This is a genomic window from Bradyrhizobium sp. SZCCHNGR1005, assembly GCF_032489995.1.
GTDB lineage: Bacteria > Pseudomonadota > Alphaproteobacteria > Rhizobiales > Xanthobacteraceae > Bradyrhizobium.
The window spans coordinates 1119161-1170637 of record NZ_JAUEZC010000003.1; the positions used below are offsets into that span (position 1 = coordinate 1119161).

Sequence of the window (51477 nt, forward strand, 5' to 3'; positions counted from 1 at the left end):
GGAGAAGGAGGGAGAATTATGACGGAGGCGCCGTCTTGCCGCACCGTCGGGATACGTCGGCTTATTCTTTCCTGCCTGACGGGCAGCACCGCTGCCCCTGGCCTTCGCCGAGAACGGGGGTAGCAAGTGCAAGGAAAGCGAAGTCTCGCCAGCGACTTTTTTTGGGGGGACCATTAGGGGGAGCCAAAACCCGATAGGGCGCGCCCTTGCGCGCACGAGAGCAGCGCCCCTTGTCTATTTATATAGGAATTTCAATTATTTACAAGATATTTTCCGCGCCACCGCGTTTTCGGTCTGGAGAATACTAATTTCCCAAGCAACCAATCCGGTTGCTCTGAAAAATAGGAATACTGAAATGAAATGCGATGAACTTAGATCTCTTGAGCAACGCATCCCGACGATGACACTCGCCGAACTGGACGCGTTAGCGACGGCTCTGAAGGCACTGCGCGAGACGGTTACACGCGAGCAACGCAAACACCGCGGCCAGCGGGGCGCTGGCGTGCTCGGCGTCAACGGCCAAATCTTCCGCAAATAACCGGCATTGCTTAGCGGCGACCGTCACGGAAGTGGCGGTCGCTCAAGCATTTCCCCACTTCGCGCGAGCATTACCTTCGGCCAAGACCCGAAGGGGCTTGGGTCCGGCGTCTTGGCCGGACTAGCGCCCGGTCGCCCTGCGACGCGCCCTAAGGAGAGTGGATAGCGCGCCCGAAGAGATTCGAACTCCTGCGCCATCGCCCGGTCCATGATCCATCTCATCCGTCCCGGCGGTTAAACCGGGACGGTGAGTGAGTTATGACAGAAGTGGTTGCGGGGACCTGCAACCATCTCAAATTGCTATTTGAGGCAGCCACCTGAACAGGTGGATCGGTCGGTCGATCCGTGGGCGATAATTGAACCGAAACGCCAGCGACAAACTGCGGTGGATATGGATGGAGAGTCGCGGTCGTCCTGCGACCCTTGCGTCCCGAACGTAAGTAACAAGCGGAAAGATCAATAAAATCAATGAAGTTCGCTTGCCATTGACCACCCTTATCGCCGTTTGTTCACGGCGTTTCGGTGGTCAATCGGTGGTCAGCTAACCACGCGTTGGGGCTACAGTTCGCGGCACTATGAAATCATTAGCCGCCTTCGCGCCTCCCCCGCTACACATACTCTTCGCGCTATAGACAAAAACGGCCCGTACGTAGCGCGCCTTAACGCGGGTGATCGACGATCAGCGTCGGGGGTTCGAGTCGGGGGGGCGATTCACCTGATTCCCCCCTCCCCCCACGCCCTTGTTTACACCATCATACGGCAACGAAAAGCCGCCTAGTGTGCGGCGCTCGCTTCACACAGGGGAGGGTTCGATCCATTGTGCGGTCAGCATTCAATGACTTAGCCCGTAAACTGCCCGGATATGCCCGACGAAGAGAGGGAAATCGATCGTTTTGAGCTTGGGCCCTTGCTGACCTCACGACTACCCATCGGGATCCAGGCAAATACGGGCTAGAAAAAATAGAGTACCTGCGCGCCGCCCTGTAAGCGCTTAAATCAATGATCGTCGCCGTATCTGTCATTTTTTTGTCGCCCCATTTTCGAGAAACGACCATCGTAATATCGGTTTGGTGACGGACAAGGTCTCTCGAGACTAAACAACGTCTGTTACGTGGGAGGTTGATTAAGGACAAAACATTTTTGCGGCAGCATCGTTGAAGGCAAGATGAGGTTGCTGATTTTTCGTCCAGCAGAGCTTGCTTCAGTCTGACGCTCCTTGCGCTCGTTCTCAGATTTCAGTGAAGCGCCTGGTCGACCGCGTCCGCTATCCGGCGCATCGCCTTGCCGGTCGGGTGAAATCCCATGGGACCAAAACTCAGCGGCGTCGTGGGCATCGTCCAACCGAAGACCCATGGTTCGGCCGAACAGATATCGTGCCCCTTGGTGACCTCCGATGCTTCCACAATGGTCGCCCTCGATCGTTGGGCAACGTCGAACGTGACAGCCTTGAGACGATCGGAGAGTAAACGGATCTGGTCGAGTTCGTCGGTCGTTATCGGAAGACGATCGGGGCACTGGCCGGCGTCCGGCAGTACGGTTGCATAGTCGACGAAGACGAGCGTCGCCTGAGGCGAACGTCGATGCACTTCGTCAGCGATTCGGAGCATCGTTCCTTCGAGGCCTTCGAGCTTCTGCTGCACTACCTCTTGCGGTGTCACCTTGCAGACTAGTAGCCGCCAGATCGCATCGATTGCCTTTGGCCGCGACTCGCAGGACCAAGCGAACAGATTGCCCAAATAGGAAATATCGTTGCCACCAACCGTAACAGTCACCAGCTTGGTGCCAGGGCGAAGCGCGTCGATCTGGGGGCCTTGAAAAAACTGCCCACCATCGAGCACGTTAATCGCCGTGGCGCCGCTACAAGTCATATCCGTGAGGTTGAGGTTACGCTTGGCGCTCAGCAGGTGAGCGTAGTTGGCGGCGGACCTGTCACACAACACGGGAGCGTTAGGGTCGATAGGTGTGATGCCCGGACCTGCGCCGAAAGAACTGCCAAGTGCAACGTATTCCGATGTGCCCGCGGGCGTACGCTTGCCGTCATAGACGAGCCATCCGATGCCGGCCGCAGCGAGCCCTACCAAGAGCGCGACCAGTAGCCCAACCGCCTTCAATGCCTTCCCCATCTCACCCCCACGAGTATAGCGCCAAGCTCAAGCATTCTCGACCTTCAACACCCGGGCTGTGTTCGCGCGAGTGCGCCGACAGGCATCGGCGTCGGTTTTGAGGTCGATGCCGTAGGTCGGGATCATCCGCTTGAGGGCCGGCAGCCAGGCGTCGTTGGTCAGCTTGTCGGCGAAGCAGGTCTGCAGCACTTCCATCGCAATGAAGGCCGCGGTCGAGGCGCCCGGCGAGGCGCCGAGCAGTACGACCAGCGACTTGTCGGCGGCGGGAATAAGCTCGGTGCCGAACTCCAGCGCTCCGCCCAGCCCCGAAAGGCCCGGCCCCCGGTCCGGCTTGATGACCTGCACGCGCTGGCCGGCGACGGCTTCCTTCCAGTCGGCCCTGTCAGCCTTGGGAAAGAATTGCTTGAGCGTGGCGAACTGATGGGCCGAGCTCTGCAGCACCTGGGCGATGAGATATTCGGTCAAGTCGATATTGTTCTTCGCAACATCGAGGATCGGCAGGACGTTGGAGGCGGTGATCGCTTCGAACAGATCGGTCCACGAGCCGTGCTTGAGGAACTTTGGCGAGAAGCCGGCATAGGGACCGAACAGCAGCGACTTCTTGCCCCCGATTACGCGTGTGTCGAGATGAGGCACCGACATGGGCGGCGAGCCGGTCGCGGCCTTGCCATAGACCTTCGCCTGGTGGCGGGAGCTGACGGCATCGACATCGCATCGCAGCCAGATCCCGCTGACCGGGAAGCCGCCATAACCCTTGCCTTCGGGAATGCGCGACATCTGCAGGAGGTCGATGGAGGCGCCGCCAGCGCCGACGAACACGAACTTGGCCGAAACGCTCTGGCGTGTGCCGTCATAAGTGTCCTCGACGCTCACCCGCCAACGGCCATTCACCCCGCGCTCCAGCCCGACAACCTTGCGGTTGTAGTGCACCTCGAAGCCGTCCTGCGCCGCAAGCTGTGCGACGAGCAGATGGGTCAGCGCGCCATAGTCGACGTCCGTGCCGGTGATGATGCGGATCGCGGCGACGGGCTGATCCGTGGCGCGGCCTTCCATGATCAGCGGCACCCACTCGGCGATTTTTACCGGGTCCTCGCTGTATTCCATGCCGTGATAGCAGTGGTGTTCCGACATCGCCTTGTGGCGCGCCCGCAGGAAGGTGACGTTCGCGTCACCCCAGACGAAGCTCATATGCGGGCACGGATGGATGAAGGCGCGCGGGTCCGGGATCGCGCCCTTTTGCACCAGGTGCGCCCAGAGCTGGCGTGAGATGTCGAACTCGGTATTGACCTCGAGCGCCTTGGAAATGTCGATGCTGCCGTCCGGCCGCTGCGGCGTGTAGTTCAGCTCGCAATTGCCGGCATGGCCGGTGCCGGCATTGTTCCAGCCCTGCGAGCTCTCCTGCCCACAATCCTTCAACGTTTCGTACATGACGACGGCAAGCGAGGGCTCGAGCTCCTTGAGCACGGTGCCGAGCGTGGCGCTCATGATGCCCGCGCCGATCAGTACGACGTCGGGGTTGTCCGAATTCTGGATTGGCATGAGTACACTCCGGAAAGATCAGGTCGAGCTTTTGGAGGGAACGAAGCCGAGATCGGCACCGTCCTCGTAGACCACATAGGCGCGGCGCCAGGGCTCATCGCCGATCAGCCGCCATTTGTGCCCTGTACCGGTATTGTCCTGCGCGATGAGGACGTCGCCGGGCCGGATGGTGAAGGTGGCACCTGACTTGGTCTCGAATTCGAGCGTGCCCGCGAGCGTGAGCACGTAGCGCGGCACCGGGTCCTTGTGCCATTCGAACGATCCGCCCGAGGCGGTCTCACGAAACGAGATGTTCTTGGCTGCCACCGGCGAGCCGACGAAGTCGCCGCGCTCGCCCTCGGCAAGTGCAATGGTGCCCTCCTCGAACACCGAGTTGCCGTCGTCGCCGGTCCATATTCTGATGCATCGGATCATGATCGCCTCCTGTTATCTCAAGCGCCCGCGAGGCCGCGACCGACCATGGCCAGCGGCTTGATGGTGTTATCGAACAGCGCAGCGTCAACCTTGCCGGAGGCAAGCGCGGCCTCGCGCAGCGTGCTGCCGTCTGCGATCGCCTTCTCAGCGATATGTGCGGCATTCTGGTATCCAATGACGGGGGAAAGCGCCGTCACCAGCATCACGCTACCCTCGACATATGAATCGATCTTCTTGCAGTTGAGCTCGGTGCCCTCGACAGAAAATTCGCGGAATTTCGCGCAGCCGTCGGCGAGGATGCGGGCGGAGTGGAGGAAATTGCTGATGATCACCGGTCGCATGGCGTTCAGCTCGAAATTGCCCTGGCTACCGGCAATGGCGACGGTGGTATCGTTGCCGATCACCTGGATAGCGATCATCACCAATGCCTCGCACTGGGTCGGGTTGACCTTACCCGGCATGATCGAAGAGCCCGGCTCGTTGGAGGGCAGGATCAGCTCGGCCAATCCGCAACGCGGTCCGGAGGCCAGCCAGCGCATGTCGTTGGCGATCTTCATCAGCCCGACGGCCAGTCCGCGCAGGGCGGCATGCGCCCGCACCATCGCATCCAGCGAGCCTTGCGCGGCGAACTTGTTCGGCGCCGTGACGAACGGCTTGCCGGTCAGATCGGCGATCTTTGCCGCAACATCCACGGAGAAGCCCTTCGGCGCGTTGAGACCGGTACCGACCGCTGTTCCGCCCACCGCGAGCTCGTAGAGGCCCTTGCGGCTGTCCTCGATATTGGCCATCGCGGCGCGGATCTGACCGGCCCAGCCGTGCCACTCCTGGCCGACGGTGAGCGGCACCGCGTCTTCCAGATGGGTGCGGCCGATCTTGACGACATCCATCCAGCCATCGGCCTTGCGCTCGATGGTATGCACCAGCTTCTCCACCTGCGGCAACAGACCGGCATCGATCGCCTCGACGGAGGCGATGTGCATCGCAGTCGGAAAGGTATCGTTCGACGATTGGCCCATATTGACGTCGTCATTCGGGCCAACGGGATGCTGCGAGCCAAGTGTTCCGCCGAGCAGCTGGATCGCGCGGTTCGAAATGACCTCGTTGACATTCATGTTCGACTGGGTGCCCGATCCCGTCTGCCAGACGAAGAGCGGGTAGTGGTCGTCGAGCTTGCTGGCGATGGTCTCGTCCGCGGCGCGGACGATGGCATCGCGTTTCCAGTGGGGTAATCGGCCGGCCGCGGCGTTGACAAGGGCGCAGGCCTTCTTGACATAGCCATAGGCGTGATAGACGGCCTTCGGCATACGGTCGTCGCCAATGTCGAAATGGTGGAGCGAGCGTTCGGTCTGCGCGCCCCAATAGCGATCGGCGGGCACACCGACCTCGCCCATGGAGTCGAATTCACGCCGCATTCCGGTGGCGCCGATGCCGATCGGAAGGTCGCGGATGGCAAAGGTCTCTCGTTCGGATGTGTTCACTCGACAGCTCCTCGCATTCCGGGAATCGTCAATCGCGTGGACGCGCGCGCTCCGGCTTGCGACATCCTGGCGCGGACGACGAGCGCCAATGTGCAGTATCCGAACCCGAGGCCGAACAGCGTCAGCAGCTGCGGCCTCACGACGGAGAGCGGCGCCCCAAGTTGTGAGAGCTCGACGAAGCCTATGATCGCGGAGGTGCTGGGCACGAATTTCGCCAGCAACCGGATTGCCTCCGGCATCATCTCGGCCGGCCACGTAAACCCGGACATCATGAGAAACGGCAGACCGACCGCGGCCACGCTGAGCTGGGCTATCAATGGCGTGCGGAACAGGCTGGCCAGCAGCATACCGAGGCCGCTCACTGCGAATACGAAGGGAACGGCGAAAACAACGATCGCCCACACGCTCCCGAGCCGAGGCAGACCGTAGGCATAGGGCAGCACGACGAGATAGGTCGGCACCACGACGGCCTCAAGGAGCATGTAGGCGATCAATTTTCCAAGGACGATGGTCACGTCGGACGGAGGATCCGGCATGATCTTTCGGAAGTCGGCGCCCGGTGACGTGCCCAGCAAGCAGACTCCGATCAGCAGCGTCTGCTGCAGGATCAAGACCAAGGCTCCCGGAAGGATGTAGGTCGCATATCCCGCTTCCGGGTTGAAGATCGGCACCGAGGTCAATGGCATCGGATTGGTCGCGGCAGCGGCGATCACCGGGTCGACGCCGATGTCGACGAGCCGTTGTGCTTCGACTTGGGTGCCGACGGTCTGCGCCACCGCGGAAACCGCGCCGGAGATGCGCTGGAACACCAGGAAATAGCTGGCATCGCCATAGAGCGCGACGGGCGACTGGTGGCCGTGCAGGAGCTCCCGTTCAAAGTTGTCGGGGATCAACAGAACCCCTTCGATCTTTCGGGCGAAGACCTCGCGCTCGGCGGTCGCGATATCCGGAAGCCGATAAGCCACCGCCACGTCGGAGGTGGCGTCCACCTGGCGCACGAACTCCCGACTGGTCTCCGTTCCATCCTGGTCGATGACCGCGATCGGCAGCTTCCGGAGGACTTCATTGATATAGGGCTGCGGATACATCACGGCGTAGATGGCCACTGCCACGATCAGCGCCGAAAACGCCGCCCGCAGCTCGAAGATGCGACGAAACTCGCGTCCGACCACCGCCAAGAGCCCGGTCATGTGCCGCCTCCCGCGACAGCTCGTGCAACACGGGTTCGGCTGCGAAGCACCTCGAGACGCCAGGCCGTGAGAATCACCAGCGTGATCACGAAACAAGCCAGCACGAGGATCGGCTTGAGTGACAGGTCGACCGGCGTACCTCGGATGGTCTGGTCGATGCGGGCGTTGAGATACCAGGTTCCCGGCAGGATCGCGCCCCAGGCATATGCGAAAGTGCCCATGCCGATGCGGGGAAATCCGACCCCCATGTAACCGAAGGCCGGCGAGGTCAGGAGCGCCGCAAAACTCACCGCGCGGGCCGTCGGGAAGAACAACGCGAGCAGCGCGCCTATGAACTGCCAGCTCAGGATGAACAGGATACTGGCGGAGACCAGCAGCCATCTATGACCATTCAGCGGCAACCCGAATACGTGAAATAGAGCGAAGTCCGCGATGTCGAGGACGCCGAGAAACAGGATGGTGTAGGGCAGCACCTTGCCTGCCATGGCCTTCCACAACCCGTTGCCGAGCCACCTCAGTGTCCGGAAGCGGTGCGGTGTTTCCGCATCCAGCCCGACCGAATATGCCGTAGACGCGACAATGACGATCTGGAGGATGGTCGGCACCAGAGCCGCGAGCAGGAAGTAGATGTAGTTCAAGGTCGGGTTGAACAGCGCGTTGGTCCGCACCGGAATAGGCTGCACGGCGGCCTCCGCAACGTCGACGGGCTCCCCCTCCGATGTCCGCAATTGTATCTTGATCCCCGCCGCTACGGCGGGAACCGCCGCACTGACTCCGCGCGCGACGAGATTGCCGATCGTGAGTTGCTGGGTGTTGTAGAAAAAGACCACGTCCGCCGAGCGTCCCGAAAACACGTCCCGCTGCAGGTTCTCCTGAAGCAGCAGAAGGCCGTGAACGCGCCCCGAAAGGATCAAGGCGCGACCCTCACCCAGATCGCCGACCCGTGCCGCAATCATCGTGTCCGGCGCCGCGTCCACGGCCCGCACGATCGAGCGCGAAAGATCGGAATGATCCAGATCGAGAACCGCGATGGGCAGGCGCGTGGGCAATCCCGCACTGAACACCGCGGTCAAGATGCCGATCAGAGCGAGAGGAAGCATGGTCGTCAGAACGAGGAGGAAGCGCCGACGGCGCAGCCAGTGAAGCTCGCGCCAGAAGACGAGCAGGAATCCGGGTTTGATCGCGCTTCTGGGCAGCACGTCACCGCCCCCCGCGCTTCCACGCGATGATCGCGCTCATGCCAGGGCGAAGCCCCTGGATCGGTTGCTCTGCGCGGGTTCGCACCTCGAAGGTGCGCAGGTCGAAATTCCCCGTAGCGCGGGTCGCACGCCAGGCGGCGTACTCGCCCTGGACGTTGATCACCGTCACGCGCGTGGGTATCGTGACCGAATCCAACGCCGGTATCATCACGTCCAGCGTATCGCCGATCTTCAGGCCATGAAGAAGATCTTCCCGCACATTGAATGTGAACCAGAGGTCGTCCATGTTGATCATGGAGAACAGGGGGGCGCCGACACTGAAGTTTTCCCCAAGCGAGGCGATGCGCGTGATGATCTGGCCCGAAGTGGGGGCCCGAATTGCAAATTCGTCAACGTCGACGATGCGTTGTCCCAGGGTCGCTTCGGCCTGCTTGACCTGGCTCGCAGCAAGATCGCGCTCCTCCTTGCTGGCCCCTTCGATCGTCAGCTGCAGGTTTGCCTCGGCGGCATCCTTCCTTTGCGTCGCCGCATCCAGATTGTGCTGCGCCTGATCCACGCTGGCCTGCGGCGTATCGCCGGTCCGCTTGAGCTCTTCCTGTCGGTTGAAGGTTTGGAGGGCGAGCGTCACATCGGCCCGGGCGGCATCCACTTCCGCCTTTTGAGCCGCCACGTTTTCGGGGCGGACGGTCTCTATCTTCGCGAGGTTGGCTCGCGCTACCGCTAAAGCTGCGGCGGCCGCCGCTCTGGCGGAAACCAATTGAGGACTATCCAGCATCGCCAGAATGTCGCCCTTCTTCACGTCGTCTCCGACGTCGACGTTGAGCTTCTTCACCCGGGCAGCGACGCGCGAACTGACGTCGACCCGATTGGACGACACCTCTCCCTGAACGATCAAGGGCGGCGGCAAAGTGGCAAACCAGAACGCGCCCGTTAAAGCGGCCAGCAGAACCAGCAATCCGAGCCACCGCAGCACTTTGCCTCGGGTCTTCATCGATCGAACTTCCAGGTCATCGGATAGCGTCGTCTTCCGAACGGCTTGCGGAACGGCCCTTTCATCGCTCCCACAGACACTTTGGAGGTGCCTAATACTCATCGGCTCGCCCGGCAGGTTTGCCTCCGAAAATCGCGTAGACGACGAGCGTGTAGCCCAGCGTGATCGGCAATGCGAAAATGCCCGCGCCCCAAAACATGAAGTTCAGGCTTGCCGGTGGACTCGCCGCCTGTTCGACCGTCAATGCGAACGGAATCATGTAGGGCCAGAACGAGACTGCCAGCGTGCCGAACGCGGCGATGAAGATCATTGCCGCCATCCCGAAGGGCAGCCCGTCGTGCTTCCTCGAACGGATGGCCTGAGCCAGAACCAGCACTGCCAGGAGACCGATCAGCGGGAAAATCGCTAGGTACGGCCGTTCAAGCCACCGGTGCATGATCGGAAGATTCTTGGTGACGGAAAGCACGAACACAGCGACCAGGAAGGCGAGCACGCTCGCCAATAACCACGGAAGGACCCCGTAAGCCCGCTTTCGCAGATCGTCTTCGCAGGTCCTCACCAGCCAAGCGGCACCCAGCAGCGCATAGCCCAGGCAAAGACCGAGCCCGCACAGCAGTGCGAACGGATTGAGCCAGTGAAGCGGGCCACCGACATACCTGCCGTCGACCAGCGGAAGGCCCTGAACGAGTTCGCCCACCGTCACGCCTTGCAGAAACGACGCCAAGAAGGATCCCCCGGCAAATGCCAGATCCCAGATCCATCGCGTACCTGTGGCCTTGTCGCGAAATTCGAAGGCGACTCCTCGCAGGATGAGGGCCCCCAGCATCAGAACAACGGGAAGATAGAACGCCGCCAGTACCGCTGCGTAGACCTTGGAAAATCCCCCGAAAAGGATCGTTGCGGCGATGACGAGCCAGGTTTCATTGCCGTCCCACACCGGAGCAATCGACATCAGCATCCGCCGCTTGTCGCGCTCGTCGCGCGCAAACCCCGAGAGGATGCCGACCCCGAGGTCGAAACCATCGAGCAAGACGTACAGCAACATGACGAGCGCAAGAGCCGCTGCCCAGAACAGGATCACGATCTGCTCCCCCGCTCCGGAAGATCGGCCGACGAAACTGGGCCGCCGGCAGCGAAAGCCAACGGACGTTTCGGGTTGACGGCTGCAAACGGTTTGGCGACAGGGCCGGCACGAAGCAGCCGATAGATGAAGAAGGTGCCGAAGCCGAAGATCAACGCGTGAACGCAAACGAAGAAAGCCAACGACGCTACGGCTTGGGGCGAGGTCAATGTCGGCGTTACCGCGTCTGCCGTGCGTAACACGCCGTAGACGGTCCAGGGTTGGCGGCCGACCTCGGCCGTGAACCAACCGGTCAGGATCGCAACGAACGGCAACGGGAAGCAGCAAAAGATCGTCCAAAGCAGCCTTCGGTTCATGTCGAGGCGATCGAGGACCATCAACAGCGAGCCGAACCACGCCACCGCCATCATCAGCAACCCGCAACCGACCATGATGCGGAACGCGAAGAACGGAATGGCGACCGGCGGCCGGTCGGAGCGTGCGAAACTGGTAAGGCCGATCTCCTTCGAATCGGTGGTCATGGTCGCTATCAGGCTGCCGAGCACAGGTATCTTCAGCTCGTAATGATTTGTTTCGCGAGACTCGTCCGGCAGCGCAATCACCACCTCGCCCGCGGGTTGCTCGTCGTGCCAGCGCGCTTCGATCGCGGCGAATTTCGCCGGCTGAAGATCATGCACGTAATCGCCGTTGAAATGACCAAACAGAAGCTGGATCGGGATCAGGACGGCCGCAAGGTACAGACCCATGGCCAACATCGTCTTGCCTTCAACAGCATACACGCGCCCCAGGCGGAACCATGCGCCGGTTGCGGCCACGCAGAATGCGCCGGTCAGATACGCCGCAAGCAGCATGTGGGGAAACCGTACCCAGACCACGCGGTTGAATATGATCGCAGCCCAGTCGATGGGAACGTACAGGCCGTTCTGGACGGCGTAGCCCGAAGGCGCCTGCATCCAGCTGTTGTTCACCATGATCCAGAACGCGCTGAAGGTGGTGCCCAGCGCGACCATCACAACGGATATGAAATAGAGCGATGGGGGCAGACGCGGTCGGCCGAACATCAAGACGCCGAAAAATGACGCCTCCAGAGCGAACGCCGTAAAGCTCTCATAGGCCAACAGGGGCCCTTGGATCGGTCCAGAGGCCAGGGAGAGCTGGCTCCAGTTGGTGCCGAACTCAAAGGCCATGACGATGCCGGAAACGACGCCGAGACCGAAGGCCACCGCAAAAATTCTCAGCCAAAAGTCGAACAGCCTTCGATAGACCGGCCGTCCAGTACCGAGGTTCAGGCCCTCAAGCAAAGCCAGCCACGCGGCCAGGCCGATCGTGAATGAGGGAAAGACGATGTGGTACGAGATCGTGAATGCGAACTGGATGCGCGACAGGATCAGCGGCGTCAGGTCCATCGGAGGTCTCGCTTATCTCATCGCGTGAGGTTGACCTCGGCAAGGTCGATCAGTTCGCGCGCGCGCCCGTCCATCACCGCCTTTGCCATGAACAATCCGAAGCTTTTCGCCTCGGCGAACGTCGTCTTGGGTGGCATGATCAGCTCCTGTCGTGCGCTGACGACGTCCACGAGCGCCGGCCCGGCATGCTCGAAGGCGGCGCTCAACGCCTCCTTGAGATTTTTCGGGTCTTCGACCCTGATGCCCTTGATTCCCATGGCCTGAGCCATCGCCGCGAAGTTCGGATTGCGGAGATCACAGCCGCTGTCGATGAAGCCGCTTGCCTTCATTTCCAGCTCCACGAAGCCCAGCGTGCCGTTGTTGAGGAGAATAACCTTCACCGGCAAATTCATCTGGCTAAGCGTGAGGAAGTCGCCCATCATCATGGCAAACCCGCCATCCCCGGACATTGAAATGACTTGCCGCCCCGGGTAGGTCGCCTGCGCACCGATTGCCTGCGACAGGGCGTTCGCCATCGAGCCGTGGTTGAAGGAGCCGATCAGGCGGCGTTTGCCGTTCATTTGCAGGTAGCGTGCCGCCCACGCAGTCGGCGTGCCGACGTCGCAGGTGAAGATTGCGTCTTCGTCGGCCAGTTCGTTGACCAATCGCGAAACAAATTGCGGGTGGATTGTGCTGCTCTTCGGATTGCTTTCAGCGAGATCGTCCAGGGCGCGCCGTGCACGCTTGTAATCCGCGACCGAGTCGTCAAGATGGCTGGTATCGCTGCGTTGTGTGAGACGCGGCAGCAGGCTCTTCAGCGTCGCCTTCACGTCGCCGACGAGGCCGATCTCCAATCCACAGCGGTTGCCGAGCGCCTCTGGCCGGAGATCGATCTGCGCGACCGCAGCACCCTGCGGATAGAACTGCCGATAGGGAAAATCCGTTCCCAGCATCAGCAAGGCGTCGCAGTTCTTCATGGCCCTGTAGCCCGACACGAAGCCGATCAAGCCGGTCATTCCGACGTCGAAAGGGTTGTCGTATTCGATGTGCTCCTTGCCTCGCAGCGGATGAACGATCGGCGACTTCAGGATTTTCGCCAGCTCGATCACCTCATCATGGGCGCCGGCACAGCCGGCCCCACACAGGAGCGTCACGCGTGACGCGGTATCCAACATGGCCGCCAATCGATCCAGGTCCTTGTCGGTGGGAACGACGGCCGGCGCGGCGGGTAGCAGAAAGGGCGGCGGTGTTGCTGTTGTGGTCTCGAGCGCGACGTCACCCGGGATGACGACCACTGCGACGCCCCGTTTGGCGATCGCAGTTCGCATCGCCCGTTCGAAGACCTGCGGCGCCTGAGCAGCGCTCGAAACGAGCTCCACGTAGTGGCTGCACTCCTGAAACAGGTTTTCCGGATGCGTGGCCTGGAAGTAATCTATTCCAATCTCGATGCTGGGAATGTGCGCCGCGATTGCCAGCACCGGTACCCGGGAGCGGTGACAATCGAACAGACCATTGATCAGGTGAAGATTGCCCGGGCCACAGCTTCCAGCACAGACGGCCAGCTCACCCGTCAGGTGAGCTTCCGCTCCGGCGGCGAACGCGCCAGCCTCCTCGTGCCGCACGTGGATCCAGTCGATCCCGCCCTTGCGCCGGAGAGCATCCGTAAACCCGTTCAACGAGTCACCGACGACTCCATATACCCGTTTGATACCGGCCTGTTTGAGCGCATCGACCATGAAATCTGCGACGGTCTTCGACATGATGAAACTCGCTGTAAGTGTTGTTCCGGATCGCCTGCGGACAGATGAGTGCCGATCAATCTCTCGATCTTATGGATCAATCGCGAAGGACAGGCCCGTAAGATTGTGAGAGATGACGTTAGAAATTGAGAGCACCTCATCGCCGCGATCATGCGGCGGCTAGGGACCGTGGAACCCAGCGCCCCGAGTAAGCTGGCTGCTCTATCTCAGGCCAATGCAGGCAGGTCTGCTCCACTGGAAATATCAACGCGCCAGCGTCAATCACGCGACGGTGAACATGATCCGGCCCCCGCGGGATGGTGACAGCGGGCGGGGCCACGTACTAGGCTTTATCGGTTCGTGAGAGGCAATACTCCCCCTTCCCGCGTCGCCTCCGGGTATCGCCTGCGTGGAGGATGATGATGCCCCACTCTCAAGAGACTGCTCGGCGTAACGCACGCGATCGGGTGTGCCACAGCGTGATGACCTTTGGTCCATTTCGGCTGTTCCCCACCGAGCGACGCCTGGAGAAGGAGGGCGCGCCGCTCAAGCTCGGCAGCCGGGCTTTGGACATTCTGATACTTCTGGTCAATCGTGCGCCCGACGTCGTCGACAAGCGCGAGTTGCTCGCTCACCTGTGGCCGGACGGAACGGTCGAAGAAGGAGCCCTTCGTTTCCAGCTACGTTCGCTTCGCAAGGCGCTCGCCGACGGAATTGAGAACAATCGCTATATCGTAACTGTCGCAGGCCGAGGCTATTCCTTTGTCGCGCCCGTTTCGACCGGCGCAATCGCCCATGTCGGCGGGCAACGTTCAGAGCCGCTCGGCGCTGGGCGGCTTCCCTCAGTGCCGGCCCGCGTGTTCGGGCGCGACGACGCGGTGCAGGCGATTTCCGCGGAGGTCATGACAAATCGCTTTGTCTCCATTGTTGGCCCAGGCGGGGTGGGAAAGACCACGGTTTCGGTGTCTGTCTGCCGTGAGCTTATGCAGCTGTTTGAGGGGGAGGTTCATTTCGTGGACCTCGGTCCATTAAGCGACGCATCGCTCGTGCCCGCGGTTGTGGCGTCTTCGCTTGGCATCTTTGTCAATTCCGACAATCCGCTGCGGGAGTTGCTGGCCTCGCTCCACGACCGCCGTATGCTTTTGGTGTTGGATAGTTGCGAGCACGTCATCGGCCCGGTGGCGATACTGGCCGAAGCGTGCGTCAACGAGACCGCGCAAGTCCACGTGATTGCCACCAGCCGGGAGCCGCTCAGGGCCAAGGGAGAGCATGTTCATCGGCTGCCACCGCTCGGCTACCCACCGGAAGGACCTGACCTGACGGCCATGTCAGCGATCACGTACCCGGCCGTCCAGCACTTCTTGGAGCGGGTGATCGCCAGCGGCCATCGGTTCGCGTTGGATGATCACAATGCGCCTATCGTCGGTAAGATCTGCCGCCAGCTGGGTGGCATCGCGTTGGCCATCGAATTCGCAGCACCTCGCGTCGCTGCCTTCGGGGTGGAAGGACTGGCGAAACAGGTGGACGGCCGCAACGGACTACTGTGGCAAGGGCAGCGAACGGCCGTGCCGCGACACCAAACGCTGCGCGGCACGCTCGACTGGAGCTACAATCTTCTGAACGATCATGACCGCCGGGTCTTTTGCCGCCTATCGATCTTCGAGGGGCAATTTTCGCTGCACGCCGCACAGGCTGTCATACAGGACTACGAAACCGATCGCGAACAGGTTGCCGAAGCCATCGCGAGCCTGGCTTCCAAATCGCTCTTGATTGTCGACGCGAGTAAGGGATCGGCGTCGTATCGCCTCCATGATATCACACGCGCCTTTGCTCTTGAGAAACTATCGAAGTTTGGCGAACTGGATGACACGGCGCGTAGGCACGCATTGTTCTTTCGAGATGTTCTCAGGTCGCGCTTAGGCATGGCCCTTTCCACCAGCCCTGACCTGAAGAGCCATTTGACCAACGCGCGCTCGGCCTTGGAATGGGCCTTCTCCGAGACAGGAGACGCCACGATTGCCACAGAACTGGCCGCAGCATCTGGGCCATTGTTTCTTGCAACGTCGCAGCTGATTGAGTGCCGCACGTGGAGCAGGAGAGCGATTGCGGCCCTACATGTAAGCATCCAGGGCGACCGAATGGAATTGGCGCTCTATACGTCACTCGCCATCTCTCTGATGTTCACCATAGGTAATGGCGATGAGGTTCGTGCTGCGCTAACCAAGGCGGTCGCACTGGCCGAGACCTTGGAGGATTCCTATCAACAGGTTCGGTTGTATGCGTGCATCGTTATATTTAGGTTGAGGATCGGTGAATTCGATTCCGCCTTGCGCCTCGCGCAGCGCAGCGAGACGGTTGCCAGAGAGACTGCGGACCCCGCGGTTATCGCCGTTGCTGACTGGCTGCTTTGCATGTCATACCACGTCGTGGGCGGGCACGGATTGGCGCTGGCGCACGGCGACGCAGCATTGCGATACTCAGCCACATCCGATTGGGCATCCCACTTTCAGCCCGGCTACGACGTCCGCATTCTCGGCCTCACCGCGCTGGCGCGCTCCTTGTGGATTGGAGGATTGGAACGGCGCTCCTTCGACGTGACGCGGCAGCTAATGGAAGAGGCAGGCACAACCCGGCAGCCGGTGCCGCTCTGCCAGGCTTTGATATGCGCCGTGACGATCTGTCTCTGGGCAGAAGAGTTGTCAAATGCCGAACGGATCGCCGACCGCCTGCTATCCCAAGCCAAGAGGTACTCGCTCGCTCCATACCGGACTATTGGCCTTGGACTGCAGGGGGAAATTGCGGTCAAGCGTGGTGATGCGGCTACCGGTGTTCAGCTCTTGCGGGCATGCCTTGATAGCTTGTCCACACATCAACACCGGACGCTCGCGCCCGCGATCGTGTGCAGCCTTGCTGAAGGAATGGCGGAGCTCGGAAGATCTTCCGAGGCGTTGTCACTGATCGATCAAGAGATCGTCCGGGTTGGCGATGTAGAACGCTCCTACGCAGGCCCGGAGCTTTTGCGTGTCAGGGGCCGTCTGCTGGCGGCCTCGCGGCAGAACTTCGAGGAAGAAGCGAAGGGCTATTTTCGTCGTGCGATCGCGTGCGCCCGCCTACAGCAGGCGACTACTTGGGAAGCAAGGGCCGAACGTGATCTTGCATCGCTGTCACGCGGGACCGGGACATCAGAGGGGGCGCAAGGCAATCTCCTCGCATGTCGATGCCCGCAGGAAAGTTCGCATAACGCCGACTTACATGCTGTAGCCCGCCAGCTGAGTAGCATGGCCGGCACGCTTTCCGCTGGCGACAGTGATTCACTCGAAATTTCTGAAAAGCCACCCGAGTGGAGAACAGCTTTCACACTCCAGATAAAACGCTCCGAACGCCCGCAAGTGTCGACATCCCGTCGTGACATCATTTCCCGGTAAACGCAGTGACCGCCGGTACGTGGTCGCGGAAGCAGACTGTGTCCTTGGCATCGCCCCCAACTTGTCTATCGCGGCGAGCGACAGGGCTGCCGCGAGCGAACGGCCCGCTTGGCACCATACCCAGACGCCGATGAAAATGAGATTATGACGCCAACGCTAATTACTGCGGCAATCCTCGTTGCCATCACGGCGATCGGCATTTTGAGCCTCCGCGGCTTTCCTGTTCAGGTCCGGATCGCATTCGATGCCGCACTCTTCACCGCGATCAGCATCTACCTGGTTCGACGAGACGTGTCTCCAGTCTTCGCCGCTCCAGCCGGCGCGCTCGACAGCGCAGCTCTATGGATGCGCGCCATAGGCGGCGCATGGTGGGTGCTCGGCGCGCGGCTCATCGTCACGGCGATGTCGCTCAGCTTCCGTCGCAATAGCCGAGCCAATCAGACCACCTTGTTCTCGGATCTTTCCGGAGCAGCGATCTACATTGCAACCGCCCTTGTTGTCCTGAATTCGGTGTTTGCGCTGCCCGTCAATGGCTTGTTGGCGACCTCGGGCGTGGTTGCGATCGTGCTGGGTCTGGCGCTCCAAAATACGCTAGCCGACGTGTTCGCGGGAATGGCCGTCGGCGTGGAGGCACCTTTCGGTGTCGGCGATCGAATACAGATCGATGAAAAGTTGGAAGGTCAAGTCGTGCAGGTGAATTGGCGGTCGATCCATATCCAGACGGACGGCGACGACATCGCAATCATTCCAAATAGCCATGTCGCCAAGGCCCAGATCATCAACAGGAGTTTCCCAGGGCAACGCCGCGCAGCATCCGTCGAGCTCTCTTGCCCTGAAAGCGCGCATCCCGAAAATGTCGTCGAAACCTTGCAGCATGCGACCATGCTCTGTCCCGAAATTCAACGACAGCCCGCGCCAACCGTTGTTCTCACCCGACTGGGACCGAAACGGAACCTCTATAAGATATCTTTTTTCGTCGCGAACTCAGCGCAGTTGGGCCCAGCACAGGATGCACTCCTCCGGTGCTCGCGCCGGCAGCTATATTATGCGGGCTTTCTGGAAGCGACCGAGCAGCTGACGATGAACTGGACCGATGACTTCAGCAGGGGTCATCGGCTATTGCGTGACTTGGTGGTGTTGGAATGTCTCTCCAATGCTGAGATAGAGGAACTGGCGCATTCGCTAAAGTGTCGCCTGCTCGAGTCCGGTGACATCCTCTTTAAGCAGGGTGCCGTTGACGCGACGTTATACATCGTTGCGTCAGGCATCCTGGAATTCACGCGCGAGGTAGAAGGTGTTCCGATCGAGACCATCGGCTGCGTCGGCGCTGGCGAATACGTCGGGGAAATGGGACTTCTTACAGGGACGTCTCACGCAGCTACGGCCACAGCGCGTACTCATTGCCGGATTTACTATCTACCTCGCGACGCCGTCGCGGCCCTCATCTCCAAAAATCCAGAATTGACGAACGCGTTCGAGAGAGCGGCAAAACACGGCGCCGACACACTGCATCGTCAGGTCGCAGTCCGGGCGGCTGGCGCCGCCGCTATGGACAATCGTCTTCTGCCCCGAATTCGGAGCTTCTTCCATTTCGGATCAGCATGACCGGTTAAGGCCATGTATCGTCGAGTTCACCCAAAAGGACCCTTCGGCATCTTGGTCCTCGATCGACTCCCGGGCACCACCAGCAATGAGCTAGTCTATCCATTCGATGGAGCCTGATAGATCATAGGGATCCTGCTTCGGCGGTCCCTTAAGCGACCTGTTTTACAAAGGCTGAGCCAGACTTGCCTCTCATTGCCTGATGCAGATCGGTCGCGACCGCTACCACTGGGAGTATGAAGTCGCAGAGAATCGTCGTTTGGCGTGCAAAATCGTACGAATGGTAGCGGGGGAGCGCTACCGCCTTTCCCCACACCAAACACACCTACGATATCTCATCCAATCCTTCGCATCAGGCAGCCTGTGAGGTCCGCAGCGCGCTAAGCTCTTGGAGACGTACTTTGAGGGCTCAACCTCGGTATCTTGCTAAGGCGACACAATTCGCAAAAACCCGAAACTGGCGCATGTACGTCGCCACCTTCGTACAGCCGGCCGCAATCGCCGTCAGACCGCCGCCAGGAGCTGCGAAGTTCCAGTTCGGACGTCACCGGCCGCCTCCTAGCGTAGACCTATCGTTGTCCTCCGAGGACAGATGTCAAGCTGATTTCCGGGAGCGCGAGACTGAAAAGAGACTTGAATTTCAGAGATTTAATCGATCGACGCGGATCGCTTTACAGCTTGTCACCCGCGATGCGGATGGCACGGTCGTACACTTCCGGTCCACCGTCGACTTGATGTAAGCCTTGCGAAAGGGAACAGGCGTGATGGTGATGTTCTCCCGCATGAGCCGGCCAAAGCGCTCAAGCGCTCGGGCGTCGACGGCGTGGAACATTTAGGCTGCTCCGCGCGAAAGAAGTTGACCGGGCAACCTTCGAACGCCGATCCTGACGTCAGGTCGATGTGCTCCTTAACGCTGGCATCTCATAGCACGACGCCGAGGAATCGTCGATGCTGTCACAGGCCGACAGGCGAGTTTGGCGCTCGGAACGGCGTTCTTGCAGTCGAGCCGATTTCCTTCCAAGGCGAATAGTACGTTCCGTAACGAGCGGATTAATCACACGATCGGCTATAGATATTCTTGAGGTCTCGGAAGCGCTCCCGGTCAGCGTCAAGCGTTTCGAGCAGGAGGCGCAGCGCGGAGTCTTCGGCCTGGTAGCCAACGAGAACCAGCGTATTCACACGCATCCGGTCCTCGACATATTGAGAAGCCCACCCGTCGCGCAAGTACGCATCCCCAAAGTCGGCGCTAGTCAGGATGAGATCACTTTGATCGAGACCGATCACGCGGTCCCCGAGGCGGCCGTGCAGATGCAGAATGCCGTGATCGCCGGGAGTGCCTGGCCGCAGCAACGACTGGGCCGCATGGCTGCGGCATTCAACACCGTCCGCGCGGGCTGCCCGCTCGAAGAGCGTATCGAAATTGGTGGTAAGGAGCCTGGGGCGGCCGCTTTTGTCACGCGACAAGGTGAGCAGGGAGACGTGGCGCGAGAGGTCGGGAGTCGGCGGCGGAGCCAAGACTTCTGCGACGGCTTCGCGGACACGTGAATCTGTTCCGGGAAGAAGCGTGCGCTTCTCAAGAGACCGCAACACCGGTCGTATTCAGCCCGCTTGTAGGCTATTCGCTCCGCTGGCTCGTTGTCGAAAGACTCCCCGATCTTCTCGTAGACCCTATCGGTTAGTTCCTGAAACAGCGGCAAGTTAGCGCCCCGTGAGACACCGGCGCCGCATAGGAATACGACCTCCCCATCGTTGACCTCGTGGATCAATTCATTCGGGATATCAGGGCTGGTCTCAATGAATTTCATCAATACCTGAAATCAGAATGTGGCAAACGACTCGCTTTGGGAGAGTAGCAGGATTTTACGCCCTCAGATTGCCGGCAGAGATGGCCACGACAACCGCACGAATTATAAACTTCTCAAAAAAATGCGTAATTTCAATATTTTATAGCAATATTTGCATGATTTTTCAATGAAATTACTTGCTGGAGGCGCCTGTTTGACCTATATTGCTGACATGACGAAGCTGGAGCAACTCAAACGCCATCTAAAGCCAGGCCAAGCCTATCGACGGGCGGAGTTGGCCCGCTGGTCGACGGCTGTCGATCGGCATCTCAAGCAGTTGGTTGAGAGCGGCACACTCAAGAAGGTTTCGGGCGGGCTCTATGTCTTTCCAAAGGAGACCGTATTTGGACCGGCTCCGGCATCTGACAAGGATGTCGTGTGCGCGTTCCTGAAGGATGCCCCATTCCTGCTGGCTTCCCCGAACGCCTATAACAGCCTGGGTGTGGGAACGACGCAGCTCTATGACAAGACAGTCGTCTATAACCACAAGCGCCATGGCGAGTTTCAACTCGGAAATCGCAAGTATGTGTTCCGGGTGAAGCCGCGCTTTCCGAAGTCACTGACGCCGGAATTCTTGCTCGTCGATCTCGTCAATAATGTCGACCAGCTTGCCGAAGCTAAAGAAGAAGTCTTGGAGCGCGTCCAGAAGCGCGCTGCCTCGACCGACCGACGGCGCTTGCGTCGCGCGGTTCGCGAGTATGGGAATGAACGAACGAAGAAATTCTTCAACCATGCATTAGGAGCGAATGAGCTGCATGCCGGCTGATTTCCTCCACAATCATAAGGAATTTGTGGATCTGATCCGGATTGTGGCGGAAGAGAAAGGCATTGATCCGGCTCTGGTAGAAAAAGACTACTGGATCATGCATTGCCTTTACGGCCTTCAGCAGCTCGGTTTTACCTTTCAGCTGAAGGGTGGCACGTCCCTATCGAAGGGGTATGGCATCATTGGCCGGTTTTCAGAGGACATCGATATTCTTATCGAGCCTCCGGCCGGCCAGAATGTCAAAACTGGCAAGAACCACGACAAGGCAGCGCATATCCAGTCGCGCAAGGATTTCTTCGATTGGCTGGCCCAGACGATCAAGATTGACGGGATCATCAAGGTCGAACGTGATACGGTGTTCGATGATGTCCCCGATTATCGCAACGGGGGCATCCGGCTGATCTACAAGAGCATCACCGAACCCATGGAAGGACTTCGCGACGGCGTCCTGCTCGAAGCTGGCTTTGACAAGGTTGCTCCGAACACGCCCAGGGACATCAGTTCATGGCTGTACGACAGGGCTTTCGCTAGCAAGGTCGAGATCATCGACAACCGCGCAAAGGCGGTGCCTTGCTATGACCCCGGCTACACCTTCGTAGAAAAGCTGCAAACGATCTCGACAAAATTTCGAAAGCAGCAGGCCGACAAGAGCGATCCAGTCGGATTCATGCGTCACTACTATGACGTCTACGAACTGCTCCAGCGCAAGGAAGTCCAGGATTTCATTGGCACGGACGCATACAAAGAACACAAGGAAAGGCGCTTCAGGCAAGGCGACAATCACGACATCACCAAGAACGAAGCGTTTATCCTGAGCGAAGCAAAGACGCGCGCGCTGTACTCCAACGCATACGCGCGCAGCAGCGCTCTCTATTACGCGGGCAAGCCAAGCTTCGAGAAAATACTGATCGAAATCAGCAAGTGGGCTGACAAGCTATAACGAAGTAGAATTCTGCCGGCTGATAACCATGCTAAGCTCGCCGAATCGGCTCTTCTCTCGGCAGGCCGCATCTTCATCCCCGATCGCGATCCGAAGCAGATTACAGAATATTTCGAGTCGTTCTCAAAGTGAACCCAACCACACTTGATCGCACCTAGCTGGGATGTGTTAGCCGGTAAGACCGCTTACCAACTGTTGCAGTTTCTGACGTTCGTCCCAGATAGTATCGGCAGCCTCGAATACCTCTGAGACTCTCGGCATTTCCATGGACCCAGTACGCGAAAGTTCGCCCACACTATCGTCATGACGCTGGGAGAACAGGATGAGTCGCAGATCTTCGTGAGTGCCTGACGGGTTTCCAACCCCCACCAGTCCGTGAGCTATTGCGCCCCGAAGCACCGTCAGGGGCGCGACAATCCCGGCAATCGCGTCATACCTCCGTACTTCTTCACTCTTGTCAGCAGTGAGCGCGACGACGAGCCGGCGTAGCGTCTTAAGTCGGTCCTTGTGCAATGAAAGCACCCGCTGCGCTGAGACATCTATCTCGGTCGCCGCCTTATCCCTTAAGAAGAAGATGTGGTGTGTGATGTCACCGTCCCAATATGCCCAATTTAGCATCAACACGCCGATAGCCATCGTGGCTCTCTGCTCGTGCGTCAGCGTTTTCCGATACTCATCTCTGCGCTGCTTCTCTTCAGGACTCATACTCCCCCCAAAAGCACCGTTTTGACAACAACCGATTAGGCTTCGCACCAGTAGTGACTTGGGTCAGTTCAAAATCTGACAATCTCGACGAACCCAGCGATGTCTGCACTCCGCTCAAGCTCGGAAGTCGGAGCGCGTAATCCTAACGTCCGCTTCCCTCACTAACACCGGACCTTCGACAACGGCGCAGCCGGATCAAATGCGCCAAAACGCAACGTAGAAGAACTTCACGTTGCCTTTTAGCGCTGCACGAGCAATTGGGGGAGCCAATACCGGCTCGTTGACCGGAAAATCACTTGTGGCCCAGGCGGTGACGGCTACGGCCGCCGCTCCACCATCGTCACCAGCTAGCTCCCGGTCGATCAATGGCACGCGCTGATCGGCGATCCCACCTATGCCGACGCCGTGCTCGATCGCCTGGTCCACAACGCCCCACCGGATCGACTCTCAACGGCGAGAGCATGCGACGAACCAAGCCCGGCCGAAAGGCCTGAACCCGTGGCGCTGTGGACATGCCGCTTCGCTTGGACAACGCGAAGGGCGTTACCCAAATGCCCAGAGCAACAGCAGCAGAAAACAAGCTCGTCGCGCCGTGATTCAAAATTGACCACGCGGCCTCGCCGCTGCCAAAACCAGACTGCGAGAACGTCTCGCGCCCCAGCCCACATCAAATCGGACTGGTGGGCGAGATCAAACCGGTACACCCGGGCAAAATCGTCGCAATCAGCATCCATAAGCCCCCCTTCCCCATGGATCGATCTGGAGGTCGTACAGTCTCATCCCCGATCGCGATCCGAAGCACATTACTGAATATTTTGTGCCGTTCTCAAAGTGAACCCAACCACCACTTGACCACCGATCCACCGTGAACGAACGCAGAAGTTCGTCAGGTAACGTCACGAAAAACGTCAATGTTCTCCGAGACTATTGAGCTGGCAGGGCCGCTCATAACGGTCTGGTTGCAGGTTCGAGTCCTGCCGGGCCCACCAATGATACCAATATCTTACTGGGTTCTCGTTGCCCGCGGAACGACGACCGCACCAGAAACCGCACCAGATACGTCCACTTTTCGTTCGGGGGCGCTTCGCGCACGGCATATTTTCCACGACAGCAGACGCAAGCTTACAGACGGTCAAATTGGCGCAGTTCCGGAGAAAGATGTTCGCTATCTACGCGATAGATCCTTCCACCGGTCGGTCGCTAAAGCGCTCCCGTGCTGCCTGTTCGTATCGGCGGCGCCTTAGCCGAGATTGGAGCTGCGCTTGCAGAACTTGAGCGCATTCGACCGGATTCCGATCCGAGCCTAAGCGTCTGCAGCTTCAGTTCGATCGACGCGGGACGCTTTGCTCGGCAAGTAGCCGATCACGATTGAAGGTTGCGCCTGTCCCGCTCCTAGCTGCAACTCTCCTTTTCCATCGCTCGAATTCGCCCTGCGCCTATAACGCTGTAGGGCTGAGACCTTACAGTACCAAGGCCAACTCCAAATAACGACAAAACGCGTTGGCAAGTTGCATCTGACGAGGCGTCCGACACTCGGCCTCAAATAAGCGCGGCGAAGCTACGACGATGCAAATGCACTTCGCCCGAGAAACCGCAACATTCAGGCGGTTGGCGCTGTACAGGAACTCCATTCCGCGCGGCGCATCAGCGTGACTTGAGGTCGCCATAGAATAGATGACGATTGGCGCCTCCTGGCCCTGGAACTTGTCCACAGTGCCGATGCGAGCGCCAGGAAGTCGCTCCTGAAGTTCGAACACCTGCGCATTGTACGGCGCGATGATCAGGACATCGTCGAGCGAAATCGGGGACTCATTACCTTTCCGGTCGACCCAGGTCGTGCCGGATCCTAGGATGTCCGCAATGACGTCGCGGATCGCATCGGCTTCTTCCGGCGACGAACTCTGATTTCCGTCGTGCTGGATCGGAAGGTAGCGAAGGCCAGAGCCGTTGAGTCTGGACTTGATCCTGATTTCTTGCCGCTCAAGTCCCGGCCGAGACTTCAGGCGACCTTCATAGAACAGTTCGGAATTAAAGGCACAGATGAGCGGATGAAGCCGCCACGTCTCGGCCAGGAACAGACCCCGATCGGCCAAAATGGTGGCATGAGGACCAAGGACATGGTCCAGGGCCGAAACTCCCACGCCATCAGGATGGCTTCCTTGAATCGGCTGCTCCAATTGCCGCGGATCTCCTAGCAGAACGATGCTCTGCGCAGCTTGTGCGACGGCTAGCACATTCGCGAGAGCCATCTGCGCGGCTTCATCGATGAACAGCACGTCGACGCTTAGGCGTGCGTCCGGCCGAGCCCAGAAATACGATGTCCCTCCGCCGACGGAACAGTTCTTCCGCAACGCGTCGAGGGCGTGCTCGTTCTTCTTGACGAACTTCAAGCTGTCGAGATCGTCTTCTTGATGCTTCTCATCGACCTTCTGAACACAGCGGATCGGAAGACCTTCTTCACCTGCAGCTTCGACGACCTCGTCGAGAAGATTTCGAATGACCTTGTGACTGTTGGCGGCTATCCCAACCCGCTTTCCTGCGCGCACAAGAGCACAGATCATGCGGGCTCCGGTGAATGTCTTCCCGGCACCCGGCGGCCCTTGAACCGGATAGACGCTCTGGTCCAACGCAAGCGCAACCCGAGTAGCGGTCTTCAAACTATCCTCGCCGACGACCTGCAGGCTCTCTCCCTGGAGCCGTGGCGCAGTCGATAAGAGAAGATCGCGTGCAGCGCGGTGCTCGCCGGCTCCATCGATTCCGTTTTCCACCACGTATTGTCCCAGCCGGAACAGAGCCTCGGGACGTTCGTCGCGATCCATCGATTTGTGAGCGAAGACGGCTTCCGGATGGAATTCCGCGGTGTCGCCTCGCTTTTTGATGTCGATGGTCCTATCCTCATGCGAAATAGCGACGACGCTACCGAACTTCTGCCCGCCGACGCTCCTGAGCTCGCTGTCGGGCCGAAGATCGGTATCTTGAAGGACGAAGTTGTACCTATGAACCGGCACCTTCGGGGTGCCACCGGCCACTTCCTTGAACGTAAGCCCAGAGAGACCGGCGCGTTCGTGGAGCAGGTCCTCGGCGGATAGATCACGGAGGCGGAAATATTCCCACCAAACGGCCTTCTTCTCTCGGGCGTGAAAGTCCAGCATGAATGCCAGCAGCCAGCGGGCCTGCTGTTGGGCCGTGCGTTCGGCGACGTCGTCTGGAGTACCTTCCGTAAGCCGACCGACGAGCGCTGCCACCCTCTTCTGCCAATCACCGAGTTTTTCGCTGACCTCCGCGGGCTTTAGAACGGGCCGTTCGATCATTTCGCCGCTGGCAATGAGACTGGCGCGCAGCGCTTCAAGCCACTCCCGTAGCGCGGCCGTCGAGTCGCAGTCGTCTTTGTTGTAGCCGCGGATCGTGTCCTTATCCGCATCGGGAACGCTGGCCGCATCCGCCATTTCGAGGCACGCCTGAGTCCTGGCCATGACTGCCCCGACGTCCTCCAGCGGAACGCTGCGGGTAAAGGAGTACAGTGGCTCCAGCTTCTTGATCGAATAGCTCTCCACGCTGGCGCGAATCGCGTGGCGGACGACGGCGAACAGATCGACGAAGATCTCGGCCCGCAGAAGGTTGTCGACCTCATTCTCGCGCGAGCCGTAACGGCCCATCAGGCGCTTCATCGCGGCCGGCTCGTACGGCGCGAAATGGTAGATGTGCAGATCGGGGTAGGATTTAAGGCGCTCGGTCACGAAGTCGACGAAGCGTTCGAACGCGGCGCGCTCCTCCCGCCGGTCCGAAGCCCAGTCGCCGACGTACTTCGGCTTCCCTTCGTGCTCGAGGAAGGAGTAACCGAACAGGAATTCCAGACCGCCTTCTCCCACGAAGGGATCACCCTCGAAATCGAAGAATATGTCGCCCAGAGATGGCGCGGGAAGCCGTGTCAAACCGAAGCCGGCGATCGGCGGTAGCGCCTCGTACTTCATCGAACCGCTCGTTCTACCTTCGACCTGAATTCTCGCCTGCTCGCGTACCTTTTCGTAGCTTTTGGCAGCTCCGCGTTCTGGTCTCCATTCCAGAGGAACGGGCATTGTAGCGAGCGCGGCCGTACTGCCGACTCCGCGTCTGGTCAATTCTCCGATCTGCGACTTGCTGATACCGGCGACCAGCGACAGGTGGTCGTCCCGCCGCCTTCGCTCGTCGCAAACACGGCGCCACCGGCAAATGTCGCAATGTTCGATCGGTTCGGGATAGGCGGCGCCGGCGCCATCGGTGATCGCTCGTTCGAGGCTGGATCTCACATGCCGGTAATAGGCTGAGTAGTCGGCGATACGGTAGGTTTCCGGCTCGAAATTCGTACCCGGTGTCACGACGTGGGCCGCAGTCGGCTCCACACCCTGCATCGCGGAGAGCATGTCCGAATAAAGCGATATCTGAAGAACCGTGTTCCCCTTCGTCTCTGCCGCAAGCTTGGTGTCGGTTACCTCGTACGACCAGGTACCGAGCCGGCTCGGCGTTTCCACGCGGAGAAGCACGTCAGCCCGGCCGTTCCACCTCCCTAATTGTAGTGCGCCTTGAACGATCACCGCATCGCCGCGAGACATGGCCTCCAGTGTTGCCGAAGTCGATTCGGGATCAAGCCCAACTCCCCCGATCATCGTCGCCGCCATGCCGCGCGACTTCAAGTGATCGACGAAGGCCTGTTCGTGCGCAGAGCCTCGCTCGGCAAGGGTCTCAAGCACTGGATCCCAGATCTTCGGCCTTTGGAGTTCGCCCTTGGCCACCTTAAGATCGAGTTCTGTCAAGTACCTGCAATTCAGGTGTCCGACTAGGTCGGTCGAACTTAGGTACAAAATCCCACCGACGTTCTGCATTTCCCACCACGTTGCCGTTCGCCGGCGACCCGGCTCGGTTGTCCGCCGTGCGGGGATTATGCCATTTTCTAGGCGATTTGGGCTCGAAAGAGGCGAGCAATCTACTATAATCGCGCAAAGAGTGTGGAAGGGGGTTGAGCTGGTGGGGGCTGGTACGGTCGAGAAGGCGAGATGGCTGCGCGATTTGCTCCGGTTTCTACCTTTGCGAAGCCAATTCGTCCTTTCGGGCAATACCAGGGATCTCCAGATCCATGAGGCCGCGCCCGGCCAGATCACATCCGTATCCCTGACCAGGGCGCTGCCGGACGCGCTTAAGGGCGCCGGCTATGGCCGGATCGCAAGCTTCAATCTTTTGAACGGCTTAGATCCCTCGAACCCTCCGACGACAGCTTTCTGACGCATCTCGGGCTTTCGCCTGCGAACGGAACCGCTGCCGGCGGTATCGATCTGTTGGCCTCGGCCCTCGAACGGCATGTTCCGTCCGACGGCCCGCCCTCGGCCCTCATCATCGATTTCGCGTCGCGATTGATAACGCGCAGCGAGGCTCTTTCTCCGGCCGAACATCAGCTGTTTTCCCGTGCGTTGATCCTTTCCCATTCGGCACGGGCTCGTCCGGCCGGCGAACGTCGTCAGCCCTATTTCAACACTGTCATTTGGATCGTGGATAAGGAAGGAGACCTTCCCGACTGGTTCCTGATCGATAATCCTCGCACTCGGCACATTCCGATCGGTCGGCCCGACCATCTAGCCAGGCGGACGATGATCAGTTCGTTGATCCGAGGTTTGCCCGGCGCTCAAAATGCCGCGCCGGCCGATCTGGAGAAATCGACCAACGGGTTCGTCGACGAAACCGAAGGACTCCTGCTTCTCGACCTTAGCGCGATCGCACAGCTCTCCCGAAGCGAAAACGTCCCGTTCGATCGCATCTCCGATGCGGTTCGGCGGTTCAAGGTCGGCGTCACCGAAGACCCGTGGCGCAAAATAAGCCGCGACAAGATCAGCTCGGCGGACGAGTTCGTGAGGCGCCGCGTGAAGGGCCAGGCACACGCCGTCACCCACATGCTCGACGTCGTGAAACGCGCCGTCACCGGCATCGGGCAATCGCCGAGGGGAGGCCGACCGAGGGGCGTCGCTTTCCTCGCCGGCCCCACCGGAGTCGGCAAGACGGAACTCGCGAAGACAATCACGAGCCTGCTCTTCGGCGACGACAGCGCATACATCCGCTTTGACATGTCCGAGTTCAGCGCCGAGCATTCCGATCAGCGCTTGATCGGTGCTCCGCCCGGTTACGTTGGATATGACGTCGGTGGCGAGCTCACGAACGCGATCCGGGAAAAGCCATTCAGCGTCGTCCTTTTCGACGAGATCGAGAAGGCACACCCGCGAATCCTCGATAAATTCCTTCAGATCCTGGACGACGGCGTTCTCACCTCGGGACGAGGGGATCGCGTCTACTTCTCCGAAGCTTTCATCGTCTTCACCTCCAATCTCGGTATCTACACCCCCGGCCCCACGGGCGAGCGGATCGCGAACGTGACGCCCGAGGAGACGTTCGATGCGGTCAAGCGGAAGGTCCGCGCCGAGATCGAAAAGCACTTCAAGCAAGTGCTCAACCGCCCGGAAATCCTGAATCGCATCGGCGAGAACGTGATCGTCTTCGATTTCATTCGCGGAGACGTCGCCAACGAAATCTTCGATCAGATCGTGGACAACCTGCTTAACGACGTCAAATCTCTGGGCTACGAGGTGTCACTGTCGGAACAGGCCCGCACGGCGTTGCGTGGCCTGTGTCTCGCAGACCTTTCGAACGGTGGTCGCGGCATACGAAATCAAGTCGAAGCCCACCTCATCAACCCACTTTCGCGCGGCCTCTTCGACTGCGGCGCGGAAGCTGGAAGCCGATATCGGGTTCTGGAAGTGCAAACCGGAGCATCATCGACACTTCGCCTCGAAAGCGAGCCTTAAAGATGACGATTCGCATCTCCGTATCGCGTATCCATTTTCCCGTGACGACTTTAGGACCCGGACGAAGGCTGGGCATTTGGTTTCAGGGTTGCTCCATCCGTTGTCCGGGCTGCATTTCCATGGACACTTGGGCCGAAGGACGAGGAAACACGACGGTCGAAGAAGCCGTCAATTCCATCATTCCGTGGATCTCGATGGCTGACGGGATCACTATCTCCGGAGGCGAGCCTTTCGATCAGCCCGACGCTTTGTTGGAACTAACAGCACGTATTAGGTCGAAGACCGAAGCGGACATACTTGTCTTTACAGGATATCCGTGGCCATCCATCCGCGACATGGTTGGCAAGTCCCCTGGCACGATCGATGCCCTCGTTACGGGGCCTTTCGACTTCGAGGAAAAGCAGACACTTGCTCTGCGTGGGAGCGACAATCAGGAACTTCACTTCATCACGGAAAAAGGCCGCGCCCGGCTCGCCAGCTTCGAGCGCCTGGCCGACGAGCGGGATCGGTCCGTCGACGTCATGTTCGACGAAAACAGCGACGTCTGGTTTGCCGGTATACCCGCGCGCAATGATTTTCGCAGGCTGCAGGAATTACTCGAAAGCAATGGATCGACACTCGACACCTCCGAGGACAAGCGCATCCTTCCATGCGGGCTCGCCCGGCATGATTAGACTTTGCCCAAACTGCCAGACCGAACGCTCCATCACTGAGTACTTCTGCGAAGGCTCGGTCGGTGGTCACAATTGCGGATGGGATCTGTCGTCGGTCGATGTGACGCCATCCGGCCGGCTGCAACCTGCACCTGTCCCTCCCGCGCCAACGCCATCCAATCCGACTTGTCGCAACGGGCACGCCAATTCGCTGGGCGATCTCATCTGCAGTAGCTGCGGGGAAATGCTCGACGAACCGGCATCGCCTACTCCACAACCCGGGCCAGATACCGAACCATCGCAGATCGAGACAATCATCGACAGCTGGCGTCTCCTCGACAGGATCGAGTCGTCAAGTACAGTTCGTGAACGCTATACGGCCGTGCAGGACTCCAGCGGACGTCGCGGAGTGCTTACGCTATATGCGACCGCGTCCGAACCGGACGGAGCGATCTACGATCTGCTGCGAAAACTTCCGCGCGATCACGTCGCGGAGATAATCGCGATCGGTCGATGGTGCGAGCGCGCTTATGAGGTCGTAGAAGAATTCCCAGGCGGCACTATCGCGGATCTGTCGCTGGATGTCGGCGATCGGACGGCACTTGAGAGGTTCATCAGCGAACTTGCCCGAGCCGTACATTCGCTGACCGAGGCAGGCCTGCGCCACAGAGACCTCCGTCCTTCCACCATTTTCGTCCGCTCCCGGGATCCGCTCGACCTCGCTATCGGCAGCTTTGGCTCCGCACGACTCTCGGAATTCGATCTCGACATCGCCTCTCCGCTTGAAACGACCCGCTACATGGCGCCTGAAGCCATTGCGGGCGGCGTAGCGGCAGCTTCGGACTGGTGGAGCCTGGGGATGATCCTGCTAGAGCGGATCACCGCAGGAGCCTGCTTCGAAGGCATCAACGAGCAGGCTTTCCTGATCCATGTACTGACGAACGGCGTCCCGTTGCCGGAGAATCTGGATCCTCCCATGGACCTGCTTCTTCGAGGACTTCTCGCAAGTGATCGCCGTCAGCGGTGGCAATGGACGGAAGTTCAGGCCTGGCTGGCGGGCGAAGCAGTGTCGGCGCCTGCACGACAAAAAGCCGGCGAAGCGGAGAGTCGGGCATCCATCACGCTCGGCGGCAAGCAGTACAAGTCGGCCGGCTCGTTCGCTCTTGCCGCTGCCGAAGCATCCAACTGGGATGAGGCAAGAGGCCTTCTACTGCGAGGAGCGGTGGCAACCTGGGCTACGGAGGCGGGCTTCGATGCCAAAGTGCCCGCGGCGCTGCGACAGTTCGCACGGGTCGAGGAACTGAACGAAGATCTGAAGTTATCGATCTCGTTGAAGACACTGAACCCGTCCATGCCTTTGATCGTCCGGGGAAACATTGTTACCCCAGGCTGGCTGCTCGATCATCCCAACGACGGCTTCAGCCTCATCACTGGCCCGGCTCCAGATCTTCTTCGAAAGGTCGATGCGGACGATTTGCTTTGGCGCCTGAAACTGCGCACCGAAACTGTCCGGAGGCGCCTGGAACAACTCGATATCGAAGTCGAGGAGGACCTGCTTCGCGTGCACCTCCTCTCGACCTCGATGGCCCGCTTGTCGGCTCTGTGGGAGGAGAAGCGGAGGCTGCTTCCCGACACCGACCATTCGGGCATCCTGTCGCTCGTGGAGCGGCGACAGTCGGCCGAAGAGGATCTGATAATTCTCCTCAGCGCATCGCCGAGCCAATTCCGCTCGGTGGAGGAGGTGATCGAGGAGGCAGCCAAGCAGGCTTCATCGGCAGGCTTGAGCACCTTTTCGAAGGAGGAGGCTGCGGCGCAACTCGCGCGGTCTCGTCGTGAAATCTACCAGGCCGTCGACGAGCGTGTACAGAATTTCGCCAGGTGCGGGATTTCGACAATCGATGAATGGGCCGACGAATTTCGTCTTGACCGACGCATGCGGATCGGTCGGGCACTCGCACTTCTTACGGTTCCGAAAGACACGTGGAAACCGCTTCCCAAGCAAGGCTACGTTTCGACCATTCTAGATTTTTTCGCGAAGAGAATATCAGGCGGCGTACTGCGCGGGCCGCTGACGCGGATGCTCATCGGCAAAACCGCGAGAATAGATCTGACCGAGTTGAGTACGCCGCGACTGCCGGGATCGGAAATCCTTAGTCTTCTTTTGGTCAGAGCGGGTCGAGGAGTAAACGTCGATCCTGCCGCGTTTTCCGAGAACGAGGGACTGGAACGCAGACTGCGGTCTCTCCATTCGCATGCACTGCTCTACAAGCGAGATACCGGGATCGACGGTCTATACATGGGATTTCCGTTCCTCCTCATGCGAGACGGGAAGCCGAACACGAAGCCGAGGATCGCGCCCGTGCTGCTCTGGCCAGTCAGCGTGTCGCCCGAAGTTGGAAACCGCGGTCATGTTACGATCGGGTACGGACGCGAAAAGAACGCCGAGATGGAAGCCGAACACGTCGTAGTCAACCCAGCCCTCGAAGGCATGGTGGGAGTTCCCGAAGCAAGACGATGGCAGGAAGCGGCGGACGAGCTGCTCACCCGCGGCAGTCTTACGGCCCAGGATGTGATGGACGCGTTCAGCCAGCTCGCCACACCGATGGGGAGCGAGTTGACACCCCTTCCCGGGAAGGACGTGAAGGTCGGCTCGCACGAACGCCAAGTCGTGCCGGCAGCCGTGCTGTTCCATCTTGCCTTTATGGGGCAGGCGGTCATGAAGGATCTCCAGCTCTTGAGAGGAATGCCGCCCACGGCGACCGCGCTTGAAGCAGCACTCCGCCTCACGGATCAAAAGTCGGCGCCGCCGACGCCGGCCCCGGTACGGGAGATCGATCGCTACTTTACGGCCGACAGCGATCCCTCCCAGGAAGCGGCGGTGATCGAAGCTCGACAGGCGCCAGGTCTCGTCATTGAGGGGCCACCAGGGACGGGCAAAAGCCAAACCATCGTCAATATGGTGGCGGACGCGATCGGCAGGGGCAAATCGCTGCTTGTGATTTGCCAGAAGCAACCCGCAATCGACGTCGTCAGGAAGCGCCTCGAAAGAGAGCGGCTTGGTGACCGGTTCGTCATGATCACGGATGCGACGCGAGATCGCGAGGCTATCGTCGGCTCGATCCGTTCTCAGGTCGAAGCCCTGCATGGTCGTCCCGCGGGCGGCTCGCCAGCCTGGAAGCGCGATCGTGAACGATTGGCGGCTCGCATCGACTTGCTCGAAGCGGAACTCGATCGTCAACAGGCAGCCTTACACGAAGTCGAAAATCGGACGGGATTGACCTACCGGTCATTGCTCGGCGAACTCCTGGCCATCGAGGAAAACGAGCCGAAGCCAATCGATGCGCCGGCGCTTCGTTCGCTACTATCGGATTTGCGTCCGTCAGACATCGCAACACTTGAGGAGAATTGCGGACCTCTTGCGAGATATTGGCTTCCGGCCAAATTCGAGGGCAATCCCCTATCCTCTCTCAAGGTCTTCAACCCGGACCGCGGAACGGCGGAGGAGTTCGGTACATCCCTTCGTGCCTTCTCGGACTTGGAAGCAGGACGCGAGAAAGCGGAAGCGGAGACCGCGGACTCGTTGAAGATTTCAGATTTTGACGCCTTTAGACAATGGCTTCGGACGGCCGAAAAGCTTCGCTCGATCAGCGAGGGCGTCTGCGCCAATCTCGGACGCTGGCTTCCTATGTTCAGAAGTCCCGAGGGCGGCGGGTCCAAGGGCACGAATATGCTCGCCGGCCTCGTTTGGCTTGAGGAACGCCTCGCTTCGCTTGATCCATCGGCCCACCAGCCGGAGCAGATTCGGAAACTGGTGGGAGTCCCCGACGACGAGCTAAGATCCACTTCGGAAATGGCGGCAGCGGTACTCCAGCCAGCGAAGGGATTGGCAATGATCAATCCCATGCGTTGGTTTCGAAAACGTCGTCTTCGCGCTCTGCTGACGAAAATGAGTTTTGCCAACGACGACCGAGCCATCTCGTCGTTCCATCGCGGGGCCGAACTGGAGTTGGTGCTCAGGCCGCTGAGAACGCAGTTGGCCGGATATCTCACCGCGCTTTTCGGCAAGGCTCCCGATCACGACGTTGCTCCCGGCAAACTCGCCGAATTGTCCAGGAACCTGCATTCGATACTTGCGGCCGTCCACACCCTCGTGACCGTCATCGACGACTGCCCCGACCGGGCTGAGCTCGACCGGGCAGCCATGACCGGGAAGGTTGAAGGGATCCACTGGTTCTTCGGGAGGGTAGATCGTGCCCTCAGAAGACAGGATGTCCGGCAGCAAAGCCATGCGGCGCTGGATGATCTTGCCCGATATATTGACGCGGGTTGGATCGAATCGCGACGCGCGACGATCGACGGCGGCCGGTCAAACGAGGCCGCCCTCGCCGAAATACTCCAAGCGTTACCAATGCTGGTGCCCTACCAGGAATTTCGGCTCCGCTCCGTTCGTCTCGGCGACAAGGAACGCGCTATCTTCCGCACTCTTCGCTCGAAGGAAGCTGAACTCTCGCCGATCGGTACCGGCGATCTTGATTCTTGCATCCGTGCAACCATCGGACGGGAGGCGCGGCTGGCCTGGAAGAGCGCGATGGAAGCTGCCAATCCGGAGGTCCTCCTCGATAGCGGAGCGGTCGAAGCGAAGGTGACGTCGCTTGCCGAAGCCGACGCGCAGATCAGGGATTGCAACAGGGAGCTTCTGATCCACGGCATCGATGTCAGCCGCGTCCGCCCAACGCGAGAGTGGGAACCGATCACTCGACTTCGCGGACCGAGGGCGTTGCGACTTCGAGAGTTCATCGAGAAAGCCGCTCCACTTGGTCTTTTCGCGCTGCGACCGGTTTGGCCGATGACACCCGACATCGCGAGCCGCGTGCTGCAAGCGCGTCCCGGCACGTTCGATACCGTCATTTTCGACGAAGCCTCCCAGATGCCGGTGGAATATGCGTTGCCATCGCTATTCCGGAGCAAGATCGTGATCGTGAGCGGCGACGAGAAGCAAATGCCGCCCACGACATTCTTCGCGAGCAAGGTTGAGAACGACGAAGCGGCAATCTTCGATGGCGAGGAGCCGGAGGAGGAAGCGACCGAAGAGGAACGAGAAGCCTTCGCGGAAACGTGGAATCGGCGGGAGATCAAGGATTGTCCCGACCTGCTCCAGCTTGCGCGCTCCGCCCTGCAAAGCAGAACCCTGCAGGTCCACTATCGTTCGAAATACCGCGAGCTCATCTCGTTTTCGAACGCTTCGTTCTATGCGAACGGACTCAGCGTGCCGGTTCGCCACCCCGACGAAACGATCCGGAGGATCAAGCCTATCGAGGTTCTCCGTTCGGACGGCATCTACAAGAACCAGACCAATCCCAAGGAAGCCTCCGATGTGATGGAGTATCTCAGCGGCCTCTGGAAGAACGCTAAGCCGCCATCAGTCAGTGTCGTGACATTCAATCGCAAGCAGGCGGACGCAATCGAGGATGCGCTGGAAGAGCGCGCAGAAAACGATGAAGCGTTTCGCGATGCCTTGATGCGGGAACGCGAGCGCGTCGAAGGCGGCGAGGATATGGGCTTCTTCGTCAAGAACGTGGAGAACGTTCAGGGCGACGAACGCGACATCATCGTGTTCTCGACCACCTTCGGACGGAGCGAGCATGGCGTCTTTCGCAAGAGCTTTGGGGCACTCGGTCATGCCGGCGGCGAACGACGCTTGAACGTGGCCGTGACCAGGGCGAGGGAAAAGGTCGTAATCGTCACGTCCATGCCGGTATCCGAGATTTCCGACCTCCTGACCCGGCGCAGCGGACCGCGTGTACCGCGTGACTATCTGCAGGCTTACCTCGAATACGCCCGCACAATTTCGGAGGGATCGGCGGATTCCGGCAGGACCTTGCTCGAACGTCTCGTTACGGAAAAGAGCGCGGATCACGAATATGAAAGCGACGTGGACGATGGCTTCACGAAATCCGTCGAGAAATTTCTGGAGACCAGTGGATGGAAGCCGGCCAGGGCGCGCGACGGTGGCGCGTTCAGCCTCGATTTCGCGATCACCGATCCTCGCACGGGTTTGTATGCGCTCGGCGTAGAGTGCGACGCTCCGCGGCACTTGTTGCTCCAAAGAGCCCGAGCGCGCGAGGTCTGGCGACCGAAGGTTCTGAATGGAGCGGTCCCGTTCATTCACCGGGTCTCGTCCTACGCGTGGACCCATTCCGGGGTTGAAGAGCGTCAGCGCCTTAAGAAAGCCGTCGAAAACGCCCTGCATAACGGAGGAGGATACCAATGAGTGGTCCGAAAGCCTTCCGGATAGTCACCCGCGCGGAAATCATCTCAATCTGCCGCCGCAACTTGGCGCGCCTGGACGCGGCCATCGAAATTTGGACTTCGACCTGCAAGCGCAACGGGAGGATCGATCAGTCCGATATCGATCGGGTTATCGCTCGACGCGACGAAATCCGCCGTATGCTCGACACTGAGAGGTTCACAGACCTCCAGAAGCAGGTCGCAGCCGAGATTTCATATTTGAACGCCGATACCGAGCGACGTGCGGAGAAGGCCGCAGAATCTGAAGCGAGGCGCAAGGGCGATCTAAGACGTGCCAAGTCCGCCGCCCAGGCACTGCTCACGACATTCGAGACTTCCCGTATCAAAATTCCGGTCGACCTTCGACGCGAGCTTACGACCCCGGCGGCGTCCGTCGAAAGCCTCAACATGGCGGTCAGCAAGGGGCTGATCCTGCTTCAACCAACGGACGGGTCCGGAGCTATCACCGAGCGTCAGCGGGCGCTCGCCGACCGGCTCGGTGCCGGCGACCGTCGTATCACGCTCGAGGAGTGGACTTCCCAGCAAACCGGCACAAACGACGATCAGGCGCTTTTGAAGGTGGACAAATTCCTCGGGGAGCTTGCTGGCCTTGGGATTGATCCGAGTCCTTTTTCCGCCCGCATCGCGGCTCTCGAGGCCGAGCCGCGCGCCCGGCAGGCCCTCGTTGCCGACAGCCTGCTCCTCGATCTCAACTCTGCGATCAAGACCGGGCGCGAGCGCGCGCGCCTCGAGCGGGATCTTGCTGAACGGCATGCCGAACTGTCGGAGATGAAATCGGCCCAAGCAGCCGCGCTGCGCGCCGAGATCGAGCGGGCCCTTGCTGAATCCGGCGCCAACGATCGGGAACTCGTCAAACGCGCCGACCTCCTGATCGAGGCCGAAGTCCGCTCCATGGCCGCGGAGGAGCGGCGACGCGCCGTCTTGGAGGGGCTCGCGAGCCTCGGTTATGAAGTCTCCGAGGGGATGATGACGGCTTGGGTTTCGGGCGGTCGGGTCGTTCTCCGAAAGCACGCTAATCCCGGATATGGGGTTGAGCTATCGGGCGGATCGCAAACTGACGTTATGCAGGTGAGAACGGTCGGTCTTGGGAATCCTGCCGATCCACGTGACGCCGGAAGGGATAAGGACATGGAAACGATCTGGTGCGGAGAGTTCGAACGCCTGCAGTCGCTGGTCGCGAAAGCGGGAGGAAATGTCTCCATCGAAAGCGCCCGCCCGGTTGGGCAATATCCTCTCAAGGTGGTTGCGGACCTTGCCCATCCGGCGGATGTTGGCCTTGCTGGGACACGACATCTTAGCCGGCAATAGATTCGAGCGCCCTATAGTCAACCAGGAGATTTTCGCTTTCTACGGGAACGCTTTAGCGACTTTGCTAATTCGAACCGATTCGGACCTGTCTAGAATCACTGGAGACCGGCCTTCTGCAACTCGGGGCCAGCGGCAGAACCCAGGGCTTATCTGGCGGGGAAGAGCACACGGCGACGGCCTATCGAAGCTCGTAAAATGGCCTCTTGAACGCATCGGTCACCCCGCTTTGGATCGACTCGAGCTCTGACAGAGCGGCCGCAATGGTCATCCAGGGTGGGGAGGCATATTTCCCTTCTCCACGCCGCCGTGCGGCGATATCGTCCGCAATCACGCGTCGCTGCGCTTCGTCGAGCAGATGCGGACTCTCGAAATAGATCAGCCGGCGCCCCAGTCGCTTCAGGCGCACATCTTGGAAACGATGGACTATGTCAGGCCTCGCCTCCCATGGAACGCCGTGAAATTGACGGCACAACTCGGCGTCCGCGTCGGAAATGAAGGTACCGCCGTAAATCTGCTCTTCGACATGATCGGAAGGCGGATAAGCAAGATCGAGGGTCGCGGCTGCACGGGTGAGCGCGGCCATGAATTCGGGATCGTTACGAACTGAAGATGCTCGCCGCGCACACTCGTCTTCCGTCAGATCGTGAAAGCGTTCAGCATCGATGTCCCACAACGGGTATAGGAGTGGCGAGGCGTTGACCTTCAGCCGCCGGATGGGACGGGGTTCCACTGTCATGCGGGCCGCGAGTTCGCCATCGTTGAGTCTGCGCAGCGCGTCGATGTCGCAGGCGAGATCCAGGCAGTAGTGCGAGTTCGCGTCGTTCGGGCTGATGCCGACCCTGGTCAGGAAGTGCATCACCTGAGGGCGCCCGAAGTAGTCGAAATAGGCGAACGCCTCCTCGTCACGGACGAAGTCGAGCACCGCGACCTTCGTCGAGAAACGCAGGAACGTCGACCAGAGATCGGGCGCGCCGGCGCGCACCAGTCTGCACAACCCGAGCATGGCATCGACGTCGGCCGCGGCGTCGTGCACCTTGTGCGATACGATGCCGTTCGCCGCGGCGACGGCGCCGAGACGATGAGTGGGACGCCCGTCGGGCTCAAAGCCGACATGAACCACGGAGGGATATAGGGTCGTCGCGGCTCGCATCAGATTGAGGACGTCGGCGCGGGCGTTGCCATTCGTATTGGTCAAGAAGACCGGATGCAGGCATTGGTAGAATGCTTGCCGCAGGAATTCCTCGTCGAAGCGAATCGAGTTGTATCCAAGGAACGTCGCGGAGCACCAGGAAGCAAGGGTATTCGCAACCTCACACACCATTGAATAGTGCGACTGCCTCGAAAGGCTGTTCGCGTCGTCGAAGGTATGACCGGTGACGAGCAACGCCTGTGGCGACGGTACGACGTGCGGCATCAGACGCGACTTCGTCTCGAACCGGTGAGTCTCGACGAGATCGGGGTCGGTCCTGACAGCGGCGAATTGGAGGATCTGGTCGAAGCGCTTGCTCAGACCCGAAGTTTCGAGGTCGTATAGGATGAAGGCCACGACGGATGTCGCCTTAGAGTCTTCCGAGCCTGAACTGCAGCGCGGCAAGGCTGACGCGGAAGCGCTTTGCAATGCTGATAAGGTACTCATCATCCTGTATGTCGCGAGACGACTCCGACAGAACTTGTCGTACGAGCCGCTCCGGCATCAATAGTTCGGAAGCGAACGCGTTCGCCTGCCTTTCGAACGGATCGATACCCTCGGCGGAGACGGAGTCGCGTGGAAGGAAATTCTGGCCCTTGTCGATCAGCACTGTCGCGTCCAGCTTTGATCGATGCAACACCACGTGGGCCAGTTCGTGCGCGATGGTAAAGCGCTGTCGATTCGGATGATGGTTCGAATTGACTCCTATGACGGGTTTACCGTCGCGAATGAACGCCATTCCCGACAGTTCGTCGTCGAAAGGCGCGTACTCCACACGAGCTCCCACTGCCTTCGCGAGCTTCTCCACCGGGACTGGAGGCGCCTTCAGTCCGAGTTTGTTGACTAGGGCCCGCGCACTCGCTCTCGCCTCTTCCAGCTCGTTCATGTCCGGCCCCCGCCCGTCCGTCTAATGTATTGCTCAATCTGCGCCCGCTGCGCCTCGCTCACGTCGCTGCCCTCGATCATCAGCGGGCCGCTAGCCTGCTCAAGCGAGAAATTGCTCGGCACGAGGTCGGTGATCGACTCGACCTCAAGTGCCGCGGCTAGTTTGTAGATTTGATGGAGCATGAGCTTCTGGCGCCCCCGCTCGATGTTCGCTAACGAGGCCCTCTTGAGACCGATCCGGTCGGCGACCTCTGACTGCTTCAGGCGCAGCTTTTTCCTCTGCGCAGCGAGGCGGGCACCCACAATCCTGTAAATCTCCAAATCAGCCATAGCACGAGAGAATCCCAATTCGATTCGCGCGTCAACCACACAAACATATTTGTGTTTAATAGAAACATTACGAATAATTAATGTTAAGCTTTGCGACTCTTTCACAGAAACCCGACTAAGCTAACGGCCTAGTGGGTGACCGATTCCGGCGCCCGCGGAATAAGGAATCGATCATGCGCGATCACGAGAAGAAGGATGCCGACCGGCTCGACCGCGAGGCGAAGGAACTCGAACTGGAGGCAGAGAGGCTGGAAGATACCGCCCACTCGATCGAGGAGCATGCCCATGACCTCGAGCACCAGGCACATGAGCTCAAGGAAGAAGCCCGCCGCGAGCGCGATCACCACGGCGGCCATGACCATGGCGGGGACGACCACGGTCACCACCACGGCGATGTCGTCAAGATCACCATGGTCGTCAACGGCCAGCCCGTTACGATCGAAGCAACCGAGCAAGAGAGGCTGTCCGAGGTCCGCCAGCGCGCCCTGACCGAGACCCAGAACCTAGCGCAGCCGCCGGAGAACTGGGAGATCAAGGACGAGGCCGGCACGGTGCTCGATCCCGACAAGCGCGTCGGCGAGTATCACTTCGGCAAAGAGATCACGCTCTTCCTCAGCCTCAAGGCGGGAGCTGCAGGTGCGGACGCCTCAGGTCGTTGATCCCGCGATCTCGCGAGCTAAGTTCGATCGCGAGATCGCTGCGTACCGGAAGATGGAGGCCGCCTACCGCAGGCGGGGGTGGCTCCTTCTCGACGCCGCATTCCCCGAGGTCTGCATCGCTTTCGCGGTGCCGAAACTGCGCCCCTTCCCGATCGTCGCAGCGGTCCTGATCGACTTCACCGACTACGACTTGCGGCCGCCGTCGGTCCGCTTTGTGGACCCGTTCACGCGCGAGCTGTTGGTCGCGCGCGACCTCAACTTCTCCATGCTGCGGCGGCAGAGCATGCCGCCCGAAATGTTCGCGGCGATGCTGCAGCAAGGCACCGTCCCCGTCACCAACATCGTGCAGTTCAACGGCCCCGACGACCATCCCTTCATCTGCCTGCCGGGCATCCGCGAATATCACGACAACCCCGCCCATACCGGTGATTCATGGCTTCTGCATCGCGCTTCTGGCGAAGGCTCCTTGGCCTTCATCCTGGACAAGATCTGGACCTACGGCGTCGAGCCGCTGTCGACGTTCCAGATCCCGGTGCAGGCCACTACGCTCGCACTGGGAGCCAATCCGCAGGCGTTTCGGGAATGATGCGGCTCGCCGACGTCCGCTCGGTCCGGGTGCCGCGTAGCTGCGTCGACGCGGTCCACGCCCACATGCGTAAAGTCGGACGAGACGGCTTCGAAGGTCTCGGTCTATGGGCAGGCCGGCAGGCCGGCGACACGTTCACCGTCGAGGAAGCGGTCATTCCCGCCCAGAAACACATGCGCACCGAGGACGGCGTCTGCGTGATCACCGGGCCCGAGGAACTGCATCGGTTGAACGTCTGGCTCTACCGCAAGAAGCTCTCGCTGATCGCCCAGATCCACAGTCATCCGGGCCGAGCTTACCATTCCGGCACTGACGACCGATACGCCGTCGCGACCACGGTAGGCTGCTTCTCGCTGGTGATGCCCGACTTCGCGACCGGCCCGTTCGCGATCGACCGGCTCGCCTCGTACCGGCTGGATGCTTCCGGCGCGTGGCGCGGAATCCCCACATCGCAGGCCGCCCGCATGATCACCATCGTGGAGTAGCCATGGCCTTCGCCAATTTCTTCGACAGAAGCGCCACGGCCGCCTCGCAGGTCCTCGCGAACTTCCGGCTGGAGGATTTCAAGGATCGCCTGTCGGCGCACGCCGTCGCATTGTCCTTCGACGATGCCGCCGTCAACTCGCCGGAAGGTCGCGCCACTCTCGACCTGTCGGTGCGACTCCTCGCCCGGCTCTATCCGATGCTGGCCGTCCATTCGGTCGGGTCCGCGGCCGGCGAATACGCAGCTCGTCTGCGACAGCTCGCGCGCAGCATCAACGACCAGATCGACCTGCCGGACGAGGTCGCAGGCGCCTGCACCGTCGTCAACGTCGGCAACACCGCGGCGGCCGGGCTCGACGTCATCAACATCGGCTCGGACGGGTGGCGCGCGCGGCTGTCGCGGGATGTGCCCGTGGGATCCGGCCCGACCACGAATCCTTTCGGCGCCGGCGCTGCCGCATGCTTCGGAGCCGCCAACGTCTTCAGAAGGATCTTCGCGGACCAGCTTCCCCGCGGCGATCTCGACGCTAGGGTCGACCTGTCGCTGTCAACCTATCGACAGGACCCTGGGGCCGCATCGACGCTGCCGGAGCGCTGCGATCTGGGAGACGCCTATCTCGTCGGACTCGGCGCGATCGGCAACGGCGCAGTCTGGGCATTGTCACGCGTTCCAGGTCTCGCCGGCGTTCTCAACCTGGTCGATCACGAGAACGCCGACCTTTCGAACCTGCAGCGCTACGTCATGGCCACGCAGGATGACGTCGGTCGCCGGAAGGTCCGGCTCGCCCGCGCGTTCTTTACCCAGAGCACGCTGAAGGTCAGAACGCATCCCCGACGATGGAGCGACTACGTCGACGGTCGCCGCAAGCGCGCCTTCGAACGGGTCGCGGTGGCGCTGGACACCGCCGAGGATCGCATCGCGCTGCAGGCGTCGCTACCCAAATGGATCGTGAACGCCTGGACCCAGGACGTCGACCTCGGCGTCTCCCGACACGACTTCACGGGCGCCGGAGCATGCCTCGCCTGCCTGTACCTGCCGACCGGCGCGGTCAAGAACGAAGACGAACGTGTGGCGGAGGAATTGAGGATCCCCAACGCGCGCCAGGAAATCCGGGTGCTGCTGCAGACGCATCAACCAGTGTCCGAGCCGTTCGTCCGGCGCGTCGCCGCCGCCTTCGACGTCCCGTTCGAGGCCTTGGAGAAATTCGTCGGTCAGCCTGTGCGGACGTTCTATCAGAACGCCATCTGCGGCGGCCTGATGGTCGGCCTGACCGGCGGCTCCAACGCGGGCACGGCCGTCGTGCCCATGGCCTTCCAGTCGGCGCTCGGCGGGATCATGCTCGCTGCCGATCTTGTGAAGCACGCGTCCGGCATGCCGGCCGCGTCCACCACGACGACGCGGATCAATCTGCTGCGTCCCCTCGCGCCAGTCCTGGGCGATCCACGGGCGAAGGATTCGAGCGGTCGCTGCATCTGTTGCGATCAGGACTTTCTCGATTGCTATCGGCGAAAGTACGGGACGCGGAATCCACGGCCCGCATCGGACAAGTTGGCGTTTGGAAGCTAACCGGGCGGCCCTCTCCTCTTCCCACGCCCAGACGCGAGGGCGAAACGGCTCATGACGCGCCCGAAAATGATGCCCGTTAAGCCCGCTACTCCAGGAGCGTTGAAACTTGCTGCCCGCCATGGCAGGTTAAATCGACCTTGGGGCTACACCCTGGGGCTACACCATGGACCTCTGGCGTGCAGTACGATCCGATTTTACGGGGCTTTCTCGAAGCCGTTTTATTATGGCGGAGAGGGAGGGATTCTCGTTAAGGTTCCAAAATTCTCATCTAAAATCAGAGAGTTGGAAGAGCAGCCCTCGCACCCCCGAGTGCGATGGTGGTGATACAATGCTCAAGCATACTTCGTGGCGTCTTTTTCGTCCGATCTTCCCATAAGCGGGCCCTTACGACGAGGCAGCGAGCGCACCGATTTGAGGGCACGGCTGCTGAAATGGATAGGGTAGCCATGATTGCGGTGGTACGGATGGATTCTCAGGCTCTCTCTGGAGAGCCTCGAAAACAGAAGAAAAATCAAGGCTTTCGATAACCTCGGTAGCGTTGCGCGTACCGCCAATATGGACCTAACCGCACAGGCACAAGCGGGTTCGACGCCACACAACATTCATCTGCAAGTCCGGCAGTCAGCCATTGATATTTGGCCCGGCGGTGCGGACGTTCGCACCGAAGCCTCAATATCTCGCTCCGCCGACAAGAGCCGTCCCATGCCGAGCGCCACGGGTGTTTGGCTCGATATGTGGCGCCAAGGTGACGACGCACAACGACAATATCGTTGCAAATATGCAATCTCTGGACGTACCTTATTAGACGCCCTGACATCTACGCGAGATTAAGGGCTGCCTTGGAGAGCTCTATTGGCGACAGACAGGACGAGATGCGTACCGCCTTCCATGAGACAGTCGCGCAGTTGGTAAACATCCAACGATCTCCCGAGAAGATGGCGCGCGAATCACATCAACAAGCCCACCTAGTTTCAACCCACATCTGCATATGTCGCAGGCGCGGGTTGCTTTTGCGAAAGCCGGACGTCTGCCAATGATTCTATTTTGGTTGGCGCTATCGGCTTTCGCTATCGGTACCGAGACCTTTCTGCTGTCCGGACTGCTAAATCTGCTGTCTACCGATCTCGGGATTTCGGCCGCAGTCGCAGGGCAACTCGCTACAGTATTCGCACTGACATACGCGATCGGCTCGCCTGTTCTGGCGGTGCTGTTCAGCAATTTCGATCGCAAAACCGTTCTCTTGCTTGCTCTCGTCAGCTTTGCTCTGGCCAATATTTTGGCCGGTTTCTCGCTTGACTTCGGTCACCTCACTGCGGCGCGTGTCCTGATGGCGCTCGCAGCGGGTCTATTCATGCCCACTGCGAATGCAGTGGCCGTTGCTGTATCGGCGCCGAAGCATGGAGGGCGCGCCATCGCTACCGTCAGTTCCGGCCTGACGATCGCCACCGCGCTTGGGGTTCCGTTCGGCACCTTCATCGGCTATCAACTCGGCTGGCGCTCGATCTTCCTACTCATTGCAGGGCTTAGCGCGCTGGCGGTAGTTGGACTCGCCTACGGCCTGCCACGCGGTCTGCCGCGCACAACCGCAAGCCTGGGGCAGCGTCTTGCCGTCGCAGGTCGCGGGAAAGTCCTGCGTGCACTTTTGGTTACTGTGCTTTGGGCGACGGGCGGATACATCGTATTTCCCTACCTGTCGACCGCATTCGCATCGGCTGGTATTGAGGCGAGAGGGATCAGTCTTGCTCTCTTCCTGTTTGGATCCGCTGCAGCCGCGGGCAACATCCTGGGCGGCATTCTGGTCGACCGGATCGGCTCGACCAGAACAACCGCCTATGCCTTCACCTTGTCGATACTCGTCCTTGGCGCGATCTCGCTCACATTAAAGACCGGGCCGGCGCCACACTCTTCTTTCATCCTGCTGACGCTCATGGTGCCATGGGGCATCGCGGCTTGGGCATTCCCTCCCGCTCAGAACGCGCATCTCGTCAGGACTTCGCCTGATGCACCGGTGATAGCGCTCTCTCTCAACGCTTCTGCCCTGTATTTCGGTATGGCGCTAGGCAGTCTGTTGGGGGGACTGACCCTCTCTTGGGGGACAGCAAGCGATCTCGGCTGGGTCGGAGCATTATCAGCCGTAATCACGCTCGCCGTGCTGTTGATCTTCTCGCGTATCGGAGACACGAACAAACCAGGTTCTGCGACAACTGTTGTTGATCCGCAACATGCGATGGCATCGCCGGCATTCAATGTTCCAAAGGTCGATGATGAACTTGCACGACCGAGATGAACCGCAAACATTTCTGCCGCCCGCCACTTCGTCCTTGGCGTCTCTTCCCACCATCCGAAGCCGTCTGCTTCAATGGCCGAAATTCGATCGAGATTACAGGATACTTCACAACGGCCCCCGACCGGCATGGCGCAAGACCGGTTAGAATGATCTGATCAATTCACTTGAGCATCGTAGGCAGTCAAGATTTACACTGCGTTCCCGGTCGAGAGGAATGACGTGGCGGAGCAGAAGCTGCGGGATTGTCTCAGAGTCACGTTCCGAACACACGGCTCCGATATAATCGTCTAGGAGACGGAACTGCCACACCCACCACCTCGATGCACTGTCCGAGAGGCTTTCATCAACGGACAAGCGAACATGCTGATCGCTGGGAAAGTCGAAAGAGAATCTGTCTAGTGGAATTGACAGCCCCCTGCCTCGGGCTTTGATATACGATTCCTTCAGTGTCCAGTATTCAAAGAAGCGCTCCTTCTGCCTAGTGGGCGGAAGTGCGTAGAGGTCCTGAACCTCTCGTTCGGCAAAGTAACTTAGAGCGGCATCGACCGGTGCTTCGCGCAATCGATCGTTTTCCACGTCGACGCCGAGCCATCTCTGACAGGCCACACCCATCAGGATCAAGCTGTTCGTGTGAGAGATATTGAAACGCAAGCGAGCAGCTTCGCCGTGGACTGCCGCAATCTCGGGGCGTCCGTAGGCGTTCGCCGTAAACTGCCAATCCCGTGGAGCTACCGGTTCATATCTAGACAGCACGCTTCGCACGAGCGCTCGAGCTACGAGATAGCAGCGCCTATCGATCTCAAAATGAAACCTTCGCTGTTGCTCCCGTTCCTCATCACTGAGCAGCGTTTGGTAGCGCCGCAACAGGTTCTCATCATCAATCTGATCGAAAGACGTCATCCACAAGTGAATTGCGTTTTGATCCAAATAGATGGTCACGGAGCAACTCGGTCCACGCATATCGGCTCTGGCAGCTCTTCGTCGTAGATACAAACGAGGCGCTTGGCCGCAATCCTGGTTTCGAAGGGGTATCCAAACGCGTTGTTTACGTAGCCGACCCCATCAAGCGTGCCACGACGATTGACGTGGCTGTGTCCGTAAACGTGCAAAGTCGCCCCCACTTGCCGCAATTGACGTTCAAGCGCGTATGAGCCCAAGACAGGGTATAGGTAACGATAATGAAGAGGAATGGATTGCGGCATTAAATCGATACGAGGAAGAAAATGAGAGAAGGAGATTACCGTCTTGCCGGAGATCGTGGGTAGCGGTTCATTGAGAGAGCTGAGCAGACAGGATATCTCCTGCGCGCGGAAGTGCTGCGGCCAGCGGCAATTCCTGAAGTCCATCCATACAGCTGCCAAGTCGGCCGCTGGGTTCGCCGAAAGAGTAATCATACCAGCCAAGCAACGGGACAATTGCCAGCTTCTGAGAATGAAAGGTCTTGGTTGATGCCCCACAGCTTTCCGCAACGGCAAGTACCTCGTGCAGCTTTTCCGAAGAGGACTTGGGCTTGCGATCGCGCATGACCCATAGCTCATGATTGCCGGGAACGTAGAGAACCTTGTGGAAGCGAGCCGTCAGCGCACTGAGTGTCATCGCAACCGCATCCAGGTAGTCCGAAACGTCGCCAGCGACTATCAGGATGTCAGTTCGGAACTCCTGCTGTGATATCGAGAGCACCCAGCTCTGATTTTCCTCATAGTCGACGTGCAGGTCCGAGGTTGCAAAAACGCGCATTGGCTTCTCCGCCGGATACCAACGGATATCCGAAAGGATTTCTCGCATCCCGGATCAACCCGCTAAACTACGGGCGAGTAAGCTCGGTCCAGATCGTCTCGGCCTTTGACGCGACGATCCTTGGCAACTGGAATAATGCGTTCAACGCCCTCGTGAGCTGCAGTCGCACAAGCCTCGAGTGAATTTCCGCGAAAGTAGTCGCCGGTGAGCACGAGGCCTTCGATACGCTCGCATTGTGCTGAAATAGAGGAGACGGTTTCATGGTGAAGCCACGTATGGGCGCATAGGCCTGTTTGCCATTTCTTCCCGGTGAACGAAGTTCGCCTGCCCAAATTCCCGCCGAACTCGCGAAACGTCCTTTCGCCCAGATCCAGCAGTTCTTCTATGGAGTGCTGAACCATGGCTTTACGAGCAGCTACGCCCGCAAAAGAGAAGCGAAGCCGGCTATTCTCGTCGTATCGCGCAATATGGGATGCTGCGTAGCCGCGTGGCAGAAAAAGCCCGCTCATGTCACCAGCAAACTGGACATCGTCATATTTGCCAACGATGGTCGCTACAGGATAGTAGGTGACTTGCCGAAGAGTACGAGCAAGCCCGGCTGTTGATGACTCAAGCAGATCCGCTGCAATGCGAGCGCTTGTGGCCAAGATAACGATGTCGGCAGGTTCGCTGAATGAGGAGCCATCGCTGGTGAAGCCCTCGACGCCAACAACGCGGTTGCTCGCGACGGAAACATTGGTCACGCGGTGGCCAAATTTCACGTTGAGCCGGGATGATGCGGCGCGGAGAAACACTCCCATGCCGCCCTTAACTCTCTTATATGCCGTCGGTTTCCGCCCGAGCAATGGGCCAAGATTTCCGAGGTATACCTCCTCCGGCTCCGCGGCCATCATGCGCAGTGTCCAGGGCCGAATTATCTTGCTGGCAACGTCGTCGCCGAAATAGGAGGTCACGACCGGATCGGACGTCTGCCCGGCAAGATGTGTCCAGTAGGGACTGCAAACGAGTCCGGATCCCGGCTTCTGCGTAGCGGCAGACGCGACTTTCGCGAGTCTTCTGAGAGCCGATGGACCAATGCTGATAGCATTGCCTACGAGCCGCTTCGCTCTCGTTAGCACTCCTCCTCTTCTCCTCATATCGAACCTCCGGCCAACGCCGACGCTCACCGAATTAAAGTGGTAATCGCTTAATTCGCAATCACCAAAGAATTGCAAGAGCTGCAAGAGGTATCGGTCCTCCATGGAGAAGTTCCGGCCGCCCAGATCAGTCTCCATCCTATCGTGCAATTGTGTGCCGATTCGGCCGCCAAGCATCGACTCTGACTCTAACAGCAACGGCGCGAACCCACGCTCGACGAGTTGCGCTGCCGCGGCAATTCCGGAAATACCGCCTCCAATAACGATCGCTTGCTTCACTTGAATTCTCCTTTACGGCGTCTTGGCACCAGCCACTCGCCAGTTCGCATAAGTTTTTGCGCTCAGAAGCAAAGCCCTCATTTCGAACGATCCGATTTGAACATCGTCGACGAAGAGATTGCAGCGGGAGTCCACCAGGCTGTTATTTCCGGCAGTCGTTACAGTCGATTCGCCTGGCGCCAGAAATACCGCATCCCGAATCCCGACCGGTCGCCGCATGCTGATCTCGATTGATTTGAGCACACCCAGCGCCTCGCGCGGTCCGCTCGCAGCAGGGGCGTTGCAGAGCGGGTCGTTCTCTCCTGAGCGACCGGCAAACAGCTTTGCACTTTGGCGACAAGCTTCAATCAGGTAAGCAGCATCGATGAGACGATCCTTCCGCGCACAATTGAATGTTCTGTTGTCGCCGACGGGTCTTAGCCAACAACCGATGCCGCCCGCTCGCGTACTCAACTCCGAAATGAAGACGTTTTGTTCGTGAGTCTTGTTGACGACGGCTTTCCCGCAAAGCGGATAGTTCTGCACCGCGAACTTGGGATTCGAAAGCTCTGACTCCTTGATCGAAGAAAACGAACAGTGTCCCGTCAGCAGTTTTCTGCTACCTTGCGTGGCAAGGCAGGAATAGTTGCGCGTATCATCTTGCACCCCTTCAAGGGAAACCTGCACGGCCGTGGGTATGTTTTTCTCGCAGAAACTGTTGAAAGCAAACTTTGCTGCCGTGAGAGCCAGGTTACGGCCGCCTTCAAGGCTGTTTGCAACGCGGCATATCTGATTCACCGCTTCGATCAGATGGACACCTGAAACGTGATCAAGTGGATGATCAAAGAAAAACGGGTGAGTTTCGTCGACTACCAGAGTTCCTGCCACGGTGAATGGTCGATCGCCAGAGACACGCAATGAACGACAGACGGCGTTTTCGGGTCCGCCTGTAATCTCTGTCAAAATGTCGTAGAGATCGGCTTCTCCGGATGCGCTTCCGTCATCGGCCGGCTCGTTGGCAGGTATGACATTCTTTCGATCGTCGTGAGTTGAATTGCTGCCGGGTTCATAACTCTCGCCAAGAGCAAACGCTGAAAGCAACGCAGAAAAACTTGGCACTGCTACGATTTCATCGGGCCGAAGTTTGGTTTGCGGAGAAAGCGCCAGAACCCTGTTCGCCAGTTGAATACGGAGGATGGAATCAATTCCAAGGTTCTGGAAATCGTCGACATCCAGAACATCCGCCTTCGAAAGTCCGGTGACCTCGGAGATGACCTTTAGAAGAACATTTTGGCGGCTATCTGGCCCGGAACCATATCGTGACGTGGTCGTGTTCCTGCCGGTGGTGCAGCAGGCGCGGCCGCGCAGACCGGCCACTTCAACCAGGATACGACCTTGCGCATCCGTCAGCATCACGTCCGACGTAAGGCCCTCGCAACTTGCGGCACTGACCTCCTCCTGTCGCATCCGCACGTATGCGGTCGCCGCCCTGGCGCCGGGCACATGGACCGTCACCTTGTCCATTGTGAAGGGCAGGTTCGCTGCCGACGTAGGAGCAATCTCGAAGAGTGACTGGAATGCCGCGTCCAGCAACGCCGGATGGACGCCGTAGCGCTCCGCGCCGTCGACTCCTTCCGGCAGCGACACCTCGGCGATCGCTTCCTTGGTCCCAAGACTGAGCGATTGCAGACCCTGGAACGCAGGGCCGTATTCCAGCCCGATCGATGCAAATCCTTCGTAGGCTTTCGCCGCCGCGGTGCCCTCGGCGCACCGCGCGCGCACCGCTGCCAGATCGATGCGAGGGGCACCTTCCGAGCTCGACCGCCGCACCTCGCCGGTCGCGTGCAGCGTCCACTCGGTTTCCGCCGCCGCTTCCGCCGGCTGACTGTAGACCGACACCTGCGTACGGCCCTCCTGCTCGACCACCACGGTCTGAGCCCGCTGACCACCATCTTCCGGCAACACCAGCGGTGACTGAAGCATCAGCGAAAGCACCTCCGCCGGCTCGCCAAAGCTGTGTTCGCCCGCCGCGCGCACCAACTCCGCCACGCCGGCGCCCGGCAGCAGCGCATGCCCGCCAACCCGATGGTCGTAAAGCCAAGATTGCTCGGTTCGCGACAGAACCGTCTCATACACCGCACCGGCGCACGCCAGCGGTACGCGGAGGCCCAACAGAGGATGGCACTTCGTCGCCTTTGCCTGACCGGCGCGCGGCGTCAACGTCGAAAGCTCCATCCAGTAACGCTGCCGCTGCCATGGATATGTCGGTAGCTCCACGCGCGCACCGCCGCTCGGAAAGACACCCTTC

General features: G+C 59.8%; 35 protein-coding genes and 1 pseudogene. 15 read left to right on the forward strand and 21 right to left on the reverse strand.

Annotation, left to right across the window (positions count from 1 at the left end; all coding sequences use genetic code 11):
* Window positions 1-355: 355 nt before the first annotated feature.
* On the forward strand, window positions 356-538 hold the full coding sequence (locus tag QXZ85_RS17650) for a hypothetical protein (RefSeq protein ID WP_315727461.1): 183 nt from the start codon (window positions 356-358) through the stop codon (window positions 536-538).
* A gap of 1234 nt (window positions 539-1772) precedes the next feature.
* Here the strand turns inward: QXZ85_RS17650 and QXZ85_RS17655 are convergent.
* The 10 genes from QXZ85_RS17655 to poxB all read right to left on the reverse strand — a co-directional run bounded on the left by QXZ85_RS17655 (window position 1773) and on the right by poxB (window position 13697).
* Window positions 1773-2660, reverse strand: coding sequence for an SGNH/GDSL hydrolase family protein (locus QXZ85_RS17655; protein WP_315727459.1), 888 nt, complete (start codon window positions 2658-2660; stop codon window positions 1773-1775).
* Between the two features lie 27 nt (window positions 2661-2687).
* Window positions 2688-4199, reverse strand: a complete 1512-nt coding sequence (gene mqo / locus QXZ85_RS17660) for a malate dehydrogenase (quinone) (protein ID WP_315727457.1) — start codon at window positions 4197-4199, stop codon at window positions 2688-2690.
* Window positions 4200-4217: 18 nt separating this feature from the next.
* The gene (locus QXZ85_RS17665) at window positions 4218-4613 is read right to left on the reverse strand and encodes a cupin domain-containing protein (RefSeq protein ID WP_315727455.1); all 396 of its coding nucleotides are present in this window, start codon (window positions 4611-4613) and stop codon (window positions 4218-4220) included.
* A 17-nt stretch (window positions 4614-4630) separates the two neighbouring features.
* The gene (gene fumC / locus QXZ85_RS17670) at window positions 4631-6025 is read right to left on the reverse strand and encodes a class II fumarate hydratase (RefSeq protein WP_315727956.1); all 1395 of its coding nucleotides are present in this window, start codon (window positions 6023-6025) and stop codon (window positions 4631-4633) included.
* A 62-nt stretch (window positions 6026-6087) separates the two neighbouring features.
* Complete coding sequence (locus QXZ85_RS17675) at window positions 6088-7281, reverse strand: ABC transporter permease (protein WP_315727453.1); 1194 nt, start codon at window positions 7279-7281, stop codon at window positions 6088-6090.
* Window positions 7278-8480, reverse strand: coding sequence for an ABC transporter permease (locus QXZ85_RS17680; protein WP_315727451.1), 1203 nt, complete (start codon window positions 8478-8480; stop codon window positions 7278-7280). Before QXZ85_RS17680 ends, QXZ85_RS17675 begins: the two co-directional genes overlap by 4 nt.
* A gap of 1 nt (window position 8481) precedes the next feature.
* Window positions 8482-9471 carry an HlyD family secretion protein gene (locus QXZ85_RS17685; protein WP_315730369.1) on the reverse strand — a complete coding sequence of 330 codons (990 nt, stop codon included), beginning with the start codon at window positions 9469-9471 and terminating at the stop codon, window positions 8482-8484.
* A gap of 91 nt (window positions 9472-9562) precedes the next feature.
* Window positions 9563-10552 (reverse strand): cytochrome d ubiquinol oxidase subunit II, encoded by a 990-nt coding sequence (cydB, locus tag QXZ85_RS17690; protein ID WP_315729230.1) that lies wholly within the window; start codon window positions 10550-10552, stop codon window positions 9563-9565.
* On the reverse strand, window positions 10549-11958 hold the full coding sequence (locus QXZ85_RS17695) for a cytochrome ubiquinol oxidase subunit I (RefSeq protein ID WP_315729229.1): 1410 nt from the start codon (window positions 11956-11958) through the stop codon (window positions 10549-10551). The genes cydB and QXZ85_RS17695 overlap by 4 nt, the downstream gene beginning before the upstream one ends.
* Before the next feature lie 17 nt (window positions 11959-11975).
* Window positions 11976-13697, reverse strand: coding sequence for a ubiquinone-dependent pyruvate dehydrogenase (poxB, locus tag QXZ85_RS17700; RefSeq protein ID WP_315729228.1), 1722 nt, complete (start codon window positions 13695-13697; stop codon window positions 11976-11978).
* 461 nt (window positions 13698-14158) lie between these two features.
* Here poxB and QXZ85_RS17705 point away from each other — a divergent pair, with 461 nt between their 5' ends.
* Window positions 14159-17101, forward strand: a complete 2943-nt coding sequence (locus QXZ85_RS17705; protein WP_315729232.1) for an ATP-binding protein — start codon at window positions 14159-14161, stop codon at window positions 17099-17101.
* Between the two features lie 144 nt (window positions 17102-17245).
* The gene (locus QXZ85_RS17710; protein WP_315729227.1) at window positions 17246-18706 is read left to right on the forward strand and encodes a mechanosensitive ion channel family protein; all 1461 of its coding nucleotides are present in this window, start codon (window positions 17246-17248) and stop codon (window positions 18704-18706) included.
* A 637-nt stretch (window positions 18707-19343) separates the two neighbouring features.
* On the opposite strand, the gene QXZ85_RS17715 is transcribed toward QXZ85_RS17710, so the two are convergent.
* Together QXZ85_RS17715 and QXZ85_RS17720 are read right to left on the reverse strand one after the other, a co-directional pair.
* Complete coding sequence (locus QXZ85_RS17715) at window positions 19344-19535, reverse strand: hypothetical protein (protein WP_315729226.1); 192 nt, start codon at window positions 19533-19535, stop codon at window positions 19344-19346.
* 218 nt (window positions 19536-19753) lie between these two features.
* Window positions 19754-20293 (reverse strand): SIR2 family protein, encoded by a 540-nt coding sequence (locus tag QXZ85_RS17720; protein ID WP_315729225.1) that lies wholly within the window; start codon window positions 20291-20293, stop codon window positions 19754-19756.
* Window positions 20294-20674: 381 nt separating this feature from the next.
* Here QXZ85_RS17720 and QXZ85_RS17725 point away from each other — a divergent pair, with 381 nt between their 5' ends.
* Together QXZ85_RS17725 and QXZ85_RS17730 are read left to right on the forward strand one after the other, a co-directional pair.
* Window positions 20675-21313, forward strand: coding sequence for a hypothetical protein (locus QXZ85_RS17725; RefSeq protein WP_315730368.1), 639 nt, complete (start codon window positions 20675-20677; stop codon window positions 21311-21313).
* Window positions 21303-22253 carry a nucleotidyl transferase AbiEii/AbiGii toxin family protein gene (locus tag QXZ85_RS17730; RefSeq protein ID WP_315729223.1) on the forward strand — a complete coding sequence of 317 codons (951 nt, stop codon included), beginning with the start codon at window positions 21303-21305 and terminating at the stop codon, window positions 22251-22253. The genes QXZ85_RS17725 and QXZ85_RS17730 overlap by 11 nt, the downstream gene beginning before the upstream one ends.
* A 168-nt stretch (window positions 22254-22421) precedes the next feature.
* Here the strand turns inward: QXZ85_RS17730 and QXZ85_RS17735 are convergent, their stop codons facing one another.
* Entirely contained in the window at window positions 22422-22958 is a 537-nt protein-coding gene (locus tag QXZ85_RS17735; protein WP_315729222.1) for a hypothetical protein, read from the reverse strand.
* A 312-nt stretch (window positions 22959-23270) separates the two neighbouring features.
* Here QXZ85_RS17735 and QXZ85_RS17740 point away from each other — a divergent pair.
* Window positions 23271-23452, forward strand: a pseudogene (locus QXZ85_RS17740) (ATP-binding protein); the annotation flags it as partial.
* A 966-nt stretch (window positions 23453-24418) separates the two neighbouring features.
* On the opposite strand, the gene QXZ85_RS17745 reads toward QXZ85_RS17740, so the two are convergent.
* On the reverse strand, window positions 24419-27817 hold the full coding sequence (locus tag QXZ85_RS17745; RefSeq protein WP_315729221.1) for a TM0106 family RecB-like putative nuclease: 3399 nt from the start codon (window positions 27815-27817) through the stop codon (window positions 24419-24421).
* A gap of 450 nt (window positions 27818-28267) precedes the next feature.
* Between QXZ85_RS17745 and QXZ85_RS17750 the strand changes: the two genes are divergently transcribed.
* The 4 genes from QXZ85_RS17750 (at window position 28268) to QXZ85_RS17765 (ending at window position 38052) form a co-directional block, all read left to right on the forward strand.
* On the forward strand, window positions 28268-29782 hold the full coding sequence (locus QXZ85_RS17750) for an AAA family ATPase (protein ID WP_315729220.1): 1515 nt from the start codon (window positions 28268-28270) through the stop codon (window positions 29780-29782).
* A 2-nt stretch (window positions 29783-29784) separates the two neighbouring features.
* Window positions 29785-30456 (forward strand): 4Fe-4S single cluster domain-containing protein, encoded by a 672-nt coding sequence (locus QXZ85_RS17755; RefSeq protein WP_315729219.1) that lies wholly within the window; start codon window positions 29785-29787, stop codon window positions 30454-30456.
* 223 nt (window positions 30457-30679) lie between these two features.
* The gene (locus tag QXZ85_RS17760; RefSeq protein WP_315729218.1) at window positions 30680-36706 is read left to right on the forward strand and encodes an AAA domain-containing protein; all 6027 of its coding nucleotides are present in this window, start codon (window positions 30680-30682) and stop codon (window positions 36704-36706) included.
* On the forward strand, window positions 36703-38052 hold the full coding sequence (locus QXZ85_RS17765; RefSeq protein WP_315729217.1) for a hypothetical protein: 1350 nt from the start codon (window positions 36703-36705) through the stop codon (window positions 38050-38052). The genes QXZ85_RS17760 and QXZ85_RS17765 overlap by 4 nt, the downstream gene beginning before the upstream one ends.
* 178 nt (window positions 38053-38230) lie before the next feature.
* On the opposite strand, the gene QXZ85_RS17770 is transcribed toward QXZ85_RS17765, so the two are convergent.
* The 3 genes from QXZ85_RS17770 to QXZ85_RS17780 are packed head-to-tail and all read right to left on the reverse strand — an operon-like array spanning window position 38231 to window position 40456.
* On the reverse strand, window positions 38231-39598 hold the full coding sequence (locus QXZ85_RS17770; protein ID WP_315729216.1) for an exonuclease domain-containing protein: 1368 nt from the start codon (window positions 39596-39598) through the stop codon (window positions 38231-38233).
* Between the two features lie 13 nt (window positions 39599-39611).
* Complete coding sequence (locus QXZ85_RS17775) at window positions 39612-40127, reverse strand: ImmA/IrrE family metallo-endopeptidase (RefSeq protein WP_315729215.1); 516 nt, start codon at window positions 40125-40127, stop codon at window positions 39612-39614.
* A complete protein-coding gene (locus QXZ85_RS17780; protein WP_315729214.1) occupies window positions 40124-40456 on the reverse strand; it encodes a helix-turn-helix transcriptional regulator in 333 nt (110 codons plus the stop codon). The genes QXZ85_RS17775 and QXZ85_RS17780 overlap by 4 nt, the downstream gene beginning before the upstream one ends.
* 173 nt (window positions 40457-40629) lie before the next feature.
* On the opposite strand from QXZ85_RS17780, the gene QXZ85_RS17785 reads away from it, so the two are divergent.
* The 5 genes from QXZ85_RS17785 to QXZ85_RS17805 all read left to right on the forward strand — a co-directional run bounded on the left by QXZ85_RS17785 (window position 40630) and on the right by QXZ85_RS17805 (window position 46038).
* Window positions 40630-41115, forward strand: coding sequence for a DUF2604 domain-containing protein (locus tag QXZ85_RS17785; protein ID WP_315729213.1), 486 nt, complete (start codon window positions 40630-40632; stop codon window positions 41113-41115).
* Window positions 41093-41701 carry a putative metal-binding protein gene (locus QXZ85_RS17790; RefSeq protein ID WP_315729212.1) on the forward strand — a complete coding sequence of 203 codons (609 nt, stop codon included), beginning with the start codon at window positions 41093-41095 and terminating at the stop codon, window positions 41699-41701. The genes QXZ85_RS17785 and QXZ85_RS17790 overlap by 23 nt, the downstream gene beginning before the upstream one ends.
* On the forward strand, window positions 41698-42186 hold the full coding sequence (locus QXZ85_RS17795; protein WP_315729211.1) for a Mov34/MPN/PAD-1 family protein: 489 nt from the start codon (window positions 41698-41700) through the stop codon (window positions 42184-42186). The genes QXZ85_RS17790 and QXZ85_RS17795 overlap by 4 nt, the downstream gene beginning before the upstream one ends.
* 2 nt (window positions 42187-42188) lie before the next feature.
* Window positions 42189-43751 carry an E2 ligase fold family C protein gene (locus QXZ85_RS17800; protein WP_315729210.1) on the forward strand — a complete coding sequence of 521 codons (1563 nt, stop codon included), beginning with the start codon at window positions 42189-42191 and terminating at the stop codon, window positions 43749-43751.
* Window positions 43752-44784: 1033 nt separating this feature from the next.
* On the forward strand, window positions 44785-46038 hold the full coding sequence (locus tag QXZ85_RS17805; RefSeq protein ID WP_315729209.1) for an MFS transporter: 1254 nt from the start codon (window positions 44785-44787) through the stop codon (window positions 46036-46038).
* A 141-nt stretch (window positions 46039-46179) separates the two neighbouring features.
* Here QXZ85_RS17805 and QXZ85_RS17810 read toward each other — a convergent pair whose 3' ends face one another.
* From QXZ85_RS17810 to QXZ85_RS17825, 4 genes are all read right to left on the reverse strand, one after another.
* A complete protein-coding gene (locus QXZ85_RS17810) occupies window positions 46180-46977 on the reverse strand; it encodes a 4'-phosphopantetheinyl transferase family protein (RefSeq protein ID WP_315729208.1) in 798 nt (265 codons plus the stop codon).
* 330 nt (window positions 46978-47307) lie between these two features.
* Window positions 47308-47775, reverse strand: a complete 468-nt coding sequence (locus QXZ85_RS17815) for a metallophosphoesterase family protein (protein ID WP_315729207.1) — start codon at window positions 47773-47775, stop codon at window positions 47308-47310.
* A gap of 62 nt (window positions 47776-47837) precedes the next feature.
* The gene (locus QXZ85_RS17820; RefSeq protein WP_315729206.1) at window positions 47838-49190 is read right to left on the reverse strand and encodes an FAD-dependent oxidoreductase; all 1353 of its coding nucleotides are present in this window, start codon (window positions 49188-49190) and stop codon (window positions 47838-47840) included.
* A 12-nt stretch (window positions 49191-49202) separates the two neighbouring features.
* Window positions 49203-51477 (reverse strand): polyketide synthase dehydratase domain-containing protein (locus QXZ85_RS17825; protein ID WP_315730367.1); only part of this gene is annotated, 2275 nt, incomplete at its 5' end.

Excerpts from the sequence above, each read along its gene's own strand:
- QXZ85_RS17650 (WP_315727461.1), top strand. The coding sequence starts at position 356 with ATGAAATGCGATGAACTTAGATCTCTTGAGCAACGCATCCCGACGATG.
- QXZ85_RS17655 (WP_315727459.1), bottom strand. The coding sequence starts at position 2,660 with ATGGGGAAGGCATTGAAGGCGGTTGGGCTACTGGTCGCGCTCTTGGTA.
- mqo (WP_315727457.1), bottom strand. The coding sequence starts at position 4,199 with ATGCCAATCCAGAATTCGGACAACCCCGACGTCGTACTGATCGGCGCG.
- QXZ85_RS17665 (WP_315727455.1), bottom strand. The coding sequence starts at position 4,613 with ATGATCCGATGCATCAGAATATGGACCGGCGACGACGGCAACTCGGTG.
- fumC (WP_315727956.1), bottom strand. The coding sequence starts at position 6,025 with ATGCGGCGTGAATTCGACTCCATGGGCGAGGTCGGTGTGCCCGCCGAT.
- QXZ85_RS17675 (WP_315727453.1), bottom strand. The coding sequence starts at position 7,281 with ATGACCGGGCTCTTGGCGGTGGTCGGACGCGAGTTTCGTCGCATCTTC.
- QXZ85_RS17685 (WP_315730369.1), bottom strand. The coding sequence starts at position 9,471 with ATGAAGACCCGAGGCAAAGTGCTGCGGTGGCTCGGATTGCTGGTTCTG.
- QXZ85_RS17695 (WP_315729229.1), bottom strand. The coding sequence starts at position 11,958 with ATGGACCTGACGCCGCTGATCCTGTCGCGCATCCAGTTCGCATTCACG.
- poxB (WP_315729228.1), bottom strand. The coding sequence starts at position 13,697 with ATGTCGAAGACCGTCGCAGATTTCATGGTCGATGCGCTCAAACAGGCC.
- QXZ85_RS17705 (WP_315729232.1), top strand. The coding sequence starts at position 14,159 with ATGACCTTTGGTCCATTTCGGCTGTTCCCCACCGAGCGACGCCTGGAG.
- QXZ85_RS17710 (WP_315729227.1), top strand. The coding sequence starts at position 17,246 with ATGACGCCAACGCTAATTACTGCGGCAATCCTCGTTGCCATCACGGCG.
- QXZ85_RS17715 (WP_315729226.1), bottom strand. The coding sequence starts at position 19,535 with ATGTTCCACGCCGTCGACGCCCGAGCGCTTGAGCGCTTTGGCCGGCTC.
- QXZ85_RS17725 (WP_315730368.1), top strand. The coding sequence starts at position 20,675 with ATGAAATTACTTGCTGGAGGCGCCTGTTTGACCTATATTGCTGACATG.
- QXZ85_RS17730 (WP_315729223.1), top strand. The coding sequence starts at position 21,303 with ATGCCGGCTGATTTCCTCCACAATCATAAGGAATTTGTGGATCTGATC.
- QXZ85_RS17735 (WP_315729222.1), bottom strand. The coding sequence starts at position 22,958 with ATGAGTCCTGAAGAGAAGCAGCGCAGAGATGAGTATCGGAAAACGCTG.
- QXZ85_RS17745 (WP_315729221.1), bottom strand. The coding sequence starts at position 27,817 with ATGCAGAACGTCGGTGGGATTTTGTACCTAAGTTCGACCGACCTAGTC.
- QXZ85_RS17755 (WP_315729219.1), top strand. The coding sequence starts at position 29,785 with ATGACGATTCGCATCTCCGTATCGCGTATCCATTTTCCCGTGACGACT.
- QXZ85_RS17760 (WP_315729218.1), top strand. The coding sequence starts at position 30,680 with ATGCTCGACGAACCGGCATCGCCTACTCCACAACCCGGGCCAGATACC.
- QXZ85_RS17765 (WP_315729217.1), top strand. The coding sequence starts at position 36,703 with ATGAGTGGTCCGAAAGCCTTCCGGATAGTCACCCGCGCGGAAATCATC.
- QXZ85_RS17775 (WP_315729215.1), bottom strand. The coding sequence starts at position 40,127 with ATGAACGAGCTGGAAGAGGCGAGAGCGAGTGCGCGGGCCCTAGTCAAC.
- QXZ85_RS17780 (WP_315729214.1), bottom strand. The coding sequence starts at position 40,456 with ATGGCTGATTTGGAGATTTACAGGATTGTGGGTGCCCGCCTCGCTGCG.
- QXZ85_RS17785 (WP_315729213.1), top strand. The coding sequence starts at position 40,630 with ATGCGCGATCACGAGAAGAAGGATGCCGACCGGCTCGACCGCGAGGCG.
- QXZ85_RS17795 (WP_315729211.1), top strand. The coding sequence starts at position 41,698 with ATGATGCGGCTCGCCGACGTCCGCTCGGTCCGGGTGCCGCGTAGCTGC.
- QXZ85_RS17800 (WP_315729210.1), top strand. The coding sequence starts at position 42,189 with ATGGCCTTCGCCAATTTCTTCGACAGAAGCGCCACGGCCGCCTCGCAG.
- QXZ85_RS17805 (WP_315729209.1), top strand. The coding sequence starts at position 44,785 with ATGATTCTATTTTGGTTGGCGCTATCGGCTTTCGCTATCGGTACCGAG.
- QXZ85_RS17815 (WP_315729207.1), bottom strand. The coding sequence starts at position 47,775 with ATGCGCGTTTTTGCAACCTCGGACCTGCACGTCGACTATGAGGAAAAT.